This is a genomic window from Butyrivibrio sp. DSM 10294 (assembly GCF_028539135.1).
Classification (GTDB): Bacteria; Bacillota; Clostridia; order Lachnospirales; family Lachnospiraceae; genus Butyrivibrio.
The window spans coordinates 1-42,219 of the sequence record NZ_JANSWL010000030.1; the positions used below are offsets into that span (position 1 = coordinate 1).

The window sequence follows — 42,219 nt, forward strand, 5'->3', positions numbered from 1 at the left end:
GATAGGCACAAGGTGTAAGCACGGTAACGTGTTCAGCTGATGTGTACTAATAGGTCGAGGGCTTATCCAACGAATAGTTGGTATAGGAACAAAGGGAAAATGGATTTAAGATAGTTCAGTGTTCGGTTTTGAAGGTACAAACATTCCTCCTTAGCTCAGTCGGTAGAGCATTCGGCTGTTAACCGAAGTGTCGTTGGTTCGAGTCCGACAGGGGGAGCTACAAGTGGTCGTCTTAAAGAAGGGTAGACAGTTAAGCGGTCATAGACGTCCGCTAAGCAACTTGGCTCCGTGGTCAAGCGGTCAAGACATCGCCCTTTCACGGCGGTAACACGAGTTCGATTCTCGTCGGAGTCATTATTATATTGTATGGTGACATAGCCAAGCGGTAAGGCATAGGTCTGCAACACCTTGAGCGGCGGTTCAAATCCGCCTGTCACCTCTTTAAAATCTGTAAGCAGTTAGCTTACAGATTTTTTTTATAGGAGGAAATGCATGAAAGAAAGAATAGTTATTTGTTTGATGGCTTGCATGATGCTTGCCGGATGTGGGAAGGCTACGGGACAGTTCATAGAACCATCAATCCTGAACCCGGCCGTTACAGAAGAATCAACAGTTCTTACCCCGGCTGTTACAGAAGAAACAACAGTAAATGAAAACAGTGACGCATCAGCCATGGAGCTGTTTAAGGGCTTCCTGGGGATCGAAGGCGAAGCTGTCAGTGCTGTAAGTGATGTGGAGATTTCTGTTGATGACTACGATGGTGCGTGCCTTTTTGATTTTAAGCAGGGCGATAAGGTTTCCATCGAAGATTTAAAACTTGGTATTTTAAATGGTGAATGGGCAGATGAAAATAAGATTTTATACACCTTCTTTTATGAAAACACAGAAAGCCCTGTCCTTGCGGTTTTGATTCCTTATAATCCAAATTATCCGGATGAGAATAATTGTACTTTCTTCTTTAATGTAGTTGATGGAGAGGTTCATCTTGCATCATACAAAGATGTAATGGCAGATGGGGCAACATACAGCTATGTTGGCAAGGATGGATTGATTTCTTATAATGCACTGCCTCTTGGAAGAAGCAGTTCGGGTCTCGTTTTCAGCGAAACATATATTGTGGACAAGGATGGACAATTAGTTAAGATCCTGAAAGAGCTTATGATTGCACATACCGAAGCGGAATATCATGTTGACGATGAGAGAGCATTTGCACTGTTCTATGAAATGTACAGTGATGATAATCACTCAAATATTTCCAAGGCAGAGTGCGGCTCTGAGACATATTTTGTTCTGTATTCGGATGAAACCGATACTGCTTTGGATGAGAGCTATATTGAGGCCTGTGATAAAGAGGGCATCAAGATCTCCACAAGAGATGAGCTGATTCCTGTAGTAAATGAGTATATTAAGAAGCAGGGCTTTGATGCGGATATAGCAGATCTTGATAATAACAAGGCAGAATGGGGAGAACTTCAGTAAAGACGTGTTATAATAATATGTAAATAAACTAATACATTAGGGGAGGTTACTATGCCAGAGGAAACAATGAATGATTTTAAGGATGAGATTGACAGATCTTTTCGTAAGATCAAGGAAGGGGACATCCTTGAGGGAACAGTAATAGACGTTAAGGATACCGAGGTAGTGCTTGATCTTAAGTATTACACTCAGGGAATAATCAAGGCTGAAGATCTCAGCGACGATCCCAAGTTTTCGATTCACAGAGATATTGCGGTTGGCGACGAGATATCCGCAACTGTTGTCAGCACTGATGACGGTAAGGGCAATATCCTTCTTTCCAAGAAGGAAGCCAATCAGGTTCTTGCCTGGGACAAATTAAAAGAGCTCATGGATAATGAGACCTATGTTGATGTTAAGGTGTCAGAGGCTGTTAAGGCCGGCTGCGTAGCATTCCTTGAGGGAATAAGGGGCTTCATTCCTGCTTCCAAGCTTGACCTTAATTATGTGGAAGAGGCTGATATCCCGAATTTTGTAGGTAAGACACTTAAGGTTAAGGTTATTAATGTAGACCGTGACAACAACAAGCTGGTTTTATCAGCAAGAGAGTTCCTTCGCGAAGAGGCTGACAAGAAGAGAGCAGAGATGATCTCCAATGTTCAGGTTGGTCTTGTTACGGAAGGCGTTGTTGAGAGTATCCAGAACTATGGTGCATTTGTTAACCTGGGTAACGGTATGACAGGACTTGTCCATATCTCACAGATCTGCAATCAGAGGATTGCTCATCCTTCTGCAGTGCTCAAGGTTGGTCAGAAGGTCAAGGTTAAGGTTACACAGATCAAGGATGGCAAGCTTAGTCTTAGCATGAAGGCCCTTGAGGAGATCGCAGCTACAGAGATCACAGAAGAGAAGATCGAGTTTGAGAGCGACGGAGAAGCTACAACTTCTCTTGCCGATATTCTTAAGAAGGCAGGATTCTGATAGGATCCGGATAAAATAACGGAATACAAAAGCGTGATGATTCGGGGAATGAATCATCACGCTTTCGTTTTGGAATTTGAATTGTAAAGAAGAAAAAAGTATTAATTGGGTGTCATTATAATTCTCTGATCACGGTGTCATAAGAGGGTATCTCATTAAATGAGATCACGCCGGAATCAGTAATGACTGAGGTACTCTGCGCCTTGTCGGAGTTGTTGATGACAATAAGCTTCTTGTCACTAGGGAAGAAGGCGCATTCTGTGCTTGCATTATCTGTAATGTAGCTCTGGTCTTGGGGGAGACCTGCTCCATAGATAATTGTGTTAAGAAGTAACCTGTTGTTTACAGGTGTGGTCTCAAAGGTGGATAAGTAGATACCCTTACCTTTGCCAAAATTATTAACGGTAAATACAGGCTCTCCATCAACGTCAGCAAGAACCTGCGCTTTGCCATTTGTAAGTCTTACGCTGCATCTTTTGGGAACATAGGAGCCTTCCGGTATAAGTCCCTTAATCTCGGTAATGTCATAGCTCCATTTGCCGTGGCAGACTTTGGCGGGGATATTCTTATCAACGCCAAGTATATGAGCCATTCTGAAGGTGGTATCGAAGCCTTCGGTAGCAGAGGGCTCGTTGACACCAATGAAGGCACCGCCGTCATATACCCATTTGGACAGAATCTCTTCGATGGCGGGATCCTTCCAGCTGTCTCCGCCGCTCCAGGCTGTGCTTGCAGCTCCGGCATTTATTATCACCTGATATTTGGATATGTTGTTATTTTTAACATCTTCGAAGCTTATGAAGTCTACGTTTACGGGAAGACCTGACAGAGCTTCGTTGATATGTATGAGATCATTCATGTAGGTCTCATGGAAATGACCGCTAAGGCTCCAGCTGCGCAAACTTCCCCAGCTGTGAAGAACTGCTACATTTATTGGAAGGACAGCGGGGCCTCCGTTTGTATGAAGGTCTCTGATCGTACGGAATTCATCGGAGATTTTCTCTATATATTCCACAAAGTCAGGATACTTCTCAACTAGATGAAGATATCCGCCAAGGCCGATCCTGTCTATTTTGGCTCGTAGAAGAGCTCTTCTTGTGTGGTTCCAGTATTCCTTGGCATCTCTTGTGGGATTGCCGCCTGCCGCGAAGGTAGGAAGACCGCCAAGGCCCACAGGGAATAAATACGGATGGAGTCTCAGCTCGTGGGTCTGTACATCCGCCCCTGCGCAGAGGCGTACCTCATAACCTGAGAATACACACTTAATCAGTCCGTCAAAATCAAAGTCTTTGAAACGTCTGCTGTAGGGTTCAACGCCAACCCAGCTGTCATCATAGAAGACATAAGCTTTTTTGCCGTAGCTGTGAACAAGATCAACGAGCTGTCTTCCGTAGGAGACAACAAAGGAGTTGACGAAGTCCATATAGTCACGCTGAGTCTTAACGGGAGGCATGTGTGTTACATGAAGGTTGCCCTTGTTGATGAAGTCCTCAGCGGTGAGTTTGTAGCCGTATTTATCGGCGAAAATATCCAGCATTCTGGGGCTTACAGTGAAGTCGTAGGAAGCCCAGTCTGTGAATAGGTTGCGATTTCTCTTGCTGCTGCCCCAGATCCATACGAAGTTGTAGAACATGGAGGTGAAGCGAACAACTGTGGTTGCGGGATGAGTCTCGCACCAGCTGCGAAGCCAGGAAAGAAGATATTCCTGAGTCTCGGGATAAATGGGATCCACGGGCATAAGATGCTCTTTGTCCCAGTTGTTGGTGATGTGATTGTACATGGAGATCTCTTCCCAGACTCTGTAAGCCAGGAAGCTTACGGTATAGTGATGCCAGGGAATTACGTTGTTGACTGTGACATTGCCGGCTTCCTTCTCATAGGTCCAGAAGTTGGAGCTGACCTCTTTTCCCGTGGTACGGTCGAAGACCTGCCAGTACTTCATGGAAGCAGGTGAGTCGTTGATGGCAAATTGTTCCTCAAAGAAATCATCCATGAGATGAAAGGTAAGGTAGCCATCGTCGGCAATTTTGGGCTGGGTCATAAGAAAGGTCTGCTGAAGCTTGTCCGGATTCTTCCTGGCCCATTCGTTGTGATCTCGGATTATGCATATGGTTGAATATATGCCATAACCCGAGTTTAAGATTTCGTCGGACAGGACGGTGCCGTCACTGTCCCTTATAACATCTGCCCCCCATCTTTTCGCAAGTTCAAGCGTTAAGTTTTCATATCCTGCTTCGCCGGGAAGAGTAAAACCATCCCTTTTCTCATTTGAACTCATACAAGATCCCCCAATAGTATATTTTGTATCAAAGAGCGCCGTCGCTCCTTGCTTTGTCATATTCAAGAACCCCTGCCAGATAGGCAAGAGCAAGACCCTGGCCCCAACCCTGGATCCAATCTCTTGAAATATTGCGATAACCCTCGCGGTCCTTCATTACGGCTGTGCCGCCGGAGACATTGAGAACTCTGCCGTCGGGAGAGATGTTCTCAAGAATGCCTTTGGTTGCCTTGTTGATGTATTTGATGTGTAAAGGATTGCCTTTGTTGATCATGGCTGCTGCAATACCGCAGGAAGCGGAGATCTCTTCATAGGATTCCGGGTCATCAAGGATGGTTCTGAACAGGCCGTTGTCAGTCTGAAGAAGCTTGATGGAAGCCAGCTGTTCATTAAGAGACCCTGCCACATCCATAAATTTAGGATAGAGATAGCACTCCGGAAGGACTCTGCCCACCATAGACATGGTGTAGGCTGCCCAGGCATTGGCCCTTCCCCAGAAGAAGCCAGACATATGGTCCTTGGAGATATTGTTGTAACCATGGTAAAAAAGTCCCGTTGCAGGATCCTGAAGATACTTGATGTGCCAGTAGTACTGATTAAGGGCATCATCCACCAGCTTCTCATCTTTCAGAAGAACGCCTGCTCTAAGCAGGAAAAAGGCTGCCATGAAAAGTGTGTCAGCCCAGCACTGCTCAGGGAAATCGTTGTTGACGGAAACGGTGTGCTGAAGTACGTTGTCGCCGAAACGAAGAGCTGTGTTCTCCAGGTAATCGATCTTGCTCTTGGCGATATCAAGATACTTCTCATCACCTGTATATTCATATAATGTAAGCATGGCGTGTCCCATGGCGCAGGTGTTGACTGTCCAGGAAGGAAGACCAAGTTCGATGTATTCGTCGACTCTTTCCTTAAGGGCTTCGATATATTCTTTTTTGCCTGTGGCCAGGTAAGCTGTGCAGACGCCGTAGTAGGCTACGCCGCCGGGCCAGTCCCAGGTCAGGTCCATGCGCATTGTGCGCTGTACTATGGAATCTATTGCCGATTCGATCTCGGCTTTATCATAAATGAGATTTGCCATATCCTATACTCTCCCCAAATGCCTTATTAGTGTCATTTTGAGATAATTTTATTAGCGCATGGTCGAAATGTCTCTGCAAGTAGCAAAAAAAACTGTGCAATATCAACCATTTGACTTATCAAAAAGACTTAGGTAAAATTATCCTTGTTGAGGGGGATTGGATGTTCAATATTTCGAAATTTGGGAGCAATTAATGCTAATTTCCTATATGCTTTTCAGCAAAAGAAATCCACTTTTTCTTAATTAATACAAAATATTTTGAAAAAAACTAAAATGAGGTTCAGATTATGGCAAAACCCAAGAAAACCGTAATTGAATACAGGAATTACGAGCTTCCGCTGAATTTTCCCATACTTCTTCTTACCGGAGACAGGTGGCATATTTCTGATGTTAAGTCCGGCAAGCTCCATTTTCACAACTGTCTGGAGATAGGAATCTGCCATACGGACAGCGGTTTTATTGAGTTTGACAATGAGCCTTCGCCCTTCAGGGCAGGGGATGTTACCTTTATTTCAAGAAACGTTCCCCATACCACCTACAGCAGCAAAGGAGAGGCCAGTCTGTGGTCATATATATTCGTGCAGCCCGATGAGCTTCTTAAGGGATTGTACGATGATTCCTCGCCTCATGCGGATCTTTTTACCGATATGATGCAGAACTTCCAGCTGATCCTTAATAAGGATAAATATCCCGATGTCTACAATATTGTAATGACCATCAAGGAAGAGCTGGAGCACAAGAGCCTCAATTACCAGCTCTCTGTGAAGGGGCTTATGCTTTCTCTGTTTATGAAGGTTATGAGGATCTACACCGCGGAGAAAGGCAAACAGGTGGGAGAGAGGCAGACCCATGAGAACGCCATTGTTATCTCGCCTGCGCTGGATTATATCAAAGAGAACTATATGATGAACTTTCCTATGGAAAAGCTTGCGGATATGTGTCACCTCAGCCAGACCCACTTCAGGCGCGTCTTTGGCGAGATCATGAATACCAGCCCGCTTAATTACCTTAATACCACAAGGATACTGCAGTCCTGCATTCTGCTTAGGACCACGGAAGAATCTATTCTGTCGATTTCAGAGCAGGTGGGGTTTCGGTCGGTATCAAGCTACAACAGACATTTTTCCGAGATCATGGGCACTCAGCCCAGTGACTGGAGACATAAGATGGCCAGGGTCGATAAGGCTTCAATACTGGAATACACCGGGTGGACACAGGCTGACAATCTTAAATAAATCGCGTATTACAGCACGTTATGAAAAGGGAGCCGGTAAGGCTCCTTTTTCTTGTGGAAATAATTGGTAAAACTGTGTTGTTTATAAACATAATGTGCGATTTTACGAAAACGTTAGCGTATACAATATGCACAAAAAACAATATGGGCTTTTGGGGATAAGCGACACATCGCCCTAAAAAGTTCGAGATAAATGGTTGATTATGCAAAGTTTTTTTGACTAAGTGATTAGATATACAAACTAAATTACTTTAGGATTTATTTATACAAGGGGAGGAGCAAATAGGTATGAAAACAACTACAAAGAAAAAAGGGGGACCGGTCACGACCACGTCGTGGAAAAATGCTCTTAAACGTGACTGGCAGTTATATCTTCTTTTACTAATTCCACTTATTTTGGTAATAGTATTTAGCTACGGCGCTTATCCAGGACTGCGGATGGCTTTCATGGATTACAAACCTGCCAAGGGTTATGCGGGAAGTAAATGGGTCGGACTTCAGACCTTCCACAAGGTGTTCAAGGATGCGGACTTCACAAGAGCACTCAGGAATTCAATAGTATTTAACCTGCTGGATCTGCTTGTGGGATTCCCGATGCCGATCATTTTGGCACTGATCCTCAATGAGCTCAGATACAAGAGATTCAAAAAGGTGTCACAGACAATCCTGTATCTGCCGCATTTCCTTTCATGGGCTATCATCGGAAGCGTTGCTCTGACAATGTTCAAGCCAAGCAGCGGTCTGGTAAACGTAGCACTTGTTAATTCGGGGATCATCGAACAGGGTATTCCGTTCCTTAATGAGAAATGGCACTGGGCAGTAACTTATCTGTTGATCGGTGTATGGCAGGGAATGGGATGGGGCACGATCCTGTATCTTGCAGCTATCACAGGCATCAGCGGTGAGCAGTATGAGGCGGCCATGATCGACGGCGCCAACCGCTGGCAGAGAATGATCCACATCACTCTTCCGGGTATCAGAAGTACCATCGTAACACTTCTTATCATGAACCTCGGACGTGTTATGGGAAGTAACCTGGAGAGACTTACAGCCCTTGGCAACACTCAGGTCAAAGAGTTCCAGTATCAGCTTGCTGTCTACATCTTCAGTAAAGGTATCGGCAACAACAAGTTCAGTCAGGCTACGGCCGTTGGTCTGTTCCAGTCTGCTATCGGTGTTATGCTGGTTCTTTTATCAGACAGAATTGCTAAGAAACTCGGCGAAGACGGCTTGCTATAAGGGGGGAACTATAGAAAATGGCTAACACAAAACCACAGGGCGAGGAGAGCTTCTCAGCCGGAGGAGCCCACGCCGTTATAGGATTTAAGATAAGCGATGCGATAATGATGCTGGTCATCGTTTTACTTTGCGCAACCTGTGTGCTTCCGTTTGTGCATGTTGCAGCGAAGTCAATCTCCGGCAACACGGCAGTAATGTCTCAGTCAGTTTATTTCTGGCCCAAGGACATAACCTTTGATGCATTTACAAGAGTATTTGCGGATGAGTCCATGACTAAGTCGATGATCTTCTCAGTATGGGTGACTCTTCTCTTTACTCTTCTGGGAATGATTGTTTGTACCTGCGCAGCATACCCTCTTTCCAAAAAGAGACTTAAGGGCCGTCCGGTACTGACCTTCCTGCTGATGGTACCTATGTACTTCTCAGCCGGTATTATTCCTTCCTACATTTTGTATTATCAGCTGCATATCCTGGATACCTTCTGGGTACTGATTCTTCCACTGATCTATTCACCATACAACATGCTGATCATGAAGAACTACTTTATGAGTACTATCCCGGATAGCTTGGAGGAATCGGCATTCCTTGACGGAGCAAGTAATTTCCAGATCCTCTGGAGCATTGTACTTCCGCTGTCCAAGCCGATCCTTGCAACACTTTCACTTTTTTACGCAGTAGGTCGTTGGAACTCCTACGCTGATAACATGTACTTCACAAGATCAGCAGATCTTAAGATGATCCAGTACAAGCTCTATCAGCTGGTTGCTTCCGCAACTGAGGCGCAGAACGCATCACTGGCAGATACCGGCGGCGTTGCGCAGACAACACCTGAGGTCCTTCAGGCAGCCTGCATCATGTTTGTAACTATTCCAATCATTATCATCTACCCGTTCCTTCAGAAGTATTTCGTTCAGGGAACTATGGTAGGAGCAGTAAAAGGCTGATGCCTTGCAACCAATTGTATGCAACTCTTAATGAAAGAGTTCAGATTTTCTTATAATTAAGGAGGAAAAATTATGAAAGGGTTACAGAAAAAAACTTTTTCAATCGCACTTGCAGCTGCAATGGCAGCCGGTGCACTGGTAGGATGTGGAGATGACACAGCACAGCCTGCTACAACAGGGGACAACACACAGGCAGAGGCTCCTGCAGCTGAGACACCTGCAGCAGAAACACCTGCAGCCGAGACACCCGCTGCTGAGGCAGAAGCGGTTCCCGGAATCGACGGATGGACACCATTCGAAAATGAAGTAACACTTCGCGTAGCTGTTTACGACAGAGGTGATAACGGAAACGGATGCTCAGACGTTGAGAACAACTACTGGACCAACTGGGTACAGGAGAACTTCGGTAACAAGTACAATGTTAAGGTTGAGTACGTAGGCATCACACGTTCAGACGTTATGACTGATTATGCTATGCTTGCTTCAACAAATACACTTCCTACTCTTTGCATGGAGTACGACTATGACAAGCTTGCTACATGGGCAGCTGACGGATATCTTCAGCCCATCGACCTTGAGCAGTTCAAGACAGTAGCTCCTACATACTGGAAGAACATGGAAGACAACGGTCTTACAGGCTACACAAAGCTTGGCGACGAGGACTACATGGTTCTTGGTAAGAGACCTTATGGTAACACCAACTACACCTTCGTTACATGGTATCGTAAGGACTGGCTCAAGGAAGCAGGACTTCCTGAGACATATCCCGCATCAAGCACAGAGCTTCTTGAAGCTTATGCAAAATTCGTAGAGAACGGCCATACATATCCTCTTTCAGGATCAAAGGTAGCAGGCGCAGGCGCTGACCAGAACTATGGCTTCAGAGATTATCCACAGGATGAGACCACATGGGCAACAACAGGTGACTATCAGATCCCTGCTCTTTCAACAGAGGCTCAGAAGAGACTTCTTAAGTGGAACAACGAGCTCTTCAACAAGGGCTACATCAACCCTGAGTACTACCTCAGAAGCTCAGAGGATGTAAATGCTGACTTCATCAACGGTAAGGCATTCACATGGTCAGGATACGTTTCATCAACAATGGATGTTCTCAACTCTTTCTATGAGAACAACCCGGATGCAGAACTTGGCGTAGTAGTATGTGATGGCACATTCTCTCAGGATCCTACATGGGGATCAAGCAACGCTTTCAGACCTAACAATATCTTCGGTGCAATGGTTGCATTCGCAAACAACGCAACTCCTGATGAGGTTAAGGCCGGTGAGATGTACCTTGAGTGGATGGCACAGGATGAGAACCTCTTCACAATGACATGGGGTCTCGAGGGTGTTAACTTCAACTATGATGAGAACGGCAACCCTGTAGCAGTTGGCGATCAGGCAGGTCTTCCTGAGCAGCAGGGACACAACAACAACGTTGACTACTGGATGGTAGTTACAGCTTCCAAGTCATTTGGCGACATCGAGAAGGATATCGCAGCAATCAATCCTCAGGGACTTCCTCAGGACTTCTATGATGACCTTCTTGCTAACTACAAGGGACAGCTTGCACTCTATGAGAGCGGCTATGCTAACGTTGATTGCCTCTTCGGTGGAGCTCTTGAGTCTGTAACAGAGTACGGCACAGCACTTAAGGAAGAGATCTACCCTGAGTACAGAGATCAGCTTGTAATGTGCAAGCCTGAAGAGTTTGATGCTCTGTATGAGGAGCTGTCACAGAAGTATCTTGATGCAGGATATCAGGAAGTTATCGATGAGAGAGCTCAGATGCTTAACGATGGCAAGACAACAAGACTTCAGTAAACCATAAAAATATAGCTTATTTATTGGTCCCCCGGAGATTTCTCCGGGGGATTTTGTGTTAAAATGTTTAGGTAGGTATTTTGGAAAGGGGGTAAAAATGTCTGAACAGATAGAGAGATTAAAAGAGCTGATAGATGAAGCTTCCAATATAGTGTTCTTTGGCGGCGCCGGTGTTTCCACAGAGAGCGGAATTCCTGATTTCAGGAGTAAGGATGGCCTGTACAACCAGCACGATGTCAGGTTCGACAGATATCAGCCGGAGTATCTTCTAAGTCACAGTTGTCTTGTGTACGAGCCCAAGGTATATTATGAGTTCCACAGACAGAAGATGGATACCAGAAATATTGAGCCCAACAATGCTCACAAGTATCTGGCAAAGCTTGAGGAACTGGGGAAACTTAAGGCGATCGTCACTCAGAATATCGACGGTCTGCATCAGAAGGCCGGCAGCAGGCGCGTGTACGAGATCCACGGAAGTGCTCTCAGGAATTACTGCTCATCCTGTGGAAAAGAGTATCCTGCCGATTATATTTTTGAATCCGACGAGCCGATACCGAAGTGTTCCTGCGGAGGCAACATAAGACCTGATATTACTTTATATGAAGAGGGGCTTCCCGAGGATCAGGTGCAGGGCGCGATTGAGTCACTGGCCAAGGCAGATATGCTGATAATCGGAGGCACATCACTGTCGGTTTATCCTGCAGCTTCTTTTATCAATTATTTCAGGGGAAAAACGCTGGTTGTAATAAACGAGAGCGACATTGATATAAGAGGAGCACAGAACACTCTCATTATTAAAGAAAAGATAGGAAAAGTATTTACTGAGCTTGCACAGCTTCAGGGTATAGAATTATAAATAACAATGGATATAAGCGTAGGAAACATAGTTAAACTTAAGAAACAACATCCTTGCGGGAGCTATGAATGGGAAGTTTTGCGAGTGGGGGCGGATTTCAGGCTTAAATGCCTTGGCTGCGGTCATCAGATAATGGTGCCCAGAAAAAATGTTGAAAAAAACATAAAAGGAATTCGATAAAACGCTTGCATTATTGAACGGAATATGGTAACATACCATTCTGTGATAAATTCCTTGCAGCGCTACTGATAAGTGCTGCCAGAGACCAAAAGGAGGTAACTATAGCATGAACAAATACGAATTAGCCGTTGTTGTTAGTGCAAAGATCGAAGACGATGCCAGAACAGCAGTCATCGAGAAGGTTAAGAAGACTATCGAGAAGCATGGTGGTCAGATTACCAACATTGATGAGTGGGGTAAGAAGAAGCTCGCTTATGAGATCGAGAAAATGACAGAAGGCTTCTATTACTTCATCCAGTTCGACGCTGAGCCAACAACTCCAGCAGAGATCGAGAAGCGTATGCGTATTATGGATGGCGTCATCAGATATTTATGCGTTAAGAACGAGGCTTAAATAGAAGAGGACGAAAATATGAACAAAGTTATACTTATGGGACGTTTGACAAGAGACCCCGAGGTGAGATATTCACAGGGCGAGAGCGCTATGGCAATTGCAAGATATTCACTTGCTGTTGACAGAAGAGGCAGAGGCAACTCACAGGACGGACAGACAGCTGATTTCATCAACATTGTTGCTTTCGGCAAGTCCGGAGAATTCGCAGAGAAATATCTCAGAAAAGGCACCAAGTTAGTCGTAACGGGACGCATCCAGACAGGTAGCTATACCAATAAGGACGGCGTAAAAGTATACACAACTGAAGTAGTTGCAGAGGATCAGGAGTTTGCAGAATCCAAGAATGCATCAGCTAATAACGGCGGTGCAAGCTTTGGCGGCAACAATTATTCTAACGAACCTGCTCCATCCGCAGCAGGGGATGGCTTCATGAACATTCCTGACGGAATCGACGAGGAGCTGCCCTTCAACTAATAATGGAGGTAAAATACTATGGCTTTCACAAAGTCTGATAGATCCGATTCTCCTGTAAGGAGAAAGGGCGGAATGCACAGAAGAAAGAAAGTTTGCGTTTTCTGTGGCAAGGATAATGTAATTGATTACAAGGACACAGCTAAGCTTAAGAAGTTCGTATCTGAGAGCGGCAAGATTCTTCCCAGAAGAATTACAGGTAACTGCGCTAAGCACCAGAGAGAGCTTACATCAGCTGTTAAGAGAGCAAGACATCTTGCACTTATGCCTTACGTAGCTGAGTAATCAAAGATTATAGCGAATTTTTAAGACACTTCTTAGAAGAGATTCTAAGAAGTGTCTTTTTTTCTTCATTCCTCAAGGGTGGAATACGTTTTGGAAAATTTCTTTTATAAAGCTTTTATTTGTTAACAGTATTACGTTTATATTAAAATATAATAGGGATAGAATGGAGGCGTCAGTGACAGATTGTCTTGGTTATGTGTTAGCCAATATAGCATGTATCGTCTTTTTGTGCATAGTTTTATTCACACTTGAAAAGGGCATTGATAAGCAGGTTTCAACTTTATTTCTTGCGCGGATAATGATGCTTCTTATAGGCTATTTTGCATCAGATTCAGTGTGGATTTTATTTGAATGCGGAGTTTTTCAGTGTGGCAAGACAGTAATGTATGTGCTCACGATAATTCCTTATGTGTGTCTGTTGACCACAGCATGGTTCTGGTATATCTACTGTGATATTGTTCAGGGAAAAACAAAGATTCTTACCCGGCTGAACTTTTTTATACATGCATTACCATTTGGGGCTGCAATTATCATTCTTGTAATAGGCATGTTCACAGATTATCTCTTTATAATTGATGATAACGGATTTCTGGAGTATGGTTTTCTGTACGCTGTTTTATTGAGCATCCCATTCGGATATCTGTTGTCTTGTTCCATAAAATCTTTTTATAGAGCCTTTACCAGTAATAAGTACTATGACCACAGTCTTTACATGGCTATGGGAGTGTTCCCTATAACTCCTATGGTGTGTGGCGTGTTACAGGCTTTTTTCCTGACTGTTCCAATTATGTGTTATGGTGCGACGGCTGCTGTATTATTACTATATTTGACAGCTACAGAAAACAGGATTTCAAAAGACTCGCTGACCAATATCAATAACCGTCAGGAAATGAATAGATATCTTACACAAAAGATGAAATCCCGGACACCAAAGCTGGATTTGTATCTGATGATATTGGATGTAGACCATTTTAAAGGCATCAACGACAGATATGGGCACGTAGAAGGCGACAGAGCATTAGTGACAGTTGCGAAGGCTTTAGAAATATCGTGCCAGGATGCTAAAAACAGAGCATTTTTATCAAGGTTTGGAGGGGATGAATTCATAGTCGTCCTTGAAGCCGAAAATGAGCAGCAGGTCAACGAAATTGCTGAATTGATCCGCGAAAACATTACAAAGTTAAATGAAGAATCCGGGGCAGCCTTTAAACTGGAGGCCTGCATAGGGTATGCCAGATATGACTTTGATAATCCGGTAACTATTCCGCAGCTGATAGCCTAAGCTGACGAAAAACTATATGAGATGAAGAAAAATCGATAGTAATGTCCATTCATTACAAAAATATGTCCATTCATGACATGAATATATAAAGACTAATCTTTATGATGATATGATAAATACAGGGTAATGGTAAAAATGCTTACATGGAGGTCCGTGCTAAGCATTTTTATGTTTTAGGGCAAATTCGAGTTGAGGAAATCATAAATGGATAAATATCGTTTTGCAGTTTGTGATGACGAGGAAGCTATACGAAACCTGATTGCCGGATGGCTTTCGAAAAGTCCATACGAAGCAGAGATAAAAGAATATGATTCCGGGGAAGAACTGATAAGGGACATAGATGCTGGAATAAATTTTGATATCCTTTTCTTGGATATTGCTATGGGTGGAACTGATGGCATCGATACAGCCAGAGAGCTGGGAATGAGAGTAGAGAAAAATGGTAGGAGTATGCGTGCTTCCAGGCCACTAATAATATATGTTACGGGGGTTCCGGACAGAATGGGAGATGCGTTCGGCGTTAAGGCTTATGACTATTTGCTAAAGCCGGTTTCTCAGCCGGTATTTGAAGGGGAACTTAGGAGAGCCGTTGAAGAATTGAAAAGACTTGATGCGCAGCTTGTATGTGAAACAAGATATGAAGATGCTCAGATTGAACAGTATATTGTAGTTCAGGCAGGCAGAGACACACTAAATTTAAAATACAGAGATGTTATTTATATTGAGAGCAACGGAAGAAAATCAATTATCCACAGTGAGGGAAATGCTTATGATGTGTATAAGCAGATGTCTGAATTTGAAAACGAATTAGGGAAAATGTTCTTTAGGATCCATAGAGGATATCTTGTTAATATGCAGCATATTAAAGGATATTCAAGGACAGAGGTATACATGGATAATGGAGAGTCTCTGATTATTTCAAAATACAAGTATGGGGAATTTATAAAAGCATATATGAATTTTTTAGCCTGATTGGTGGAGCTATGAGTGAGAATGATTTTCGTATTGTTGAACAATTTTATGGAGTAATGATAATACTCGTCCGTGGTTTCTTTTTTCAAGCGCTGATAAATACCTTTGTAAGTGAAGAAATAATGGATAAAACAAAGAAAATGGTACTCTCAATAGTAGTTACAGTTGAGGGAATCATTTTATTTGTGGTGCCAGTTAAAACGACAGGAGCTTGGACTATTATAAGCTTTCTGACTATATTGGCAGTATTCTTTTTTTATAACAAAACAGTTATTCCAAACATATTTTTCGTTTACTTTCTGTGGCTTAATATGTTTTTTGTGTGGTATATCGCAAATGTGGTTCTGTCCGATTGTTTATCGGATTGGCTGATAGAGAGCATGGATTATTCCAGGCCGGATGCACTTGCATTTTTCTACAAAAAAATGCTCTTTAATATGAGCCTGGAGATAATTTTTTTAATAGTTGCATTTATTGCTATATATAATTGCATCGCGAAGATATGCAAATTGAGACGAGATATGTCCTGGACCGAAGCATTGTTTCTCTCTATATACTCAGTGGTTTCATATTGCATAGCCTATATGATTGCGCAGGTAATGGTTGTTCCTTTGGATGAAGGAGTGTTTATCCTTCTGGATGAAAAGAGAAACTTAAGGATTGCACTTCCTATACTGGCCCTACTTATTTTTGTTGGAGAAATGACGGCTATTGCAACATGGCAGAGATACAGAAGGTTATTGGAAGAAGATCTTTTACTTCAGGAGCAGGTCCAAGAACAGGAATATATCCGAAAAAGGATTGAGTATACTGAAAAGTACCATGATCAGATCAGGACCCTCCGTCATGACATGGCTGGGAAACTTATGATTCTAAAGAGCTTTCTCGAAAACGGGAAGTATAATGATGCAACTGAGTTCCTAAGTGAAATGGATGTTGAGCTTAACTCCAATAGCATGAGATTCTTTACAGGTAATCCAGTGACTGATGTAGTGATAAATGAAGCTGCTTTTCAGGCAGAAAAGCTTGGATGTGAGTTTACATGTGATTTCTGTTTTACATCAGATAAAGGAATTAGTGCTGTTGATATGGGGATTGTCCTGAATAATCTATTGGATAATGCTTTGGAAGCTGTTTCAGGTATTCCGGAAGACAAACGATATATTAAGCTTTTGGGGAATCTTAAGGACAATTTCTTTTTGATAAAAATAGAAAACTCTTTTGATGGCAAAGTCATCAGAGGCAATGACAGCAGAATAGTCAGCAGAAAAAAAGGAACCGAAGATGAGAATCAGCACGGAATTGGATTAAAAAGTGTTATGCGTATAGCTGATAAATACTTGGGAACTACAGATGTTAAGTCAGAGGCAACAGTATTTGAAGTAAAAGTCATGCTTCAAAGAGCGGCCGGCTGACTATTCGTTACATTATATAGACCGTTCGTTACATAGGTATTCAAACGCCTTCTTTTATAGACGATACTTGAATTGAAGCAAAGTATTAGTCCATAAGAGGAGGTGTTTTTTTATGATTTTTGGACAAAACTATTTTGATGTCCTGACAAGCAGGATAGGCGGAGCCGGGGGTAGTTGGAACAGACAGGGACTGTCAAATGTTAACAGCAGGAACAGGACATCCGGAACACGTGGCTCATCCAGAACCACCGGTGTAGGCAGTAATAATAGTTACTATGGGCTTAGCGCCAATACTATCAAAGCTATGAATAACGCCTACAACAACACAGCAAACAGCTCATACATGGCTGACACAAAGGTCGCAGACGGTGCGGTAAAAGTAGAAAATGCAGGCCGAAAGCTTTCCTATGGCGAGATATACGAGGAAAAGAACACAGACCAGCTCCTTAAGACAGTAAAAAATTTTGTAGAAGGCTACAACGAAGTCAGCGCAAATGCCAGAAACACAACAAGTACAACTGTTAGAAACAGAGCAGGCTGGATGAGGGAAGATGCTCGGGGCAGTGTATCAGACCTCAGAAAGATCGGTATCGGCTATGACAACAAGACCGGTGAACTCTCTGTGGATGAGGATGTTTTCAAGGGGGCAAATAAAGATGACATAAAGAAAGCTTTTTCCGGAGCAGGTTCTTTTGGCCAGAGAATGCGAAATAATGCATCGCTTACATCCCAGGCAGCGGTTACTGCAAGCAGGTTTTCTGTTAATACCGGCGTATATGGTTCAAATGGCAGATATGGAACCAATAATCTGCTTGGCGGATATGGAGGATACAGCTCTCTTCTTTCTTCAATGTTCTCCAGTTGGTTTTAATCGTGCGCTTTTCAATGAGGTAAATAAAATATGAAGATAGCAAATAGTGATGTGTACTCAGGTGCAAACTACAGCTATCAAAAGGATTTGAAGACAAGCGGCGCAGGGACAAGCGGATTTTTTGCTGGGATTGTAGAAAAGCATGTTGAGAAAGAAAAGACGGATTACACAGCATCTGGCAAGGTACAGACTGAAGATGGCAGAGAGATCAAGGTTGATGTTGATGTGAGTATGGCAAGGAAGAAAGAACGTGATACTTTTATTGCAATGTCATCACCACTGGATAACCTTTTTGATCCACTTATTATAAATACAAATACTCAGACCTCAGGGCTTAGTGATAAGAAATTCAAGTTTGATCTGGATGCAGATGGCAAGCAGGATGAGATTTCAATGACCAAAGCCGGGAGCGGGTTTTTGGCTCTTGATAAAAATGCTGACGGGAAGATAAATGACGGCACTGAACTGTTTGGAGTAAAGAGCGGTGACGGCTTTAGGGACCTGGCAGAGTACGATACTGACGGCAACGGTTGGATTGATGAAAACGATGATGTTTTTGACAAGCTCAAAGTCTGGAGTAAGACAGAGGATGGTAAAGATGAGCTAAAGAGCCTAAAGGAATCAGGAGTAGGCGCGATTTTTCTTGGAGCGGAGAACACAGAGTTCACTATTGAAGGTGAAGATGGAGTACTGGATGGTAAGGTCAGAAAGACTGGTATCTTTTTGAAAGAAGATGGAACAGCAGGTACAATCCAGCATGTTGATCTTGCTATAAAAGGTCGTGAATCCGAACTCATGAGTGCTGCTGAAAAGCTGGATGAAGTCCTGGAAAATATGCGCAGTGAAAGATCTCAGAGAAATAGGCGCAATAACAATAACGATAATGCCAGACGCAGAGCCCAGAAAGCAAAACAGAAAAAGCAGCTTGAGGACTATCAAAAGAGACAGGAGCGGACAAAAGAGCTGACAGAGAAAGCTATAGAGCGGCATAAGATGCTTTATGGAACATAATACATTCTAGTTAGGAAATCAACACTAGGGAATAACGCACATCGGCAAAAATGTATGAGATTTGCCGATGTGCGTTGCTTTTTGTGAGAAAATTTTAATTTGTGCGGTATTGATTTGTGACGATGCTATGCCAGTGTGTCAGGCCTGGGCAAGCATTCTGCCAAGGTCTTCGCATTGTGCGACTGCGTCGGCATCGGGAGCGCTGTTGGCGATAACGCCTTCGCCGCCGAGGATGGTGGCACCTGCAGAGGTGAGTCTGTCCTGCCAGTCACGCATCCACTGGCCGTCGCCCCAGCCGTAGGATCCAAACAGGGCGATCTTTTTGCCGCTGCATCTGTTCTCGTATTCTGACATGAAGGGTTCAACGGTTCCTTCCTCGAGAACCTCTGCGCCCATGGCGGGACAGCCGAAGGCGATAACGGATTCATTTGCTGCATCTGAAGGACTGATGGAGTCGAAGGTAATAACCTCTGCTTCTCCGCCTGCACTTGTGATTCCGTTTGCTACAGCGTCTGCCATAGCCTGTGTATTTCCACTTCCGCTCCAAAAAACAACTTTAACTTTACTCATACCTTTTTTCCTTTCCGGCATTTCTATTGATTGGATTAAAATGCTCTTGCCAAATAAGTTAGCAAATGCTAACATAATAATCAATAAAAAGGATTGATAACTTTTATCATCGTATAACAAAAGCCTTGAAATGCCTGCATATATGCGGGCATTAAAATATGATAAAAGTTAGCGATAACTAACACACTCTAATATAATCATATAAAAGGGAGGATTAACTCTGTGGGCGACCAATTGCTGATACGATTATGTTCACCTACTCTGGCGGGGATTAAGACGGGGAATCTGTTCACTGTTGATGTTGATGACAGGGACATGTTTAATTGTGAGGTTAGGGAGTTTAATGCAAGACTGTCGGGCAAAGGAATCCGCATGATTCCGGTGAGGTACTGGAAGGGACATGTCCTTATCTACCTGTACAGACCTGCTTTTCTTAAAAGAGATTTTGCAAATGAAGAGGTAAGAAGGATCCTGAAGGAAAAGGGATATTCCTACAGCAATGCAGACAGGTGCGTGGCGGAGCTGGCAAGGCATCTGGCGATTGATCCGTCTTTTCCTCATGAGATAGGTCTTTTTCTGGGGTATCCTGTTGCGGATGTGATCGGGTTTATGAAGAGTCCGGAAGAGGGGGTTAAGTATACGGGATTCTGGAAGGTGTATGGGGATAAGGATGCTGCCCTTAAGATCTTTGACAGGTACAAAAAGTGTACCGAAATTTACAGCAGGGCTCACCGAGCCGGCAAGTCGCTGGAGCAGTTGACGGTGGCGGGGTGAGAAGGATGAGAATGGGATGAGATGACAAGGGGACGGGGGATGACAAGGGGACGGGTGAGTCAATGGGGACGGTTCTTGCTGACTCGCTTCGTGAGTCAGCAAGAACCGTCCCCATTGACTCATCCGTCCCCTTGTCATCCCCCGTCCCTTTCTTGATAAAAGTTATCATGAGTAAATCTTGATACTTTAGTTAGCTGCAACTAACATAATGTAATAGAGACTTTTGCAATACATGAAGGAGGAGAATATGAGTTTGAGTGAATTGGAACGAAACAGACATGCTGTTGTGGAGAAACTGACCGGAGATGAGAGATTCATGAGCAGGATCACCTCCATAGGTCTGACACCGGGCTGCACGATCAAGGTCATCAGGAATGACAAGAACAGGCCAATGCTGATCTACACAAGGGACACCCTTATCGCACTTAACAGAAACGAGTGCAAGGGCATCGAGGTTACGGAGGTGGCAGTATGAACTCAGCTACCATAGCGCTGCTGGGGCAGCCTAACTCCGGCAAATCCACTCTTTTCAATGCTCTTACGGGCCTTCGTCAGCATGTGGGTAACTGGCCGGGCAAGACCGTTGAGAAAAAGGAGGGAAGCTTCACCTACAGGGGGATGGATTGTGCCATAGCTGATCTTCCGGGATCCTACAGCCTTACGGCCAATTCTGACGAGGAACTTATCACAAGAGATTATATCGCATCGGGAAAAGCTGATGTTGTCTGCATTCTGGCTGACAGCTCACAGCTGGAGAGAAGTCTTTTCATGACTGCGGACTACGCCGGCATCGACGTGCCCAGTTTTCTTGTACTGAACATGGCTGATGTGGCAGCAGATCAGGGCAAGACCATAGATGTTAAGGCTATTGAGAAAAAAATCGGTATTCCGGTGCTTCTTTTTTCTGCCACCGAAGGCAAGAAGTATGAGCCCTACTATGAGATCATGGAGAGGGCTGTCAATGAGAAATCCAAGATAAATGTAAAGGCTCTGGAAGCAGAGTATGAGAAAATTGAAGGCTATAGTGAGCTGAAGGCAATGATCCCTGAAGGGCTGGTCAAGGGCTTTACGCCTATGTGGCTGGCAATCAAGGCAATCGAGGGGGATAAGCAGGTTCATGCCATGCTAAAGAAGCAGCTTACCACAGAGAACTACAAGAAAGTGGCCACTATCTGCAGTAACAGTCAGGGAGCCATTGCGACAGGCAGCAGCAAATTCAAATGGATAGATGAGATCCTGGAGGGCTGTGTTACTTCCCGCAAGAAAAATGTTGCTCTGGGTAAGCTTGATAAGATATTCCTCAGCAAGGTATGGGGTAAGCCTGCGGTTATCCTTACAGTTCTGCTGGGACTTATCGCATCCTTTATTCCGGCCCTGCCTTTTATGGCAATAGGATCCGGAATTGCGGCTCTGAAAACACCGGTGGCAGCGGCACTTAACGCTGTGGGAGCGCCGGAGGTTCTGATACAGATCGTGTGTACGGTTATCATTCAGTCTTTTAGCTATATTGTCAAGATGCTGGGCTTTGTGTTCGGTGTTACCCTTGTGTTCGGACTGTTGGAGGAAGTGGGTGTAATGGCCCGCATTTCCTACGTTTTTGATAATACAATGGGAAAACTTGGACTACAGGGAAAATCCGTGATGCCTTTCCTTGTAAGCTTTGGCTGTACCATGGGAGGTGCTGCCGGTGCCAGAGTTATTGATAACTGGGGACAGAAGGTTCTGACCATTGCGCTGGCGTGGGCAGTTCCCTGCGGCGCAGCATGGGCTGTAATACCGATGCTCTCTGCAATTTTCTTCGGCCCGGGAGCAGTGCTGGTTATCGTGGCGATTCTTTTTACCATGGTTCTTCATATGTGGGTTACTGCTAAGATATTCGGCAGGAAGCTGGTTCAGAAAAATGACAGATACGGAATGATCATGGAGCTTCCGCCTTATCATAAGCCCAAGATCGGCGCCCTTCTCCGTTATGTCCTTGGAAGGACCGGAGATACCTTCAAGAGAGTATCCAGCGTGGTTCTTCTGGTCTGCGGCCTCTTCTGGCTGCTTAGCTATACTTTTGTACCGGGAACGCACCCTATTCTGTATCGCATAGGTACTGCCATTGAGCCTGTGACCAGAATCTTTGGCCTTGGCTGGCAGCTATTTATTGCATTTATTGCTTCCGCAGTGGGAAAAGAGGGTGCTATCGGAGTTATCAGTGCGCTTTACACCGGAGGAAATCTGTCCTCTGCCTTTAATGATGCTATGAACGGAGCGGGTGCTGCATCGAATCTCAATGAAGTACTTCTTTCAAATGTGTCAAAGGCTGAGGCACTGGCATTTATCTTTGCCATGACCTTCAATATGCCCTGTGTTGTTGCACTGGCTGCTACCTTCCAGGAGACCTACTCCGTTAAGTGGACTGCAAGGATTGCTCTGTACTACACGGCGACAGCACTGCTTCTATCGGCTGTGGCGTATCACATCGGTCTTCTGATTTTCTGACGATGAGTCTGCGAGGTTTATTTTTATGAGGGAATTAATAGATCTATTAAGTGACGGCCATGCCAGGACGGAGAAGCTCCTGGCAATAGAGCTGCACACAACGGAAGAAGACGTAAAGAGACAGATCGAATACCTGATGCATATCGGAATGATCCGCAAAGTTGACATGACCTGTTGCAGCGGGGGCTGCGGCGGGGACTGCGGAAAGTGCGCGCCCAAAGAGGGATTCAAGAATATGGGGGCGATGTATGAGGTTGTTCTCTAAAGGTGCCGGGGCCGGTTGCGAGTCAATGGGGACGGTTCTTGCTGACTCACGAAGCGAGTCAGCGAGAACCGTCCCCATTGACTCGCACAAAAAGTTCTTGCAATCATGGTTAGCGTGTGCTAACATACAGTTACAAGAGAGTATTGATAAAGATTCTCAATGATGTTGGCGTCAAAGTAAGGACGCCAAAAATTATATTTATTTGTAAGTATATGCTAACCAGAATATGCGGCGTAAGTTATATGGAAATCTCAAAAGAACATTTTCGTGGCAGCGCAGTTCCCGGCTACGAAAGTTCTCCCGTGGCAGGTCCATAGAAATATGAGCCTGTGATGAATCTAAGCGAAGGAGGGGCGAATATTTCTATGGACCTGCCACGGAAGAGCTTTCGGGGGCGGGAACGTTCGGAAAGCCAAATCCGAAAATGATAAAAGTTCATTTTCTTGTTGACAATTATTCTTAATAAGACTATTCTATCTAGTGGCGTTAGCGTATGCGAACGGATATTAGCATAGGCAAACAATAGCTAGGATGGGCTAACATATACAGGAGGCTATTATGACACTTAACGAAGCACAGCTTGGACAGGAATATCTTATAGAATCCGTGGATACAGAAGGTGATGAGGATATGGAGAGCTTCCTTTTTTCCCTTGGATGTTACAGCGGTGAGAAGATAACTGTTGTGGATAAGAAGAGAAACCTGGTGGTTGCGATCAAGGATGCGAGATATAATATCGATCCGGAGCTGGCAGGCGCTATCAAGATCTGAGCATTATCATAAATACATAATTCTAAAACATATAATTCTAAACCACATAATTCTAAAATACATACAAAAATGCAATAATCAAAATATCCGGATCATGATTGGCAGATCAAAAAGTCATACAATCCGGATAAAAAATACTTATTGAGTTAGCAGCCGCTATCAAAAGTAAGTTTGAGCTAACAAATAAACCAATAAATAACGTTGATATTCCGAGCCGGGCTTAAAACCTGAGCCCAAAGCTCTGAAAATAAAATGAAAAATTATTGTAGGAGGATAGTTATGAGAATCGCGATGGCAGGTAACCCCAACAGTGGTAAAACCACCATGTACAACGCCCTCACCGGAAGAAGTGAGAAAATCGGTAACTGGGCGGGTGTAACTGTAGACAAGAAAGAGAGTGTTATCAAGAAGAAGTACTACGACGGTGACAAGGAACTGATCGCTGTGGATCTTCCCGGCGCATATTCAATGTCTCCTTTCACATCAGAGGAGAGCATCACCAGCGGATATGTTAAGAATGAGCATCCCGATGCCATCATCAACATTGTAGATGCTACGAACTTAAGCCGCAGCCTTTTCTTCACAACACAGCTTCTTGAACTGGGAGTTCCTGTGGTTGTTGCACTTAACAAGAACGATGCCAATGACAAAAAGGGGAATGCCATTGACGAGAAGCTCCTTTCAGAAAAGCTGGGCTGTCCTGTTATCAAGACAGTTGCCACCTCAGAAGTAGGTCTTAAAGAGGTTGTTAAGGCAGCAGCAGAGCTTGAGGGCAAGGGACAGAAGGAAGTATACGTTCAGGGTAACGTTGATCTTACCGACAAGGCAGCAGTTGAAGCCGCTGACAGAAAGCGTTTTGAATTCGTTAACAAGATCGTGAGCGAAGTTGAGAACCGTAAGGTCCTTACCAAGGATAAGAACGTAGGAGATGCTATCGATAACATCATAACTCATCCTGTTCTCGGAATTGTTATTTTTGCCGCTATCATGTGGCTTGTATTCTATATTTCACAGACAACAGTAGGAACCTGGCTGGCAGATATCCTTGCCGGATGGATCGATACCTTCAAGGAGTTTGTCGGAGAGAAGATGGCAGATGCCAATCCTCTTCTTTATGCACTTCTTGTTGACGGTATCATCGGCGGTGTTGGAGCCGTTGTTGGATTCCTTCCTCTTGTTATGGTTATGTACTTCCTCATTGCTCTTTTGGAGGACTGCGGATACATGTCCAGAGCAACCGTTGTACTTGATCCTATTTTCAAGAGAGTTGGTCTTTCCGGCAAATCCGTTATCCCCATGATCATCGGAACCGGCTGCGGAATCCCCGCTATCATGGCCTGCCGTACCATCAGAAATGAGAGAGAAAGACGCGCAACAGCAATGCTTGCAACTTTCATGCCCTGCGGCGCTAAGCTTCCTGTTATCGCTCTTTTTGCAGGAGCATTTTTCCCTGAGTCAAGATGGGTGAGCTTCATCTGCTACATGGGCGGTATCTTGCTTATCCTTCTGGGAGCCCTTCTTATCAAGGCTATCACAGGTATGAAGTACAGAAAGAGCTTCTTTATCATAGAGCTTCCTGAGTACAAGGTTCCAAGCCTTATGTTTGCTGTTAAGTCAATGCTTGAAAGAGGTAAGGCATACATTATCAAGGCAGGAACAATCATCCTTGTATGTAACACAGTAGTTCAGATCATGCAGACCTTTGACTTTGGCTTCCATCCTGTAGAAGAGGGAATGGAGAGCACTTCAATCCTTGCAGGCGTTGCAGGACCTTTTGCTTACCTTCTTGTTCCTATCGTTGGTATTGTCAGCTGGCAGCTTGCTGCAGCAGCAATCACAGGTTTCATTGCAAAAGAGAACGTTGTCGGAACCATCGCAACTGTATTTGCAATCTCTAACCTCATTGATACAGAGGAGCTTGAGCTTATCGGCGAAGGTAACGCAGTTGCAGCCGTTATGGGTATCACCAAGGTTGCTGCTCTTGCATACCTTATGTTCAACCTGTACACACCTCCGTGCTTCGCAGCTCTTGGTGCTATGAACTCAGAGATGAAGTCAGCCAAGTGGCTCTGGGGCGCTATCGGACTCCAGCTTGCAACAGGCTTTACAGTAGGTTTCCTTGTATATCAGATCGGTACACTTATCACTGCAGGAACAGTTGGAGCAGGATTTGTTCCCGGCCTTATTGCCATCGCAGTATTTGCATGTGTTATAGTATATCTGATAAAGAAAAATCAGAAGGCTATGGTTCTTGAGTACAAGCTTGACTAATGTACTTGAGGCATCAGCCTGTAAGTAACAGAAAAGAGAGTAATTATGGTTAATTTTATTGCAGGGGCAGTTATCTGCCTGCTTCTTGGACTATCAATCGGATATATTGTCAAGGAAAAGAAAAAAGGCACCAAGTGCATAGGTTGCCCAATGGCGGGAAACTGTCACAAGGCAACGGCCTGTAAGAAGTAAATTGAACAAGTAAAACATATATGGCCCGCACCAAAAACGCGGGCCATGTTTAAAAGATGTGGTTAGCATTGGCTAACCTGAAACGGTAATCTCGAAATGGGGACGCAGTTATGAGCAATGAACAGATTATTACGGCACTAAGAGAGAGCGGATTAAGGATTACAAAGCAGAGAGAACTGGTGGCAGGGGTTATTGCCGAGAATGATGGGGCAAGCTGCAAGGATATCTGCTGCATTGTCCATAACAGGGACAAGTCCATCGGCACAGCCACGGTATATCGCATGATAAAAGCATTGGAGGATATTGGAGTAGTTGAGCGCATAGATATGATCAAGCTCCAATAAGTCAATAAAGTATTGTCATATGAGGGAAAAATATGCAACTGGAATTACAGAACATTAAGAAATCCTACGGCGAGGACGGGAACCGGATCGAAGTCCTTAAGGACATAAGTCTTCAGGTGGAAAAAGGGGAATTCGTGGTCCTTCTTGGGCCCTCAGGCTCCGGCAAATCCACACTTCTTAACATAATCGGGGGAATTGACAGTGCCGATTCCGGCAAGATCATAATCCGGGAAAAGAGTATGTCCGACATGGACGAAAAAGCCCTTACCACCTACAGAAGGGAGCACCTTGGATATATTTTCCAGATGTATAACCTTATCCCGAACCTTACCGTCAGGGAAAATATAGAGGTTGGGGCATATCTGTCAAAAAATCCCCTTGATATCGATGAACTCATAGAAGTTTTGGGCCTGAAAGAGCATCAGAACAAGATTCCCAGCCAGTTATCCGGCGGACAGCAGCAAAGATGCGCCATCGGAAGAGCAATAGTCAAAAATCCGGATATTCTACTGTGTGATGAGCCAACGGGAGCGTTGGACTACAACACATCCAAAGAAATCCTTACATTAATAGAAGAAGTTAATCAAAAATACGGCAATACCGTCATAATGGTCACCCACAACGATGCCATCAAGAATATGGCTGATTTCGTGGTAAAGCTAAGAGACGGCGTTATCAGAAAGAGCTATCGTAACGAAACCAAACAAACTGCAGCAGAGCTTGACTGGTAAAGGGGAAGGAGTATGAAAAATCCGTTAAACAAAAGGCTCCTTCGTGAGCTTACCGGCGATATCGGGAAATACATTGTTATTTTTATCCTGATGGTATTTTCCATAGGCTTTGTCTCCGGTTTTCTCGTTGCCGGGGAGAGCATGATAATTGCATATAACGAAAGTTTTGATAAATACAGCATTGAAGATGGGAACTTCAGAACGGAAGAGAGACTGACAGATACTCAGAAGGAATGGATTAAGACCAAGGGTGTAACGGTCTATGAGAACTTCTATGTGGAGAAGGAGTTCGATAATGATACGAAGCTAAGGATCTTCGCAAGCAGAGAAGAAGTTGACAAGGTATGCGTCATGAAAGGACGTCTCCCGGAGGGGCTGTCTGAAATTGCCGTAGACAGGATGTATGCGGACAACAACGGCCTGACTGTGGGAGATTCGCTTGTTTCCAGGGAAAAGAGCTATCTGATCGCAGGGCTGGTGGCGCTTTCGGACTACAGTGCACTTTTTTACAATAATAACGACATGATGTTTGATGCATCAGCCTTCGGAGTGGCAATTGTTTCAAAAGAGGCTTTTGCACAGTTCGAGGATGGGGCGCTTCGCTACAACTATGCCTGGCTGTATGACGTTAAGCCGGGGACCGAAGAGGAGGAAAAAGAGGTCTCCGAGGACCTGATGGAGGCCATCTCCGGGAGGATCACGCTGGAGAATTTCGTTCCGGGGTATCTCAATCAATCCATTACCTTCACCGGCGAAGATATCGTGGGTGACAAGGCGATGGTGGAGGTACTTCTTTACATTATTATATTGATCATTGCCTTTGTATTCGGAATAACCATCAACAACACTATTCATAAGGAAGCCAACGTCATTGGAACGCTTCGTGCGTCCGGTTATACCATAAATGAGCTGATACGTCACTACATGGCCATGCCGCTGATCGTTACGGTAATTGCGGCTATCATCGGAAATATCCTGGGCTACACTGTATTCAAGGATCTCTGCGCAGAGCTTTACTATGGAAGCTATTCGCTGCCCACCTACGTAACCCTGTGGAACGCCGAGGCTTTCCTTAAGACTACGATAATACCGATGATCATCATGCTGGTGGTTACGTATTTTATCCTGAGAAAAAAGCTCTCACTGAGTCCTCTTAAATTAATAAGAAGAGACCTGTCGGGCAAAAATCAGAAGCACGCCGTTACATTAAATAAGAAGATAAGGTTTCTGAACCGATTCCGCATAAGGATACTGATCCAGAATAAGAGCAGCTACATCATACTTTTCGCGGGACTGCTGTTCGCAAATATGCTATTGTTCTTCGGAATGATGCTACCGCCTATGCTGGTGCACTACCAGGGGCTGGTGACGGATATCATGCTGGCGAAACATACGTATCTGCTGCAGATCCCGGCAGGGGCAATCGATGGCGATAATGAGCTTGCTGCGGCTTTTTCCTATACTATTTTGCAGAGTAAGATAAACACCAACAATCCCGACGCTGAGAAGTTCTCCGCCTACAGCCTTAAGACCACGGGGGAGGACGGCACCAGGGTTGAGGAGGTCACACTGTACGGAATCGCTGATGACAGCAGGTATGTAGATACGAAGTTTAATGACAAGACAGTTCTTATTTCCTCGGCCTATGCGGACAAGTATGGGCTGGGGAAGGGCGATGTCATCACGCTGAAGGAACCCTATGAGGATAGATACTACGGTTTCAAGGTCACGGGAATCTACAAGTATGATGGAGGAATCGCCGTATTTATGAGCAAAAAGCATCTGAATACGGTGCTGGGGATGGATGAGGAGTTCTTCTCGGGGTATTTCTCTGACACAAAGATCACGGATATTGAGGAGAAATATATCGGAACTGTCATTGATGAGGAGTCCCTTACAAGGGTTACCAGGCAGCTCCTGATCTCCATGGGAAGCCTTATGTACATGGTTGACACATTCTCGGTGGTCATGTTCATTGTGCTCATATATCTGTTGTCCAAGCTTATCATCGAAAGGAATGTACAGTCCATATCTATGGCCAAGATCCTGGGATATTCAAGGAGTGAGATTGCTTCTTTATACATAGTGCCCACGGCAATGGTTGTCGTTCTATCTCTTCTGTTATCCTATCCGATACTGTCCTATGTGATGGTGGGAATATTCAGGGTAATGTTAAAAAAGATGATGAGCGGCTGGATGATAATCTGGCTGGATCCAACGGTTTACATAAAGATGTTTTTGCTTGGAATAATCACATATGCGATTGTTGCGGTTATGGAATATCGTAAAATCGGAGGAATTCCAATGAGTGAAGCGCTGAAAAACGTGGAGTGATTTGGAAGATTATGAATTGTTTATAAAATGAAAATAGCAGAAGCAGCGCGGATTTGCGTCGCACACACTATTATATATCGGCTATTCGTGAGCGTTATTCAAGATAGAAGTCTTGAAAACGCTCATTTTTTATACTTTTTTTAGTAATTTTACCGTAATACTGATATATAATAATATAAAATGAAACAAACTTTCACAGAAATTTCACATATCGGACAAAAATAATTCAAAATATGATTAACAGCATGATGTCTTATTTTCTAAAATAATTTGCGTAAGCGTAGATTATCCGATAGAGAAATTGCTCGAAACAAAATGATTCTAGAGGGGGATCAAATTATGTTGAAGAGATGTAACAAGTTATTGGCGTTTGTGTTGGCACTTGTTCTTGTGTTCACGGCTTTTAGCGGTGATTTCACAAGGTCTGTTGCCTACGCCACCGAGGAAGAACAGTCCGATGGAGAGAAGGCTGCGACCTGGGACGAGATCAAGGAATCCCTGGAGACTCCTAGTGAGTCAGCTCCGGAGGATTCACAGAATCCGGAGGAACCCGGAGAATCAGATGAGTCATCTGCGGAAGCAGGAAATGACGAATCTGCTGAGCAGCCCGAAGGAGGCGAGCAGCAGGAGCCGGCACAGGAAGAGACTGTAGAAGCTCCCGCAGAGGCTCCTGCCACCGAAGCGTCCGCAGCTGCAAGCAGCGAAGATGCTGGGGAGGCATCAAGCGCAGCATCAACCGAGCAGGCCGCCGAAGCACCCGGCGAAGCGAGCAGCGAAGCCGCAAGTGAGGCCAGCAGCGAGGATGCGTCTGTTGAAGCGAGCAGCGAGGCCAGCAGCGAAGATGCCGGCGAAGCATCCAGCGAAGCTTCATCAGAGGAAGTAGCTCATGAGGCAAAGCTTGTAACTGTTACTTACAAAATAGCAGATGATGAAGGCGGTAAGATTTCAAGAGAATCTGAGACTGTTGACATTGCTGATGAGGAAGAGTCTTTTGAAGGTGCCACAGCTACAGCAGATGAAGGTTATCAGTTCGCTAACTGGATAAATGAGGATGGAAGCCTTGCATGCAAGACTGCAACCATCGTTCCCGAGGATATCGAAGAAGATACCACCTTCATAGCTGTTTTTGTCAAAGATGATGTAAATAAGCCCGCTGTTTCCTTTGAGGAGAATGTAAACGGACTTAACATCTTAATCGATGCACCTGAGGGAGCTTTCCCTGAGGGAACAGAAATTAATATCACTCCTGTTTATGACAATAAGGTAGCTAAGGCTGCGGAAGAAGTTGTCGATGCCGATGTAGAGACAACAGTGGCTGTAGATATTACTTTTACCTATAAGAATAAAGAGATCGAGCCCCTTATTCCCATATCCGTTAAATTCGTAAGTGATGTGATCGCAGATCCTGAGGATACACACATTGTACACATCGATGATAACGGCGACGCAAGTCTAATTGACAACGCCGATGTACAGGGCAATTCCGTAGAGTTTACATCAGACAGCTTCTCTATTTATATCGTTGTTATCAATGGCGAGGATGCCCGTCTTAACGTTAGATTCATGAACGGCACATCTGAAGTTGCCTCCATGATGGTTAAGAAGAAAGATATCCCCAGAATAGACGAGGTTATCTATGATCCCGGTACCGGTGATCCTGAGGATGGCGTTATCTTCAAAGGTTGGACTGAAGATCCCGATTATACGGTTGAGACCCAGGGTTGGACCATTGATGAAGTACGTAACAAAGTAGCAACATTGCTTCCTCCTGCTAATGACGGAGATGAGTACAAAGTATACGCAATGTTCTTTAGGCAGTACACTGTTAACTACATTGATACTGTCGAGAATGGCAATGTATCACTTGGACAGAGATCTGTATTATATCGTGCAGATGCAACCGGTGATGATAAGAACGCTCAGTACAAAATTGACATGGGCTATTCGCCTAACGATGATGAGCATGAGTTCCGTGGATGGCACGTATTTGACCCTGACACCTATGCAGCTAACATTGTGAAAAAGGGTGATGATGATTACACCTACGATCCTGATCAGGAGAATCTTTTCAAGCAGGGAGAAACTATCACCATCTGCGGTGATGTAGTATTCTCTGTCTATGCGCCTGAAGGCCACTGGCTGATTTTTGATGAGAACGGTAAGGGAGCAACTTATTGTGCACCCAGGTTCCTGCTTACTAATGAGCCTACAGAAATGCCCAGGGAAAAGAAGGATATGCTCAGGAACGGTTATACTTTCGACTGGTGGTATACAGGAGCACCCGGTGAGGATGGCGTTCCAACCGGTGAGAAGTTTGTTTTCGGAGATGTTATAACAGAAAGAACTACCCTCTATGCTAAGTGGGATCCTGTTGATGAAGCTCAATATACAATCCTTATTTGGAAGCAGAACGCAGAGAAGAATGGTTATGACTTCACAGATTCAATAGTGGGTTATGACAGAGTTGGTGAGAATATCGCCGATCTTGCCATTACGGAAAATACCATTGGCGAGATGAAATATGTAGACATCAATGTTAAGAAGCAGGGAGGCGGTACTGCACAAAAGCAGTATGGCGGAATTGATTCTGAAGCTGCAAGAGGCAGTAAATTAAATGATCCGTTCATCGGATTTACCATGAATAAATATGATACCAATGTTAAGATCACTCCTGAGGGAGATGCAGTGGTTAACGTATATTTTGACCGTATGCACTATTTTGTCAAAATGTTCGTGACTCTTCAGGATGGCAATGGCTATCATGGTTCTTCCAAGCTTGGTAATCCATACAGCGGTAACTGGAGTACTCAGCTTTCCGGAATAACAAAGGTAAAGGGTAATGTACCTTCTGCTTTTGTGCAAGATGGAAACAAGAGATACTATTACTATGAATTTGATGCCTTTTATGGTGATGATATTTCCAAGAAATGGCCTTCTTATGACGATGTGGAAGTAGCAAACAATACGAAGTACTTTATTAGCTGGCTGCTTATGCGCACAGCCAAGGCCTTTACCGGTGATGATCATGGTAAAGATACCGTCAAGGGTGAAATTAATGTCCTTGATGAAATGGTACTTGGTGATCTGACTCACAGTGATACCAATTACCTGACCGCAAGATATGATAATGAGCCGTATAATTGGACCTACAAGATTTATTTTGAAGATGAAAACGGTCAGTTCCCTGAGGAACCGGACAGAGAAATTCATGCCAGATCCAATCAGGATGGTATTAATTCACAGCACAATCCTGCAATTGATGGATATACATTCTTAAAGCAGGATAATTATAAGAAAAGTGGCAGAAACTGTGAAATAGGCTTCTATTACAGACCACTGTCATATCCGATCCGTTTTATGGACGGTGAGTATTTTAACGGCGAACTGGAAGGAACGGATAACCGTGCCGGTAATATGCTCCACGCCGTAACCGGTATCAGATACGGAACTAAGATCAGCACGTACCTGAAAGATCATCCGGATGGATTCAACATCGATAATCCTACATGTCCTGAGCCGGGTTATGTATTTGACGGCTGGTATGTTGATGAAGGATGTACCGGTGCTAAGTTTGATTTTGACAGTAAGATGTCAACTTCAGGAGCAGTTGTATACGCTAAGTGGATTCAGATTCAGTACCGTGTATTCCTGCATCCTAATGCAAAGATGGATGACGGAACAAATGACCCTGATCTTGATTGGGGTGATGACGATCCTTCCATGTGCTTCCGTGTATCTTATAACGGAACAATATCAGAGCGAAGAGGTGAGAGACCTCAATATGAGTTCGTTGGCTGGTATCTTGATGAAGCATGCACAGCCGGCAACATGTTTAACTTTGCCGAGAAACTCAACGAATCAACGGTTACACAGGCCTATGATAAACACACTCACAACACCGATCCTATGGATATTTACGGTGAAGGGGCAACCTGGAACTCTGATCTTGAAGTGACGACCGGTGATAAGCCTCATCCTGAGCGTACATGGATAACCAAGGAATTCAATCTCTACGGTAAGTGGAGAAAGATCCTTGACGGCGCTGACGGACTCTATGTAGTTTACGATATAGAGGATCCCGATCTTGATAATGATCCTGCTACCAAAGATCCCGGAAAGGGTACCGGAAAAGCAGAAGATAGCCGTTGCTATGCAGAAGGAGCACCAATTTCTGCAGTTCCGGCTGTTACAGCTCCCGATGGTTATCAGTTTGAGACCTGGGTAATCCAGAGATATGACAAAGACCAGGATAAATATGTTGATACAAATGAGACAGTTCTGCCGGGCGGAACCTTTGATGCCAAGGCAAGCTACTCACATGTAGTAGACAAGGAAGATGGTATTCATAAGATCTATACAATGCAGCTTCGTGCAGAGTATAAGAAGATTGATGAGCCTACACCTACCTATATTCCTTGGTTTAACAACGACGGAACTAAGGCCTTCCATGTTGATACAGTAATGAAGGTCGGAGACGCCGAGAGAAGTACTCTTAAGATCAACGAAGCAGTGCCTATTCTTAATCCTGAGAACCCTCTAAACAGAGAGAAGTTCGAATTCAAGGGCTGGGCTAAGGTAGATATGGGTACCACAGAAGCAGAGGCAACAGCTTTCATGGCCGGCCCCGACACCTTCCTTCAGAATGTAACCGTTAACTTCCTTTGGTATAAGGATGGCAAGTACTACGGCAATGCAGCCTGCGGCGCTGATGATGAAGCTAAGCTTGTTGCAGCTGATGAACTTAAGCCTTATCAGGCACTGTTCGCAGTATGGGAAGAGCTTCCTACTTATGAAGTTGAGTTTGCGTTTGATGAGACAGCTCCCGCTGATCTGACAGTTCCTGACAAGCTTACAGGCAAGTACGAAGGTGATCCTATTGATGTAAGCTCGCAGACCCAGGAAGTTACAGATGCGGCAGCAGTTCTTGGATACAAGTTCCTGGGCTGGACATCAGAGCAGGTAACACCTGTAGATGATAAGTTCACAATGCCTGCTAAGAATGTACTCCTTGTTGGCTCCTTCGAGCGTATCAAGTATACAGTTACCTATGAATACGTTGGAACAGTTCCCGCAGGAACAGATCCTTATCCTGCACCTACAGAGCCTTCACACTATGCCGGCGATACAGTATACCTTGCTAAGGATGCTACAGCGCCCGGACATACATTCAGCGGCTGGACAGGAAATTATAAGATCAAGGAAAACGGATCTCTTATAGATAAGATTTTTAACTTCATTAAGGGACAGAGCGGACAGTCATTTATAATGCCTGCAGCCAATGTGCTTATTCAGGGATCCTTCGATGCGGAAATGCATCAGGTTGTATATAAGATTGTCGGTGATGAGATTCCTTCGGGAGTTACAGTACCTGCAACCAAGTCATATGCATACGGTGTTACCGTATATGTTGAGCCCGACGTTTCCGCTAATAAATATGCGTTCAGCGGATGGGATTCCAAGGATGTTTCAATTTCCGGTGGAAGCTTCCCGATGCCTAACAAGGATGTTGAGATCATAGGTGTATTTGATCCTATAACCTATGACATCACCTTCGAGTACAGACTGGCAGACGGCGTAACAGAACCTGCGAACTTCGCAGAGTGGCAGGAACAGGCCAAGGCTTATAACGGAACCTTCAGAGAAGGTGACGATATTCCTCTTCCTACAAGACCTACAGTTAAGGGCCTTGTATTCACGGCTTGGAAGATGGAAGAAGTAACCAAGGAGAAGACTCCTTTTGAGAGAGCTCTTGAGAGAGCCAAGAAGCTCCTTGCCCTGCAGGTAAGTGCGGCTGATGATGAGACCATGAAGTGTAAGGATTACGACGCAGTTATTTACAGCGTGATCAGTACCTCCTCAACGCCTCCTTCACCTCCGCCAACACCTCCGACACCTCCTACACCGCCTACACCTACTCCTACGCCTACACCGGATCCTATAACAACACCTACTCCTACACCTGTAGCAGTAGTTCCCGGCGGACAGGCAGTACTTGGTGCAAGACGTGAAACAGGTAACGGCCAGGCAGTTCTCGGCGCAAGACGCGGAAGAACAGACGATGAGACCAATACCTCAGCAAGAGCCTTTGCAATCATCGTAGCAGCCGCAGCAGCATTCTCACTTCTCTTCGTTGGCAAAAAGAAAGAAGATGAAGAAAGCTAATATCTCCTAACAATATCAACCAACTCACAGCGGATACCCCCCCAAGTGGTATCCGCTGTTTTCCTCCACCCAGGATTGCAGACGCACGTAAACCAGCGTTTTTCCGGTACTTTTGCTGACCGGACCTTTGGCTCGAAAACATTATGGGCCCTCTGACAGCGCTTTCCCCGTCATTATGTCAAATACAGTGAAATCGGGCTTTTTTAATGTTTGAGCGTCTGTTTGCACGATATAATAATGGTAACCGTGAAATAAAGTTAAGAAAATTTTAACAATTTCCACAAAAAAATTTCGCTCTATGATTGTTTATATGATTGTCCAGACATTAAAATATTCCTAACGAAAGGATATTTGGTATGAACAAAAAGAAGGGGACCTTTATTGTCAAGGTAGAATATAATCAGCATGATACCTATCAAGGGGAAGTCGTTTGGGCTGAAGGGAATAAGTCCAAGCGTTTTAGGAGCATGCTGGAACTTGTCAGACTCATGGATGATGTCATGGCGAGCGGCGAAATGAAGACAGAAGACAGAAAGGACTCCGTGTCTTAATTTATTTCGAAAAATAATCCCACTAACTCACAATTTAATACTCGACTTGAATTTTGGTAACTTACAACGGTAACAAAAATGATTCTAGAGGGGGATCAAATTATGTTAAATAAAAGTAAAAAGTTACTGGCGTTTATGTTGTCGATTGCCCTTGTATTCACTACTTTTGGCAGTGATCTTGCAAGTGCAGTTGCCTATGCCGAGGACGAAGCGGCTGCTACAGAAGCCTCAGCTGTCGAAGAAAAGGCTACAACCTGGGATGAGATAGTTGAAGAAGTGCCCGGCACACAGGATGAGAGTGGAGGCGGAAATGAAGATACATCCGGGGAGACGGATGAATCATCAGATGACGCCCAGGGAGAAGATACTCCGGCTGACACCGATGAAGGTGAGGGCGGAGCTGTTGACGTACCCGAAAATCCAACTCCTGAAGAGCCTGCAGAGGGCGGCGAAGCAGAAAATCCTACAGAGACTCCTTCCGAAGCTTCAACAGAGAGCACGATTGATGCAGCAGACGCAGCATCCATAGGTTCATCTTCATCCGAGGATGCAACAGAAGCTTCAAGTGAAGCTGCCAGCGAGGCATCAAGCGAGGATGCATCAGAGGCATCTTCAGAAGCTTCCTCAGAAGATGCATCAGAGGCTTCCAGCGAAGCATCAAGCGAGGATGCTGCAGCAGAGGCCAGCTCAGTTGAAGAGATGCTGGTGACTGTAAGATACACAGCCACTGATGGTGGTAGAGTATCAAGATCCAAAGAGACTGTTGATCTTAAAGACGAAGATGACAAGTTTAAAGGATCCACAGCCACAGCTGATGACTACTACGGATTCGTAGAGTGGGTGGATGAAGATGGCAACACAGTATGTGAAGATGCAACATTCGTTCCTTCCGACATAGAGGAAGATGCCACCTTTACCGCAGTATTCGAAGAAATCGTTAAGAAGCCGGCAGTATCCTTCTCAAGAGGCGTGGACGGACTTAACGTCTTTATTGATGCGCCTGAAGGAGCATTCCCTGAGGGGACAGAGGTTATAGTAACTCCTGTTTACGACCAGGAGGTCCTTGATGCTGCAACCGACGTAGTTGACGGTGATGCCAAGAAGGCTGTTGCTGTAGATATCACTTTTACTTATAAAGATAAGGAAATTGAACCCCTTGTTCCTATAACAGTAAAGTTTTTCAGTAATGATATCAAAGAAGCTGATGATACAAACGTCGTTCATATTGGTGATGACGGAGATGCCAAGGTTCTGGACAACGTGGATGTTGGCAACAATTCCGTTGAGTTTGATTCATCAGATTTCTCAATCTATGTAATCGTTATTTCCGGTGAGGATGCCCGTCTTGAAGTTGTATTCAAGAAGGGTGAAGATACCATCGCATCCATGTTCGTTAAGTCCGGAGATACCATGGACATGGTTATCTATGATCCCGGTGTGGGGAATTTACCGGACGGAGTCATGTTCAAGGGATGGACAAGAGATCCTGGCTATCTTGCATCGGAAGCCGATGAAAAGGGACTTACTATTGACAAGGTACGCCAGGAAGTTGTTAGCCTGCTTCCGCCTAATGCAGAAATCACTGACGGTGATCAGGTTGTCTATTATGCGATGCTCATTAAGCCCTATACTGTTACATACCTGGATGAAGGCGGTACTGCTCTTGGAAGACATGTTGTAAATGTTCGTGCTGATGCATCCGGAGAAGATAAGAAGCAGGAATATATTGTCAACATGAACTACACCCCCATCAACGACGAGCATGCCTTTGAGGGCTGGTTTGTGGTTGACGGACAGGATAATATCCTTACTGTAAACGGTGATCCCTATGTATATGATCCGGAGGGAACCGTTCAAAACACAGATAAACTTGTAATTACCGATAGCATCGTTCTTTCGGTAAATTCACCTCTGGGCCATTGGCTTATCTTTGATGAGAATGGTAAAGGCGGTAAATATAATGCACCTCAGTTTGTAAAGGACGGCGAGGTGACAAAGGAACCCTGTGACAGAAGTGTTATGACCAGATATGGTTATAACTTCGTGGACTGGTACGAGGCGGTATATCTTACTGAGGAAGAGGCCGGTGAGGATGAAAAAGCCGGAACTCCCAAGTATGATGCTAACGGAAAGCCTGTACTTCAGAGTACTCCATTCTCATTCGGCGGAGAGATCGACAAGACCACATATCTGTTTGCTGTATGGGAAAATAAAACAAATGCGCCTTATACAGTCATTATCTGGACTCAGAATAAGTATGACCGTACAAAATACGATATAGCGGACGTTTTCTCCTATGACTTCGGTGAGGTTGGCCATAATATTCCTTATAGAAGGGTTGATAACGGTGATGAGGATTATGCTGTTCTTACGGATGCTCCTGCCCGTGACAGTAATAAGTACCATTTCACAGGCTTTAACCTCAAAACGGATATAGAGGATGTGAAGGTTACTCCTGAAGGTGATGCTGTTCTCAATCTTTACTACGATAGAATTGAGTACGATCTGAGATTCTATTATTACAGAGAGCAGGTAGGCGGAGGAAACAACAGATATTCATATGCTCAGAATTCCGGCGGAGGAAGCAGCTTAAATGATCTGGCTACCTGGTATGGCGGAGCATCTTTGGCGGAGATGCCTACTCAGACTTATGGCACAGTATCGTCACAGAGAGAAGGCAACTATAATTATTATTATTTTACCCTGCATGCTTATTATGGACAGGAAATAGAAGATATATGGCCTCAGTACACCCAGATTTCAGGGCCTGCAAATAACAGAGAGCCTGTCAGCTTTATCATGATGGTAGGAACCAAGCTTAAACCGAATCCTACTAATCAGGGTAGTGGAACTGTTAAGGGTGTTATTACCGTATTGGATGAGAATATTCTTGGAGCTACCAATGACTCTGATGGTAACTACATGATCATTCGATTTAATACGTATTTTAACTGGAGATATCACATCTGGTTTGAGACCATACCGGGAGTAGAATATCCGGCAGGAACCACCAGAACTTATCAGGGAAAGACCTACTATGAAGATCACGTAGTAGAATCCCGTTCAAGTAATACAACAGTAGCTAACCAGAATGAGCCTAACTATACAGGCTTTACCTACAACACTGTTCGCGGACAGAATTGGAATGATGCAGCTTATTGGAACACTACTGAGGGTAATACAACCTTATATCATATCAATCATATCTACACCCGTAATATGTACAATATTGAGTTCATGGAAGGCAGATACTACAAGGATAAAGACTTCCTGTACGGACGTGAAAACAATATTTTACGCACCAGTGATCCTATAGCTCAGCATGCAGCAATTCCTGCGGAATACAAGAATTATGTTCCTAACCTTCCACAGAATGAGGAAGGATATGTATTCGGAGGATGGTATACAGATGGTACCTGCACCGTTCCATTCGATTTTGATAATGCTGAAATGCAGGTGGGCGGTATTCAGGTATATGCAAAATGGTACAAGATCCAGTACCGTGTATTCCTTTATCCAAATGCGGGAACAGATCCTACTTTGGATTGGGGTTCTGAAACACAGGAGACCTCATTCCGTGGTAACTATGGTGAGAGAATCAGTACACCCACCGGTATAAGAGCCGGCTATGTATTCTCCGGATGGTATACAGACCCTGATTTTAATAATCTGTTTAATGATCAGGCCTATGTTCTGAATGATAATACAGTTACCCGGGATTATGATACATCCAAGCCCACTGAGGGCAGGGATAAATGGGGAAACGGCGGCACATACAATAAGGATGTTACTGATAATCGTTTCTGGATTACCAGAGAACTGGATCTTTATGCTAAGTGGAGCAAGATTCTTGAAGGTTCCAACGGAATCAAGGTTACTTATGTAAAGGAAGATCCGCGTTCTCAGATTACCGGTATCGGCAATCCTGTGGACGCAAATCTGTACGTGGATAATGCTGATGCAACGGCAGTGGCAGCCCTTAAGTCTCCTGATGAGAAGTATCAGTTCTCACACTGGATGATGCAAAAGGCCAATGATGCCGGAGATGGCTATGTGGATGAAGGAACAGTCATTTATCCCGGAGAGAAATTTAAGGTTCTTGCACAGAATGCGATAGTTGATGTTATCAGCAGAAAACCTGATGGAACCATTGATAAGGCTAATTATACAATTCAGCTCAGACCTGTATTTACCAAGGTGGAGGAGGCTACTCCTACATTTATTCCTTGGTATAAGAATGATGGTACTGATTGCTTCCACACCGACAAGATTGTAAACGGAGAAAATGCACTTCTTATCAATGAAGCTGTAGAAATTCAGCCTGCACTTACCCGCGAAGGATACAGATTCCTTGGATGGGCAAAGGTTAGAATGGGTGCGAGTGCTGAAGAAGTAGAGGCATTCAGGAGTAACAGCGGCAACTGGACCCAGGCTTTAGGTACGTCCAATCTGTTCCTGTACTATGATGCGGATAGCAATAAGTTCTTCTCAGATGCAGCGAAGACCAAGGTGGCAGAGTATGTGGCAGCTGATGAAGAGATGCCTTATCAGGCTCTGTTCGCAGTATGGGAAGAAGGAAAGAAGATAATTTATACAGACGGCGTTGAGAATGAGACTGTCTTTGACGACCAGACATACAGAGCATTTGTAGGCGAAGCCACACCTAAGTTCCAGGCAGCGGATGGCACAAATGAGCCCACAAGACCCGGCTACAAGTTTATGGGATGGAATCCTGGATGGAAGGATACCGTTGATGGCGACCAGACCTACACTGCAACCTGGGAGGTTGATAACGACCAGACCTACATTGTTAACTACTTCTCAAAGGGCAACGGAACCGTTGATCCTACAAAGGAAGGACCTTTCCAGGTACTTTCCAACGATGATGTAATGGGTTCAAAAGCAGAACCTGCACCCGGTTACAGATTTAAGGCATGGTATAAGACTGTAGGAGATAATGACACACTTATAAGCGGTGCAGTAGCAGTTCTTTCATCTGCTCTTGCAAAACAGTATCTTGAAAAGGACGGAAATATCTTTGCTGACACTAACTACACAGCAGAGTTTGAGGTAGATCCCGATCAGACCTATAAAGTAGAATATGTATCCGATAACATAACCATGGGAACTGTTACCAATCCTGCTGACGAAGGACTCCAGGTACTTTCAACCGAGGGAGTAACAGGATCCAAGGCAGAAGCAAAGCCCGGATACAGATTTGTAGGCTGGATCAGGGATGGGGACAGTGAACCCGTATCAACAGCTGAAGAGCCCGGAGCAGCTGCCTTCAAGGCAATGATAAACAAGGATGAAGTGAATTCAAACCTTTATACTGATACCAAGTTCATTGCCAAGTTTGAAGTTGATGCCGGCAAGACTTACGTTGTCAACTATTACTCAAAGGGTAATGGAACCGTAGATCCTACAAAGGAGGGACCTTTCCAGGTACTTACAAGCGATGGTATAGAGGGTTCAAAGGCAGAACCTGCACCCGGATACAGATTCAAGGCATGGTATAAGACTGTAGGAGATAATGACACACTTATAAGCGGTGCAGTAGCAGTTCTTTCATCTGCTCTTGCAAAACAGTATCTTGAAAAGGACGGAAATATCTTTGCTGACACCAACTACACAGCAGAGTTTGAGGCAGATCCCGATCAGACCTATAAAGTAGAATATGTATCCGATAACATAACCATGGGAACTGTTACCAATCCTGCTGACGAAGGACTCCAGGTACTTTCAACCGATGGAGTAAAGGGATCCAAGGCAGAAGCAAAGCCCGGCTATGAATTTGTAGGCTGGTTCAGGGATGGAGATAATGCAGGCGTATCATCAGAAGCAGATCCCGGAGCTGATGCCTTCAAGGCACAGATAAACAAAGATGCTGAGCACACAGATCTCTATGCTGACACCAAGTTTGTTGCGAAGTTCCAGCCTGATAACAGCAAGCAATACAATGTGATCTATACAGCAAAAGAAGGCGGAACTGTA

General features: G+C 44.5%; 32 protein-coding genes and 3 tRNA genes. 32 read left to right on the forward strand and 3 right to left on the reverse strand.

What is annotated here, in order from left to right; genetic code table 11:
- The first annotated feature begins 144 nt into the window (after window positions 1–144).
- The 5 genes from NXH67_RS00515 to NXH67_RS00535 all read left to right on the forward strand — a co-directional run bounded on the left by NXH67_RS00515 (window position 145) and on the right by NXH67_RS00535 (window position 2,439).
- Window positions 145–217: transfer RNA gene (locus NXH67_RS00515), tRNA-Asn, on the forward strand.
- Window positions 218–282: 65 nt separating this feature from the next.
- Window positions 283–354, forward strand: a tRNA-Glu gene (locus tag NXH67_RS00520).
- Window positions 355–368: 14 nt separating this feature from the next.
- Window positions 369–439: transfer RNA gene (locus NXH67_RS00525), tRNA-Cys, on the forward strand.
- A 53-nt stretch (window positions 440–492) separates the two neighbouring features.
- The gene (locus tag NXH67_RS00530) at window positions 493–1,479 is read left to right on the forward strand and encodes a hypothetical protein (protein ID WP_272795991.1); all 987 of its coding nucleotides are present in this window, start codon (window positions 493–495) and stop codon (window positions 1,477–1,479) included.
- 51 nt (window positions 1,480–1,530) lie between these two features.
- On the forward strand, window positions 1,531–2,439 hold the full coding sequence (locus NXH67_RS00535; protein WP_272795992.1) for a S1 RNA-binding domain-containing protein: 909 nt from the start codon (window positions 1,531–1,533) through the stop codon (window positions 2,437–2,439).
- Between the two features lie 115 nt (window positions 2,440–2,554).
- Here the strand turns inward: NXH67_RS00535 and gnpA are convergent, their stop codons facing one another.
- Window positions 2,555–4,717: a 1,3-beta-galactosyl-N-acetylhexosamine phosphorylase gene (gene gnpA, locus NXH67_RS00540; protein ID WP_272795994.1), complete on the reverse strand. Its 2,163-nt coding sequence runs from the start codon at window positions 4,715–4,717 to the stop codon at window positions 2,555–2,557.
- Between the two features lie 28 nt (window positions 4,718–4,745).
- Window positions 4,746–5,795, reverse strand: a complete 1,050-nt coding sequence (locus tag NXH67_RS00545; protein ID WP_272795995.1) for a glycoside hydrolase family 88/105 protein — start codon at window positions 5,793–5,795, stop codon at window positions 4,746–4,748.
- Window positions 5,796–6,082: 287 nt separating this feature from the next.
- Here NXH67_RS00545 and NXH67_RS00550 point away from each other — a divergent pair, with 287 nt between their 5' ends.
- The 14 genes from NXH67_RS00550 to NXH67_RS00615 all read left to right on the forward strand — a co-directional run bounded on the left by NXH67_RS00550 (window position 6,083) and on the right by NXH67_RS00615 (window position 18,773).
- Window positions 6,083–7,030: an AraC family transcriptional regulator gene (locus NXH67_RS00550; protein ID WP_022779423.1), complete on the forward strand. Its 948-nt coding sequence runs from the start codon at window positions 6,083–6,085 to the stop codon at window positions 7,028–7,030.
- 287 nt (window positions 7,031–7,317) lie between these two features.
- The gene (locus NXH67_RS00555; RefSeq protein WP_022779422.1) at window positions 7,318–8,268 is read left to right on the forward strand and encodes an ABC transporter permease; all 951 of its coding nucleotides are present in this window, start codon (window positions 7,318–7,320) and stop codon (window positions 8,266–8,268) included.
- Window positions 8,269–8,285: 17 nt separating this feature from the next.
- The gene (locus NXH67_RS00560; RefSeq protein ID WP_022779421.1) at window positions 8,286–9,212 is read left to right on the forward strand and encodes a carbohydrate ABC transporter permease; all 927 of its coding nucleotides are present in this window, start codon (window positions 8,286–8,288) and stop codon (window positions 9,210–9,212) included.
- 72 nt (window positions 9,213–9,284) lie between these two features.
- A complete protein-coding gene (locus NXH67_RS00565) occupies window positions 9,285–11,036 on the forward strand; it encodes an extracellular solute-binding protein (protein ID WP_272795997.1) in 1,752 nt (583 codons plus the stop codon).
- A gap of 97 nt (window positions 11,037–11,133) precedes the next feature.
- Window positions 11,134–11,892: an NAD-dependent protein deacylase gene (locus NXH67_RS00570; protein ID WP_272795998.1), complete on the forward strand. Its 759-nt coding sequence runs from the start codon at window positions 11,134–11,136 to the stop codon at window positions 11,890–11,892.
- Between the two features lie 6 nt (window positions 11,893–11,898).
- The gene (locus NXH67_RS00575) at window positions 11,899–12,072 is read left to right on the forward strand and encodes a DUF951 domain-containing protein (protein WP_081644362.1); all 174 of its coding nucleotides are present in this window, start codon (window positions 11,899–11,901) and stop codon (window positions 12,070–12,072) included.
- Window positions 12,073–12,178: 106 nt separating this feature from the next.
- Window positions 12,179–12,466 (forward strand): 30S ribosomal protein S6, encoded by a 288-nt coding sequence (gene rpsF / locus NXH67_RS00580; protein WP_022779418.1) that lies wholly within the window; start codon window positions 12,179–12,181, stop codon window positions 12,464–12,466.
- 18 nt (window positions 12,467–12,484) lie between these two features.
- Entirely contained in the window at window positions 12,485–12,940 is a 456-nt protein-coding gene (locus NXH67_RS00585) for a single-stranded DNA-binding protein (RefSeq protein WP_272795999.1), read from the forward strand.
- An 18-nt stretch (window positions 12,941–12,958) separates the two neighbouring features.
- The gene (rpsR, locus tag NXH67_RS00590; protein WP_022766233.1) at window positions 12,959–13,222 is read left to right on the forward strand and encodes a 30S ribosomal protein S18; all 264 of its coding nucleotides are present in this window, start codon (window positions 12,959–12,961) and stop codon (window positions 13,220–13,222) included.
- Window positions 13,223–13,640: 418 nt separating this feature from the next.
- The gene (locus NXH67_RS00595; RefSeq protein ID WP_272796000.1) at window positions 13,641–14,504 is read left to right on the forward strand and encodes a GGDEF domain-containing protein; all 864 of its coding nucleotides are present in this window, start codon (window positions 13,641–13,643) and stop codon (window positions 14,502–14,504) included.
- A gap of 204 nt (window positions 14,505–14,708) precedes the next feature.
- Window positions 14,709–15,476, forward strand: coding sequence for a LytR/AlgR family response regulator transcription factor (locus NXH67_RS00600; protein WP_272796001.1), 768 nt, complete (start codon window positions 14,709–14,711; stop codon window positions 15,474–15,476).
- Between the two features lie 11 nt (window positions 15,477–15,487).
- Window positions 15,488–16,891, forward strand: coding sequence for a sensor histidine kinase (locus tag NXH67_RS00605; RefSeq protein WP_272796002.1), 1,404 nt, complete (start codon window positions 15,488–15,490; stop codon window positions 16,889–16,891).
- Window positions 16,892–17,003: 112 nt separating this feature from the next.
- Window positions 17,004–17,762 (forward strand): hypothetical protein, encoded by a 759-nt coding sequence (locus NXH67_RS00610; RefSeq protein ID WP_272796003.1) that lies wholly within the window; start codon window positions 17,004–17,006, stop codon window positions 17,760–17,762.
- Window positions 17,763–17,792: 30 nt separating this feature from the next.
- A complete protein-coding gene (locus tag NXH67_RS00615) occupies window positions 17,793–18,773 on the forward strand; it encodes a hypothetical protein (protein ID WP_272796004.1) in 981 nt (326 codons plus the stop codon).
- 138 nt (window positions 18,774–18,911) lie between these two features.
- On the opposite strand, the gene NXH67_RS00620 is transcribed toward NXH67_RS00615, so the two are convergent.
- The gene (locus NXH67_RS00620) at window positions 18,912–19,343 is read right to left on the reverse strand and encodes a flavodoxin (protein WP_272796005.1); all 432 of its coding nucleotides are present in this window, start codon (window positions 19,341–19,343) and stop codon (window positions 18,912–18,914) included.
- Between the two features lie 222 nt (window positions 19,344–19,565).
- Here NXH67_RS00620 and NXH67_RS00625 point away from each other — a divergent pair, with 222 nt between their 5' ends.
- From NXH67_RS00625 to NXH67_RS00685, 13 genes are all read left to right on the forward strand, one after another.
- Complete coding sequence (locus NXH67_RS00625; protein ID WP_022779414.1) at window positions 19,566–20,117, forward strand: DUF3793 family protein; 552 nt, start codon at window positions 19,566–19,568, stop codon at window positions 20,115–20,117.
- A 247-nt stretch (window positions 20,118–20,364) separates the two neighbouring features.
- Window positions 20,365–20,592: a FeoA family protein gene (locus NXH67_RS00630; RefSeq protein ID WP_022779413.1), complete on the forward strand. Its 228-nt coding sequence runs from the start codon at window positions 20,365–20,367 to the stop codon at window positions 20,590–20,592.
- Window positions 20,589–22,604, forward strand: a complete 2,016-nt coding sequence (gene feoB, locus NXH67_RS00635) for a ferrous iron transport protein B (protein WP_272796006.1) — start codon at window positions 20,589–20,591, stop codon at window positions 22,602–22,604. Before NXH67_RS00630 ends, feoB (NXH67_RS00635) begins: the two co-directional genes overlap by 4 nt.
- A gap of 25 nt (window positions 22,605–22,629) precedes the next feature.
- Window positions 22,630–22,869, forward strand: a complete 240-nt coding sequence (locus tag NXH67_RS00640) for a FeoC-like transcriptional regulator (RefSeq protein WP_272796007.1) — start codon at window positions 22,630–22,632, stop codon at window positions 22,867–22,869.
- A 558-nt stretch (window positions 22,870–23,427) separates the two neighbouring features.
- Window positions 23,428–23,640 (forward strand): FeoA family protein, encoded by a 213-nt coding sequence (locus NXH67_RS00645; RefSeq protein WP_022779409.1) that lies wholly within the window; start codon window positions 23,428–23,430, stop codon window positions 23,638–23,640.
- Between the two features lie 279 nt (window positions 23,641–23,919).
- Window positions 23,920–25,911 (forward strand): ferrous iron transporter B, encoded by a 1,992-nt coding sequence (gene feoB / locus NXH67_RS00650; RefSeq protein WP_272796008.1) that lies wholly within the window; start codon window positions 23,920–23,922, stop codon window positions 25,909–25,911.
- 45 nt (window positions 25,912–25,956) lie between these two features.
- Window positions 25,957–26,103, forward strand: coding sequence for a FeoB-associated Cys-rich membrane protein (locus NXH67_RS00655; RefSeq protein ID WP_022779407.1), 147 nt, complete (start codon window positions 25,957–25,959; stop codon window positions 26,101–26,103).
- A 110-nt stretch (window positions 26,104–26,213) separates the two neighbouring features.
- Complete coding sequence (locus NXH67_RS00660) at window positions 26,214–26,447, forward strand: Fur family transcriptional regulator (RefSeq protein ID WP_022779406.1); 234 nt, start codon at window positions 26,214–26,216, stop codon at window positions 26,445–26,447.
- 32 nt (window positions 26,448–26,479) lie between these two features.
- Window positions 26,480–27,178 (forward strand): ABC transporter ATP-binding protein, encoded by a 699-nt coding sequence (locus NXH67_RS00665; protein ID WP_272796009.1) that lies wholly within the window; start codon window positions 26,480–26,482, stop codon window positions 27,176–27,178.
- Between the two features lie 12 nt (window positions 27,179–27,190).
- Window positions 27,191–29,512 (forward strand): ABC transporter permease, encoded by a 2,322-nt coding sequence (locus NXH67_RS00670; RefSeq protein ID WP_272796010.1) that lies wholly within the window; start codon window positions 27,191–27,193, stop codon window positions 29,510–29,512.
- Window positions 29,513–29,851: 339 nt separating this feature from the next.
- Window positions 29,852–35,674: an InlB B-repeat-containing protein gene (locus NXH67_RS00675; RefSeq protein ID WP_272796011.1), complete on the forward strand. Its 5,823-nt coding sequence runs from the start codon at window positions 29,852–29,854 to the stop codon at window positions 35,672–35,674.
- 356 nt (window positions 35,675–36,030) lie between these two features.
- Entirely contained in the window at window positions 36,031–36,225 is a 195-nt protein-coding gene (locus tag NXH67_RS00680; protein ID WP_022779402.1) for a hypothetical protein, read from the forward strand.
- Between the two features lie 102 nt (window positions 36,226–36,327).
- On the forward strand, window positions 36,328–42,219 hold a 5,892-nt coding region (locus NXH67_RS00685), incomplete at its 3' end, for an InlB B-repeat-containing protein (protein ID WP_272796012.1).

Bases quoted from the DNA above. Each gene is read 5' to 3' on its own strand.
- NXH67_RS00530 (WP_272795991.1), top strand. From the start codon at position 493: ATGAAAGAAAGAATAGTTATTTGTTTGATGGCTTGCATGATGCTTGCC.
- NXH67_RS00655 (WP_022779407.1), top strand. From the start codon at position 25,957: ATGGTTAATTTTATTGCAGGGGCAGTTATCTGCCTGCTTCTTGGACTA.
- NXH67_RS00665 (WP_272796009.1), top strand. From the start codon at position 26,480: ATGCAACTGGAATTACAGAACATTAAGAAATCCTACGGCGAGGACGGG.
- feoB (WP_272796006.1), top strand. From the start codon at position 20,589: ATGAACTCAGCTACCATAGCGCTGCTGGGGCAGCCTAACTCCGGCAAA.
- NXH67_RS00555 (WP_022779422.1), top strand. From the start codon at position 7,318: ATGAAAACAACTACAAAGAAAAAAGGGGGACCGGTCACGACCACGTCG.
- rpsR (WP_022766233.1), top strand. From the start codon at position 12,959: ATGGCTTTCACAAAGTCTGATAGATCCGATTCTCCTGTAAGGAGAAAG.
- NXH67_RS00575 (WP_081644362.1), top strand. From the start codon at position 11,899: ATGGATATAAGCGTAGGAAACATAGTTAAACTTAAGAAACAACATCCT.
- NXH67_RS00565 (WP_272795997.1), top strand. From the start codon at position 9,285: ATGAAAGGGTTACAGAAAAAAACTTTTTCAATCGCACTTGCAGCTGCA.
- feoB (WP_272796008.1), top strand. From the start codon at position 23,920: ATGAGAATCGCGATGGCAGGTAACCCCAACAGTGGTAAAACCACCATG.
- rpsF (WP_022779418.1), top strand. From the start codon at position 12,179: ATGAACAAATACGAATTAGCCGTTGTTGTTAGTGCAAAGATCGAAGAC.
- NXH67_RS00615 (WP_272796004.1), top strand. From the start codon at position 17,793: ATGAAGATAGCAAATAGTGATGTGTACTCAGGTGCAAACTACAGCTAT.
- NXH67_RS00605 (WP_272796002.1), top strand. From the start codon at position 15,488: ATGAGTGAGAATGATTTTCGTATTGTTGAACAATTTTATGGAGTAATG.
- NXH67_RS00545 (WP_272795995.1), bottom strand. From the start codon at position 5,795: ATGGCAAATCTCATTTATGATAAAGCCGAGATCGAATCGGCAATAGAT.
- NXH67_RS00600 (WP_272796001.1), top strand. From the start codon at position 14,709: ATGGATAAATATCGTTTTGCAGTTTGTGATGACGAGGAAGCTATACGA.
- NXH67_RS00620 (WP_272796005.1), bottom strand. From the start codon at position 19,343: ATGAGTAAAGTTAAAGTTGTTTTTTGGAGCGGAAGTGGAAATACACAG.
- NXH67_RS00640 (WP_272796007.1), top strand. From the start codon at position 22,630: ATGAGGGAATTAATAGATCTATTAAGTGACGGCCATGCCAGGACGGAG.
- NXH67_RS00630 (WP_022779413.1), top strand. From the start codon at position 20,365: ATGAGTTTGAGTGAATTGGAACGAAACAGACATGCTGTTGTGGAGAAA.
- NXH67_RS00645 (WP_022779409.1), top strand. From the start codon at position 23,428: ATGACACTTAACGAAGCACAGCTTGGACAGGAATATCTTATAGAATCC.
- NXH67_RS00675 (WP_272796011.1), top strand. From the start codon at position 29,852: ATGTTGAAGAGATGTAACAAGTTATTGGCGTTTGTGTTGGCACTTGTT.
- NXH67_RS00560 (WP_022779421.1), top strand. From the start codon at position 8,286: ATGGCTAACACAAAACCACAGGGCGAGGAGAGCTTCTCAGCCGGAGGA.
- NXH67_RS00535 (WP_272795992.1), top strand. From the start codon at position 1,531: ATGCCAGAGGAAACAATGAATGATTTTAAGGATGAGATTGACAGATCT.
- NXH67_RS00585 (WP_272795999.1), top strand. From the start codon at position 12,485: ATGAACAAAGTTATACTTATGGGACGTTTGACAAGAGACCCCGAGGTG.
- NXH67_RS00670 (WP_272796010.1), top strand. From the start codon at position 27,191: ATGAAAAATCCGTTAAACAAAAGGCTCCTTCGTGAGCTTACCGGCGAT.
- gnpA (WP_272795994.1), bottom strand. From the start codon at position 4,717: ATGAGTTCAAATGAGAAAAGGGATGGTTTTACTCTTCCCGGCGAAGCA.
- NXH67_RS00610 (WP_272796003.1), top strand. From the start codon at position 17,004: ATGATTTTTGGACAAAACTATTTTGATGTCCTGACAAGCAGGATAGGC.
- NXH67_RS00550 (WP_022779423.1), top strand. From the start codon at position 6,083: ATGGCAAAACCCAAGAAAACCGTAATTGAATACAGGAATTACGAGCTT.
- NXH67_RS00660 (WP_022779406.1), top strand. From the start codon at position 26,214: ATGAGCAATGAACAGATTATTACGGCACTAAGAGAGAGCGGATTAAGG.
- NXH67_RS00570 (WP_272795998.1), top strand. From the start codon at position 11,134: ATGTCTGAACAGATAGAGAGATTAAAAGAGCTGATAGATGAAGCTTCC.
- NXH67_RS00680 (WP_022779402.1), top strand. From the start codon at position 36,031: ATGAACAAAAAGAAGGGGACCTTTATTGTCAAGGTAGAATATAATCAG.